63 protein-coding genes and 5 pseudogenes (1 of these 68 running past the window's edge) are annotated in these 57671 nt (G+C 39.8%); 24 read left to right on the top strand and 44 right to left on the bottom strand.

Annotated elements, in window-relative coordinates; translation table 11 throughout:
• On the top strand, positions 1–694 hold the 3' portion of the coding sequence (locus tag NON16_RS08265; protein ID WP_257348376.1) for a permease. It extends 299 nt beyond the left edge of the window; the window shows 694 of its 993 coding nt (coding positions 300–993); its start codon lies beyond the left edge, outside the window; its stop codon occupies positions 692–694.
• Between the two features lie 75 nt (positions 695–769).
• Entirely contained in the window at positions 770–1726 is a 957-nt protein-coding gene (locus NON16_RS08260) for a TIGR03943 family putative permease subunit (RefSeq protein WP_257348375.1), read from the top strand.
• A 48-nt stretch (positions 1727–1774) separates the two neighbouring features.
• On the opposite strand, the gene NON16_RS08255 is transcribed toward NON16_RS08260, so the two are convergent.
• From NON16_RS08255 to NON16_RS08225, 7 genes are all read right to left on the bottom strand, one after another.
• Positions 1775–2320 carry a GNAT family N-acetyltransferase gene (locus NON16_RS08255; protein ID WP_257348374.1) on the bottom strand — a complete coding sequence of 182 codons (546 nt, stop codon included), beginning with the start codon at positions 2318–2320 and terminating at the stop codon, positions 1775–1777.
• Positions 2321–2329: 9 nt separating this feature from the next.
• Positions 2330–2698 carry a hypothetical protein gene (locus NON16_RS08250; protein WP_257348373.1) on the bottom strand — a complete coding sequence of 123 codons (369 nt, stop codon included), beginning with the start codon at positions 2696–2698 and terminating at the stop codon, positions 2330–2332.
• 160 nt (positions 2699–2858) lie between these two features.
• Entirely contained in the window at positions 2859–3224 is a 366-nt protein-coding gene (locus NON16_RS08245; protein ID WP_257348372.1) for a VOC family protein, read from the bottom strand.
• Positions 3225–3298: 74 nt separating this feature from the next.
• Positions 3299–3853, bottom strand: a complete 555-nt coding sequence (locus NON16_RS08240) for a cysteine hydrolase family protein (protein ID WP_257348371.1) — start codon at positions 3851–3853, stop codon at positions 3299–3301.
• A gap of 378 nt (positions 3854–4231) precedes the next feature.
• A complete protein-coding gene (gene chrA / locus NON16_RS08235; RefSeq protein WP_257348370.1) occupies positions 4232–5416 on the bottom strand; it encodes a chromate efflux transporter in 1185 nt (394 codons plus the stop codon).
• A 20-nt stretch (positions 5417–5436) separates the two neighbouring features.
• On the bottom strand, positions 5437–5745 hold the full coding sequence (locus NON16_RS08230; protein ID WP_257348369.1) for a PadR family transcriptional regulator: 309 nt from the start codon (positions 5743–5745) through the stop codon (positions 5437–5439).
• Between the two features lie 245 nt (positions 5746–5990).
• Entirely contained in the window at positions 5991–6245 is a 255-nt protein-coding gene (locus NON16_RS08225) for a hypothetical protein (RefSeq protein WP_257348368.1), read from the bottom strand.
• 316 nt (positions 6246–6561) lie between these two features.
• On the opposite strand from NON16_RS08225, the gene NON16_RS08220 reads away from it, so the two are divergent.
• Positions 6562–7083 carry a GNAT family N-acetyltransferase gene (locus NON16_RS08220; RefSeq protein WP_372508770.1) on the top strand — a complete coding sequence of 174 codons (522 nt, stop codon included), beginning with the start codon at positions 6562–6564 and terminating at the stop codon, positions 7081–7083.
• 49 nt (positions 7084–7132) lie between these two features.
• Here the strand turns inward: NON16_RS08220 and NON16_RS08215 are convergent, their stop codons facing one another.
• From NON16_RS08215 to NON16_RS08205, 3 genes are all read right to left on the bottom strand, one after another.
• Positions 7133–7291, bottom strand: coding sequence for a hypothetical protein (locus NON16_RS08215; RefSeq protein ID WP_257348366.1), 159 nt, complete (start codon positions 7289–7291; stop codon positions 7133–7135).
• Positions 7292–7515: 224 nt separating this feature from the next.
• Positions 7516–7773, bottom strand: coding sequence for a DUF2164 domain-containing protein (locus NON16_RS08210; protein WP_257348549.1), 258 nt, complete (start codon positions 7771–7773; stop codon positions 7516–7518).
• Between the two features lie 159 nt (positions 7774–7932).
• Positions 7933–8115: a YjcZ family sporulation protein gene (locus NON16_RS08205; RefSeq protein ID WP_257348365.1), complete on the bottom strand. Its 183-nt coding sequence runs from the start codon at positions 8113–8115 to the stop codon at positions 7933–7935.
• A gap of 173 nt (positions 8116–8288) precedes the next feature.
• Between NON16_RS08205 and NON16_RS08200 the strand changes: the two genes are divergently transcribed.
• Complete coding sequence (locus tag NON16_RS08200) at positions 8289–8552, top strand: YtzC family protein (protein ID WP_257348363.1); 264 nt, start codon at positions 8289–8291, stop codon at positions 8550–8552.
• Between the two features lie 83 nt (positions 8553–8635).
• Here NON16_RS08200 and NON16_RS08195 read toward each other — a convergent pair whose 3' ends face one another.
• The 6 genes from NON16_RS08195 to NON16_RS08170 form a co-directional block, all read right to left on the bottom strand.
• Positions 8636–10369, bottom strand: coding sequence for an ABC transporter ATP-binding protein (locus NON16_RS08195; RefSeq protein ID WP_372508769.1), 1734 nt, complete (start codon positions 10367–10369; stop codon positions 8636–8638).
• Between the two features lie 29 nt (positions 10370–10398).
• The gene (locus NON16_RS08190) at positions 10399–11112 is read right to left on the bottom strand and encodes a polysaccharide deacetylase family protein (RefSeq protein WP_257348362.1); all 714 of its coding nucleotides are present in this window, start codon (positions 11110–11112) and stop codon (positions 10399–10401) included.
• 349 nt (positions 11113–11461) lie between these two features.
• Positions 11462–12238 (bottom strand): 3-hydroxybutyrate dehydrogenase, encoded by a 777-nt coding sequence (locus NON16_RS08185; protein WP_257348361.1) that lies wholly within the window; start codon positions 12236–12238, stop codon positions 11462–11464.
• Positions 12239–12259: 21 nt separating this feature from the next.
• Complete coding sequence (locus NON16_RS08180; protein ID WP_257348547.1) at positions 12260–13579, bottom strand: GntP family permease; 1320 nt, start codon at positions 13577–13579, stop codon at positions 12260–12262.
• A 313-nt stretch (positions 13580–13892) separates the two neighbouring features.
• A complete protein-coding gene (locus NON16_RS08175; RefSeq protein WP_257348360.1) occupies positions 13893–15263 on the bottom strand; it encodes a sigma-54 interaction domain-containing protein in 1371 nt (456 codons plus the stop codon).
• Positions 15264–15524: 261 nt separating this feature from the next.
• Positions 15525–16013, bottom strand: a complete 489-nt coding sequence (locus NON16_RS08170) for a MarR family winged helix-turn-helix transcriptional regulator (protein ID WP_257348359.1) — start codon at positions 16011–16013, stop codon at positions 15525–15527.
• A 550-nt stretch (positions 16014–16563) separates the two neighbouring features.
• On the opposite strand from NON16_RS08170, the gene NON16_RS08165 reads away from it, so the two are divergent.
• From NON16_RS08165 to hpaB, 4 genes are all read left to right on the top strand, one after another.
• Positions 16564–16743, top strand: coding sequence for a hypothetical protein (locus NON16_RS08165; protein ID WP_257348358.1), 180 nt, complete (start codon positions 16564–16566; stop codon positions 16741–16743).
• 224 nt (positions 16744–16967) lie between these two features.
• A complete protein-coding gene (locus NON16_RS08160; RefSeq protein WP_372508773.1) occupies positions 16968–17837 on the top strand; it encodes a YitT family protein in 870 nt (289 codons plus the stop codon).
• A 122-nt stretch (positions 17838–17959) separates the two neighbouring features.
• The gene (locus tag NON16_RS08155) at positions 17960–18544 is read left to right on the top strand and encodes a GNAT family N-acetyltransferase (protein WP_257348356.1); all 585 of its coding nucleotides are present in this window, start codon (positions 17960–17962) and stop codon (positions 18542–18544) included.
• A gap of 180 nt (positions 18545–18724) precedes the next feature.
• Complete coding sequence (hpaB, locus tag NON16_RS08150) at positions 18725–20182, top strand: 4-hydroxyphenylacetate 3-monooxygenase, oxygenase component (RefSeq protein ID WP_257348355.1); 1458 nt, start codon at positions 18725–18727, stop codon at positions 20180–20182.
• Positions 20183–20251: 69 nt separating this feature from the next.
• Here hpaB and NON16_RS08145 read toward each other — a convergent pair.
• Positions 20252–20514: pseudogene (locus NON16_RS08145) on the bottom strand (SRPBCC domain-containing protein); the annotation flags it as partial.
• 224 nt (positions 20515–20738) lie between these two features.
• On the opposite strand from NON16_RS08145, the gene NON16_RS08140 reads away from it, so the two are divergent.
• Entirely contained in the window at positions 20739–21296 is a 558-nt protein-coding gene (locus tag NON16_RS08140; RefSeq protein WP_257348354.1) for an NAD(P)H-dependent oxidoreductase, read from the top strand.
• 84 nt (positions 21297–21380) lie between these two features.
• On the opposite strand, the gene NON16_RS08135 is transcribed toward NON16_RS08140, so the two are convergent.
• The 5 genes and pseudogenes from NON16_RS08135 to NON16_RS08115 form a co-directional block, all read right to left on the bottom strand.
• On the bottom strand, positions 21381–21740 hold the full coding sequence (locus tag NON16_RS08135) for a winged helix-turn-helix transcriptional regulator (RefSeq protein WP_257348353.1): 360 nt from the start codon (positions 21738–21740) through the stop codon (positions 21381–21383).
• Between the two features lie 430 nt (positions 21741–22170).
• Entirely contained in the window at positions 22171–23301 is a 1131-nt protein-coding gene (locus NON16_RS08130) for a site-2 protease family protein (RefSeq protein ID WP_257348351.1), read from the bottom strand.
• 27 nt (positions 23302–23328) lie between these two features.
• Positions 23329–23805, bottom strand: a complete 477-nt coding sequence (locus NON16_RS08125; RefSeq protein WP_257348546.1) for an NUDIX domain-containing protein — start codon at positions 23803–23805, stop codon at positions 23329–23331.
• 18 nt (positions 23806–23823) lie between these two features.
• Positions 23824–24090: pseudogene (locus NON16_RS08120) on the bottom strand (NIPSNAP family protein); the annotation flags it as partial.
• 20 nt (positions 24091–24110) lie between these two features.
• Positions 24111–25010 (bottom strand): DMT family transporter, encoded by a 900-nt coding sequence (locus NON16_RS08115; RefSeq protein WP_257348350.1) that lies wholly within the window; start codon positions 25008–25010, stop codon positions 24111–24113.
• Between the two features lie 145 nt (positions 25011–25155).
• On the opposite strand from NON16_RS08115, the pseudogene NON16_RS08110 reads away from it, so the two are divergent.
• Positions 25156–25260: pseudogene (locus tag NON16_RS08110) on the top strand (PadR family transcriptional regulator); the annotation flags it as partial.
• Positions 25256–25762: a GNAT family N-acetyltransferase gene (locus NON16_RS08105; RefSeq protein WP_257348349.1), complete on the top strand. Its 507-nt coding sequence runs from the start codon at positions 25256–25258 to the stop codon at positions 25760–25762. The pseudogene NON16_RS08110 and the gene NON16_RS08105, both read left to right, overlap by 5 nt.
• Positions 25763–25876: 114 nt before the next feature.
• Here NON16_RS08105 and NON16_RS08100 read toward each other — a convergent pair whose 3' ends face one another.
• The 3 genes from NON16_RS08100 to pxpB are packed head-to-tail and all read right to left on the bottom strand — an operon-like array spanning position 25877 to position 28337.
• Positions 25877–26641, bottom strand: a complete 765-nt coding sequence (locus NON16_RS08100; RefSeq protein ID WP_257348348.1) for a LamB/YcsF family protein — start codon at positions 26639–26641, stop codon at positions 25877–25879.
• Between the two features lie 2 nt (positions 26642–26643).
• Positions 26644–27636, bottom strand: coding sequence for a 5-oxoprolinase subunit C family protein (locus NON16_RS08095; RefSeq protein WP_257348347.1), 993 nt, complete (start codon positions 27634–27636; stop codon positions 26644–26646).
• Positions 27633–28337 carry a 5-oxoprolinase subunit PxpB gene (gene pxpB, locus NON16_RS08090; RefSeq protein ID WP_257348346.1) on the bottom strand — a complete coding sequence of 235 codons (705 nt, stop codon included), beginning with the start codon at positions 28335–28337 and terminating at the stop codon, positions 27633–27635. The genes NON16_RS08095 and pxpB overlap by 4 nt, the downstream gene beginning before the upstream one ends.
• A gap of 236 nt (positions 28338–28573) precedes the next feature.
• On the opposite strand from pxpB, the gene NON16_RS08085 reads away from it, so the two are divergent.
• From NON16_RS08085 to NON16_RS08075, 3 genes are read left to right on the top strand one after another with little or no spacing between them, the layout of a single operon-like run.
• Positions 28574–29485 carry an ABC transporter ATP-binding protein gene (locus NON16_RS08085; protein WP_257348345.1) on the top strand — a complete coding sequence of 304 codons (912 nt, stop codon included), beginning with the start codon at positions 28574–28576 and terminating at the stop codon, positions 29483–29485.
• On the top strand, positions 29482–30222 hold the full coding sequence (locus NON16_RS08080) for an ABC transporter permease (RefSeq protein WP_257348343.1): 741 nt from the start codon (positions 29482–29484) through the stop codon (positions 30220–30222). The genes NON16_RS08085 and NON16_RS08080 overlap by 4 nt, the downstream gene beginning before the upstream one ends.
• A gap of 55 nt (positions 30223–30277) precedes the next feature.
• Positions 30278–30574 (top strand): TIGR04104 family putative zinc finger protein, encoded by a 297-nt coding sequence (locus tag NON16_RS08075; RefSeq protein WP_257348342.1) that lies wholly within the window; start codon positions 30278–30280, stop codon positions 30572–30574.
• A 54-nt stretch (positions 30575–30628) separates the two neighbouring features.
• Here the strand turns inward: NON16_RS08075 and NON16_RS08070 are convergent, their stop codons facing one another.
• Positions 30629–32761: an ATP-dependent Clp protease ATP-binding subunit gene (locus NON16_RS08070; RefSeq protein WP_257348341.1), complete on the bottom strand. Its 2133-nt coding sequence runs from the start codon at positions 32759–32761 to the stop codon at positions 30629–30631.
• A gap of 281 nt (positions 32762–33042) precedes the next feature.
• Between NON16_RS08070 and NON16_RS08065 the strand changes: the two genes are divergently transcribed.
• Positions 33043–33591, top strand: coding sequence for a flavodoxin family protein (locus NON16_RS08065; RefSeq protein ID WP_257348340.1), 549 nt, complete (start codon positions 33043–33045; stop codon positions 33589–33591).
• Positions 33592–33825: 234 nt separating this feature from the next.
• Here NON16_RS08065 and NON16_RS08060 read toward each other — a convergent pair whose 3' ends face one another.
• The 6 genes from NON16_RS08060 to NON16_RS08035 all read right to left on the bottom strand — a co-directional run bounded on the left by NON16_RS08060 (position 33826) and on the right by NON16_RS08035 (position 37641).
• Positions 33826–33981, bottom strand: a complete 156-nt coding sequence (locus tag NON16_RS08060) for a hypothetical protein (protein WP_257348338.1) — start codon at positions 33979–33981, stop codon at positions 33826–33828.
• Positions 33982–34056: 75 nt separating this feature from the next.
• Positions 34057–34815, bottom strand: a complete 759-nt coding sequence (gene nfsA / locus NON16_RS08055) for an oxygen-insensitive NADPH nitroreductase (protein WP_257348335.1) — start codon at positions 34813–34815, stop codon at positions 34057–34059.
• 232 nt (positions 34816–35047) lie between these two features.
• Complete coding sequence (locus tag NON16_RS08050) at positions 35048–35452, bottom strand: disulfide oxidoreductase (protein ID WP_257348333.1); 405 nt, start codon at positions 35450–35452, stop codon at positions 35048–35050.
• The gene (locus NON16_RS08045) at positions 35445–36155 is read right to left on the bottom strand and encodes a DsbA family protein (RefSeq protein WP_257348332.1); all 711 of its coding nucleotides are present in this window, start codon (positions 36153–36155) and stop codon (positions 35445–35447) included. The genes NON16_RS08050 and NON16_RS08045 overlap by 8 nt, the downstream gene beginning before the upstream one ends.
• 154 nt (positions 36156–36309) lie before the next feature.
• Positions 36310–37191 carry a patatin-like phospholipase family protein gene (locus NON16_RS08040; RefSeq protein ID WP_257348331.1) on the bottom strand — a complete coding sequence of 294 codons (882 nt, stop codon included), beginning with the start codon at positions 37189–37191 and terminating at the stop codon, positions 36310–36312.
• 246 nt (positions 37192–37437) lie between these two features.
• The gene (locus NON16_RS08035; protein ID WP_257348329.1) at positions 37438–37641 is read right to left on the bottom strand and encodes a hypothetical protein; all 204 of its coding nucleotides are present in this window, start codon (positions 37639–37641) and stop codon (positions 37438–37440) included.
• Between the two features lie 531 nt (positions 37642–38172).
• Between NON16_RS08035 and NON16_RS08030 the strand changes: the two genes are divergently transcribed.
• On the top strand, positions 38173–38469 hold the full coding sequence (locus tag NON16_RS08030; protein ID WP_257348328.1) for a hypothetical protein: 297 nt from the start codon (positions 38173–38175) through the stop codon (positions 38467–38469).
• A gap of 237 nt (positions 38470–38706) precedes the next feature.
• On the opposite strand, the gene NON16_RS08025 is transcribed toward NON16_RS08030, so the two are convergent.
• The 4 genes from NON16_RS08025 to NON16_RS08010 all read right to left on the bottom strand — a co-directional run bounded on the left by NON16_RS08025 (position 38707) and on the right by NON16_RS08010 (position 42657).
• Entirely contained in the window at positions 38707–40017 is a 1311-nt protein-coding gene (locus NON16_RS08025) for a phytoene desaturase family protein (protein WP_257348326.1), read from the bottom strand.
• 632 nt (positions 40018–40649) lie between these two features.
• On the bottom strand, positions 40650–41039 hold the full coding sequence (locus NON16_RS08020) for a cupredoxin domain-containing protein (RefSeq protein WP_257348325.1): 390 nt from the start codon (positions 41037–41039) through the stop codon (positions 40650–40652).
• Between the two features lie 55 nt (positions 41040–41094).
• The gene (locus tag NON16_RS08015; protein WP_257348324.1) at positions 41095–42090 is read right to left on the bottom strand and encodes a zinc-binding dehydrogenase; all 996 of its coding nucleotides are present in this window, start codon (positions 42088–42090) and stop codon (positions 41095–41097) included.
• 153 nt (positions 42091–42243) lie between these two features.
• Positions 42244–42657, bottom strand: a complete 414-nt coding sequence (locus NON16_RS08010; protein ID WP_257348323.1) for a hypothetical protein — start codon at positions 42655–42657, stop codon at positions 42244–42246.
• A gap of 170 nt (positions 42658–42827) precedes the next feature.
• On the opposite strand from NON16_RS08010, the gene NON16_RS08005 reads away from it, so the two are divergent.
• Positions 42828–43292, top strand: a complete 465-nt coding sequence (locus NON16_RS08005) for a GNAT family N-acetyltransferase (RefSeq protein WP_257348321.1) — start codon at positions 42828–42830, stop codon at positions 43290–43292.
• An 85-nt stretch (positions 43293–43377) separates the two neighbouring features.
• Positions 43378–44502 carry a radical SAM/CxCxxxxC motif protein YfkAB gene (gene yfkAB / locus NON16_RS08000; RefSeq protein ID WP_257348320.1) on the top strand — a complete coding sequence of 375 codons (1125 nt, stop codon included), beginning with the start codon at positions 43378–43380 and terminating at the stop codon, positions 44500–44502.
• A 534-nt stretch (positions 44503–45036) separates the two neighbouring features.
• On the opposite strand, the gene NON16_RS07995 is transcribed toward yfkAB, so the two are convergent.
• Positions 45037–45681: a toast rack family protein gene (locus NON16_RS07995; protein WP_257348319.1), complete on the bottom strand. Its 645-nt coding sequence runs from the start codon at positions 45679–45681 to the stop codon at positions 45037–45039.
• A 659-nt stretch (positions 45682–46340) separates the two neighbouring features.
• Here NON16_RS07995 and rnz point away from each other — a divergent pair.
• Positions 46341–47279 (top strand): ribonuclease Z, encoded by a 939-nt coding sequence (gene rnz, locus NON16_RS07990; protein WP_257348318.1) that lies wholly within the window; start codon positions 46341–46343, stop codon positions 47277–47279.
• Between the two features lie 377 nt (positions 47280–47656).
• Here rnz and NON16_RS07985 read toward each other — a convergent pair whose 3' ends face one another.
• From NON16_RS07985 to NON16_RS07975, 3 genes are all read right to left on the bottom strand, one after another.
• Positions 47657–49207, bottom strand: a complete 1551-nt coding sequence (locus tag NON16_RS07985) for an ABC-F family ATP-binding cassette domain-containing protein (protein ID WP_257348317.1) — start codon at positions 49205–49207, stop codon at positions 47657–47659.
• Positions 49208–49771: 564 nt separating this feature from the next.
• Positions 49772–50146: a cyclic-phosphate processing receiver domain-containing protein gene (locus NON16_RS07980; RefSeq protein ID WP_257348316.1), complete on the bottom strand. Its 375-nt coding sequence runs from the start codon at positions 50144–50146 to the stop codon at positions 49772–49774.
• 178 nt (positions 50147–50324) lie between these two features.
• Positions 50325–51077 carry a DUF1836 domain-containing protein gene (locus NON16_RS07975; protein ID WP_257348315.1) on the bottom strand — a complete coding sequence of 251 codons (753 nt, stop codon included), beginning with the start codon at positions 51075–51077 and terminating at the stop codon, positions 50325–50327.
• Positions 51078–51266: 189 nt separating this feature from the next.
• Between NON16_RS07975 and htpX the strand changes: the two genes are divergently transcribed.
• The 4 genes from htpX (at position 51267) to NON16_RS07955 (ending at position 54582) form a co-directional block, all read left to right on the top strand.
• A complete protein-coding gene (gene htpX, locus NON16_RS07970) occupies positions 51267–52148 on the top strand; it encodes a protease HtpX (protein ID WP_257348313.1) in 882 nt (293 codons plus the stop codon).
• 213 nt (positions 52149–52361) lie between these two features.
• Positions 52362–52841, top strand: coding sequence for a BsuPI-related putative proteinase inhibitor (locus tag NON16_RS07965; protein WP_257348311.1), 480 nt, complete (start codon positions 52362–52364; stop codon positions 52839–52841).
• A gap of 458 nt (positions 52842–53299) precedes the next feature.
• Positions 53300–53896 (top strand): CDP-alcohol phosphatidyltransferase family protein, encoded by a 597-nt coding sequence (locus NON16_RS07960; protein WP_257348310.1) that lies wholly within the window; start codon positions 53300–53302, stop codon positions 53894–53896.
• Entirely contained in the window at positions 53893–54582 is a 690-nt protein-coding gene (locus NON16_RS07955; RefSeq protein WP_257348309.1) for a TVP38/TMEM64 family protein, read from the top strand. The genes NON16_RS07960 and NON16_RS07955 overlap by 4 nt, the downstream gene beginning before the upstream one ends.
• 80 nt (positions 54583–54662) lie before the next feature.
• Here the strand turns inward: NON16_RS07955 and NON16_RS25620 are convergent.
• From NON16_RS25620 to NON16_RS07940, 3 genes and pseudogenes are all read right to left on the bottom strand, one after another.
• Positions 54663–54773: pseudogene (locus NON16_RS25620) on the bottom strand (OsmC family protein); the annotation flags it as partial.
• 111 nt (positions 54774–54884) lie between these two features.
• Positions 54885–55121: a glutaredoxin family protein gene (locus tag NON16_RS07945; protein WP_257348308.1), complete on the bottom strand. Its 237-nt coding sequence runs from the start codon at positions 55119–55121 to the stop codon at positions 54885–54887.
• Positions 55122–55293: 172 nt separating this feature from the next.
• A pseudogene (locus tag NON16_RS07940) lies at positions 55294–56644 on the bottom strand (IS1182 family transposase); the annotation flags it as partial.
• Positions 56645–56805: 161 nt separating this feature from the next.
• Here NON16_RS07940 and NON16_RS07935 point away from each other — a divergent pair.
• Positions 56806–57486 carry a Crp/Fnr family transcriptional regulator gene (locus NON16_RS07935; protein WP_257348307.1) on the top strand — a complete coding sequence of 227 codons (681 nt, stop codon included), beginning with the start codon at positions 56806–56808 and terminating at the stop codon, positions 57484–57486.
• A 62-nt stretch (positions 57487–57548) separates the two neighbouring features.
• Here NON16_RS07935 and NON16_RS07930 read toward each other — a convergent pair.
• A partial coding sequence (locus tag NON16_RS07930) for an IS3 family transposase (RefSeq protein WP_257348545.1) occupies positions 57549–57671 on the bottom strand: 123 nt, incomplete at its 5' end.

Here is a 57671-nt window from a genome sequence, read left to right as displayed (position 1 = left end):
TTTCCCAGTCTGTGAGTGTGCCATTATACCGGTTGTTAGACGGCTGATCAAAAAAGGCATGCCCCTACACGTCGGGGTCGTCTTTCTTATCGCCGCTCCGATCTTAAATCCGATCGTCTTTCTATCAACCTACTACGCATTTCGTACAGATATGGCGATCGTTTATGCACGTATGGGGCTTGCGTTTATCCTTGCAATGGTAATTGGTGCGGTAATTTATAAGGTTTTCAAAAACAAAAACGTCCTCCGGAATTCCGATCAGCATGAGCACCATGACCATGTCTCGATTTCAAAATGGAGGCAGACGATGTACCATACAACAGATGAATTTTTTGACACCGGAAAATATTTGCTAATTGGTGCATTTCTTGCGGGCAGCTTTCAAACGTTTGTTAGTCGTGAAATAATAAGTACGCTTGGTTCTGAAACATGGTCTTCAACCGTATTAATGATGGGATTCGCCTACCTTGTATCTCTTTGTTCAGAAGCAGATGCGTTTGTAGCCGCATCATTTGGAACGACGTTTAGCCGTGCTTCTATTATTGCCTTCTTAGTCTACGGTCCGATGCTTGATGTAAAAAATACGTTGATGTTGCTTGCCTATTTTAAAAAGAAATTTGTCTTTATCTTTATCGCAGTGGTTACGATTTCTGTCTTCATCGGGATAATGCTCTGGAAACTACTCTTTCTATAAAAATAATGGTTTAAAAGGTAGACAATTTCGCAGTTTATCTTTGAATACTTTTTGAACATTCTCTAAGGGGGCACTATGAACCATCAATACTACATTTACATTCGTTCAATCATTCTATTTGGATTTGCTTTCTTGCTATGTGGCTTGATTTACTCTGGACAAATTCAATATTACATTGCACCACGAATGATGAAATTCATCTATTTCGCAGCAGGAACATTCTTTATTCTGGGAATTGTACAGTTATTTCGTAACGAAGAAGAAGACGGGGGAGACTGCCATTGCGGACATGATCATAGTGAAAGCAAGAGTCCAATTCGCCGCTTTCTTATATACACATTATTCATTATCCCTCTCATTACTGGCTTTACTTTCCCGAATAAAGTTCTTGATAGTGCAATCGCCCAGAAAAAAGGGGTTTCATTAAATGGCAATATCGCTTCTCAACAGCCCCCTGCTTCACCTTTAAAAGAAACATCTGAAAGTAATACACCTGAAGCAGATGCCTACTTAGAAAACCCTGAGAAATATATGGAACAGCTGGAACAAGAGGTGTCTGGTACGGATGAAGAACCAAAATTGGATGATCGGGCTACACCTATGTATGATGCAGATAAGTTTTATGGGAAGGTCGCCAGTAGTTACAAGGACAAGTCAGTAGTAAGGATAACAGCTGAAAACTACATTGATGTTCTCAATTCAATGGGTATGTTTCTAGACCAGTACATAGGAAAACGAATTGAGATTGAGGGGTTTGTATATCGGGATGATAAGCTTACCCAAGGACAGTTCGTAGTTGCCCGTTTTGCGATGTCATGTTGTTCAGCAGATGCTTCTGTTTTTGGAACGCTCGTGAAAGGAAATGACCTTCAAAAGTTTACGAATGACGAATGGGTGAATGTGCAAGGGACGATCTCGAAAACCACCTACAACGGTGCTCTAATACCTGTTATTACCGTACATTCCGTCAACAAAATAAAAAGTCCTGAAACACCCTACGTTTATCCAAGTGATGCGTTTTTGAACCAATGACCTATATGGAAAACCGAAAAGGAGAGGGATGGATCATCCATTCCTCTTTTACCTATTACTCCACTCTTTTCGGAGCATGCTGTAAATTACACAGTCATGGAAATGGTCATACAAATATTCCGCTTCACGTATGATCCCTTCATTCTTGAATCCAAGTCGCTCAGGGATGCCCCGACTTCTTGAATTCTCCACACCACATTGTATTTCTACTCGATTTAAGTGGAGGGTATCAAATGCATAGTTCACAAGGGCTTTTGTCGACCTTGTCATGATCCCTTTCCCTTGTATTCCCTCTGCAAGCCAGTACCCAATTGATGTTTTCTGATTTCCAGTATCAATTCCGTGATAGCCTATCATTCCAACCAGACTGTCTTTGTATAGGACTCCCACTTGGAACCCATTTTGTTCTGCAAATTGTTTTAACCACATTTCGATAACAGGTTCATAATCTTCTTCTTTTTCCATTCCATCCACCCAAGGAAGCCATTTACGCAAATACATGCGCGAACCATCTACAAGGGCAAACAGTTCGGGTATATCTCTTTTTTCTAGCAGCTTTAAAGATAAATCCTTGTCGATAGGAAATATAAACATAATTGCCCCCTATTGTACTGTTTCTTCTTTGTATGGATTGATTGTAACATCAAGAATATCCCATTCTCGGAAGCCGGTCTTTTTCATTTTGATGACTAACATCCCGTCGTACGATTCAATTACTTCACTACTCTCATCTTTGTATTCATATGCTTGAAAACGGACCTTTACATGGTAGCTGTTATCTACGTTTTCTGCTTGGTTGATGACCATACGAGTCTGTTCGAGTTTCTTTTTCTCTGGAAATTGAATGAAGTTCTGGAGTGCAGACTTCTGATCCTTCGGTAAATCAGCTGCAATTGTATCTTCTTTTAGCTCTTTGACAAATTCATCAGCCTTTTCCTCAGGTGTTTCTATTAAATAGGATGTAAGAAGCAAAATTAAAATTCCTGAAATTATGGCTCCGCCGAATATGAAGTATAACGGTTTAATTGTATCATCCCTGCTTTCTATGTATGTTCTGTCCGTATACTACCATAATTCGGCTTAAAAAGGGAATTGCACGTATGGTAATTCCTCAACTTATTATTATTCAGATTTAGTGTTGCTCACAAACCATCATAATTGTCCCGAAAGGATCTCGAAAGTTAAAGAACGAAACCATTGAATCCCGTTCAATCTCACGAACAATCTCGCCACCATTATCGTGAACAAATGTATATGCTTCATCAATATCATCGGTATGAAGCATACAAATGGGTCGGATTTCCGGGTTATTGTTCTGATTATTATCAAACAATAAACTTCCTTCTTTCAAAGACATGAAATGAACTGGACTATTTTCCTCAATTTCTAGTGTTTCCTTTCCTAGAAGATTAGCATACCATTTTGCGCTTTCGTCTAAATCTTTCACATGAACAAATACAGTGCCAAATCGATTAATAGGACTTTTTGTTTTTCCCATTTTAGTTCCTCCTTAAGTAACCCCAGTAGAAAGAATCATGTATTTATATAGAGATTATTCGCTAACCATCCCATTTACCCCTCAACCTCTTTTTTCATCCAGTTAATTTCTGACGAACCTTTTAATGATATAGTTGCATTTGGACTCCAGAAGTTCCCTAACGTGTTTTGGGTATGCTTAATTATTTGTGGTGCGGAAAGAAGGTCATTGTTATTCGTGGTGTGGGCATCTGTAATGAGGGTGACATCATAATGAAGATCAAAGGCTCCACGACAGGTGGAATCGACACAGAAATCCGTTTGAGCACCGCATATGTATAGGTGCGTTGCGTTTATTTGATCCAAAATTTCTTTTAAATTTGTGTCAGCAAATGCATTTGGAACCGTTTTGTAGATGATGGTTTCTTGTTGAAGAGGTTGTTCTAACCGTTCATGCAGTTTCCATCCAAACTCTCCTCGTTTCATAATGCCTTCAGGATATTCGTGTTGGACATAGACAACTGGAATTTTTCCTTCTCTAGCATTCCGAATCAGTTTTGAGATCCGATCAATCGTTTCATCTCGGTTATACCCTTGCTCCATAACAGCGGTTTGCACATCAATCACGATTAATACTTCTTTTCCCATCATCGATCCCCTCCATAATTTTACTTATAATCATAATAACAGAACGTAGGTTCGATATCTACTAAAAATTAATCAAGAAAAAATTAAAAAATCGTGCAACTTATCTAATCGTTATTCGTCTATATAGGTAGGAGGTTCCTTGGTATTATTTTTGGTACCCCCTAATGAATATCCTACCTCCCCTTTTGGGGCTGACTCTATTAATTTGAGTCAGCCCCGCTTTGTTTTTCCTAGACTAATAAAGAAAACTGGCTAGTGCCAAGCCTTAGCGCTGGCGGTCTCCTTAGTTGCGCTTATACTATAGAAAGTATTTTTATACTTTCTTAACGTGTAAAAAGGTGTTGACCCCAAACCACTAGAGTCAAGCACCTCAAAAATATTTTATATACGTGTTAGTATTGAACCACCGATTGCTCCCACAACCACGACAACCCATGGCGGTAGCTTCCAGTAGACTAGCATGCTGAACAGTATGGCAGCAAAGGCAAAGTCGACCGGCTCGAAAATCGAACTTGTCCAAATCGGATGATAAAATGCAGCAATTAGAATTCCGACAACTGCAGCATTAACACCAATAAGTGCTCCTTTTATTTTCGGATTTCGGCGTAACGTTCCCCAAAACGGTAAGGTTCCAAATATCAGTAAAAATGCTGGCAAAAAGATGGCGACCACCGCCAACAATCCACCTTGCCAGCCATTTATAATTGTTCCGAGGTAAGCAGCAAAGGTAAATAATGGGCCTGGCACGGCCTGTGCTGCCCCATATCCTGCAAGAAATGCTTCTTCACTTAACAATCCTGTTGGAACAAATTCTCGTTCCAGTAACGGTAAGACGACATGTCCTCCACCAAATACGAGAGCTCCTGAGCGATAGAAGCTGTCAAACATTACTAGCCACTGAACTGATATCCATTCACTCAAAAATGGTAGAACAATGAGCAGCCCAAAAAATAACGCTAGACATATATAAGCAAATTTTCGTGAAATCGGTACATGAATATTAGAGTCTTGACTATCACTTTGATTCTGGAACAAAAAAAGTCCGACTAATGCTGCAGCAAGTATCACTCCAACTTGTGTAAAAGTAGTTTGCCATAACAAGGTACTCGTGAGTGCAAGTAACGCGATTGTTTTTCTTTGCAAATCAGGTGTAAGTTTCTTTGCCATTCCTAAAATTGCTTGAGCGACTACAGCAACTGCAACAATTTTTAAACCGTGAATCCAACCTGCGTCTGCTATATCTAAACCTTGGAGAAGTAACGCAAATATGATAAGTGCAACAACGGATGGAAGTGTAAATCCAAGAAACGCTAGTATACCGCCAAGGGCACCGCCCCGTATGATGCCTATGCCGATACCTACTTGGCTGCTAGCAGGTCCGGGAAGAAACTGGCATAATGCAACAAGATCTGCATAAGCCTTTTCATCCAACCACTTTCTTCTACGAATATATTCTTCATGAAAATAACCTAAATGCGCGACAGGTCCACCAAATGAGGTGAATCCGAGTCTAGTAGAAATGAATAGTATTTCCATAAACGTTTTCAAACGACTTTGTTGATCCATTTTCGTTCCTCCATTCAACCCTAATCTTTAATTTCTTTAAAAAGCTCGTAAGCTTTGTGTCTAGCTTCAACGAGAATTTCGTTACCTTTTTCAGTGGTCGTATAATACTTTCGAATTTTTCCGTCCACCTTTTTCTCTTCCTTTTCTAGTAAACCATCTGATTCCATTGAGTGCAGAATCGGATACAAAGTTCCTGGACTTATGTCGTAGCCATGCTCGTACAGTTCTTCGAGCATCCAGACACCAAAAATCGGATGCTCCTTAGCATGGTGCAGGATGTGTATTTGTATAAATCCTAAAAATAGTTTGCGTAAGCGTTTATCCTCCATAATTTCATCCTATCATCTTAATATCTGATATCGTTATCGAAAACCGATATCGTAATTCGAATTTATTGTAACAAGAAAGTTTTGCAGTTGCAATATGAAAGACCTTAATAGAGCAAAATTTATCTCGTTCTAAAGTACCCAATGGTTGAATTAAGGAATTAAGTATAAAAAAGAGGCTGACTCAAAAAGTTCTGTAACGAACCCTTTAAGTCAGCCTCATCCTCATATACTTCTGTAATAAGTTTTCACCTAACCTTTACTATCTTCACTTTTTGTTTTGTTTTAACGATTAGTTGATAGGCTTTATCCACTTTTTCTTCAACATAATCGAGCGATACATTTTTATCTGGATCTGAAAACATTCCAACTGCCCTGGATAAGTAATCGACTGCTACCTTTAGATCCTCTTCATTTCGTTTTGTATGATTCAAATGAATATCGTCCATTACGTGGAAAGCCTTTGCTTGAATCTCTCTTAAGCGTATCTCTTCACTTTTCAAACGATTCCCTCCCTGCAAGTACTTGATCCATAATTTAACTTATGGCTAAATCATCATGGTCATGAGTCATTTTTAAGAAAAGTGTGAAACGTACCTATATAGAAACGAAAGTAGCTGGAGCAAGACATCACAATTATGCAAAAAGGTTATACTTCCTTAACGTGTGAAAGAAAAACAAACTGTTCTATTCTTTCAGTTTAAGTCCAATTCGTTATTCTGATCTGTTTTCCTTCGCAAAGGATAAATTTGTTTATCGTTCTTTTATTTTCGGATACTAAGGTCTACAATAAAGGTAGCTTAGGAAGAGGTGAATCCATTGCTTGAAACCGATCGACTACATTTACGTTCTCTAACAATGTCAGATGTATGCCACTTAATGAAAATTTTCTCAGATCCAGTTGCGATGGCTTATTATCCTAGTACGAAAACAGAGACAGAAGCCAAACAATGGATTGAATGGAACCTCCAAAATTACCAAGCCTTTAATGTCGGTCTATGGGCAGTGGAATTAAAAAAAGACCAAACATTTGTCGGTCAATGCGGCATTGTCCCTCAAAAGGTCAATGGAATTATTCAGATGGAAATCGGCTACTCATTCATAAGGGAATTCTGGGGAAATGGATTTGCGACTGAGGCAGCAAAATCCTGTTTAAACTATGGCTTTCAAACGTGTCAATATCCGAAAATGATTTCGTTGATCACACCAAATAACACTCCCTCAATTGCAGTTGCCCAACGAATCGGGATGAAGAAGGAGTGTCAAATTATTAAATGGGATCGTCCTATTCATGTATACAGCAGTGAACGAATGGAAAAGTCTCCTTATCAAAACTCCTGATTAATCCAAAAACATAACGTATATCGAGATTACTCACTAACTTGTTCAGCTACTTTCTACGTGTATTACTTCTTTCACATGCCAGTATTCTACTAAACTTTTCATATGTTTTCTGGTGAAATTGCTTTAATTCCTCAGATGTCATGGCACGGATATACGTTGTATTACTTTGATCAAACGATTCATTGGCTTTATCCTTCTTTACCACACTAGTCCCTCCTCGAAATTCTCCGTGTTTTCGTTCATGGATAATCTATTTCTAGTTGGAGTGGCGTTCCTGAAGCAAGTTGTGGTGTAGTCCTTAAAGCCGTTCATTCACCCACCTATAATAATGTATACATATGAAATTATCCGTATTATATGACGGGTCGGGACTAGTGTCAATGAATGTTTTGTGAATATTTCAAAAACTTAATCTGTACAGCTGTATTGTTAATACCGCTTATGCAATTCGATCGGTCGTTGAAGTGCATCGATGTCTTCTTCCATGTTGACAACCTTTTGCTGAAGAATGTCTTTTGCATCACGGACACCTTTATTATATATGTATGGACCCGCTTCTTTAATAAAAAAATCAAGCAGAAAGCCTGCAGCTAAATCACCAATTTCTTCTCCTCGTTCCTCGATAAAATAAACTTGTACATTCTGAATCATTTGATCACGATCCTCTTTAGGAATCTTTAAACCCATCACATTGATTACCACCTTTCATATTAGTATCCATAATAACAAAAAACCTTTCATAAATTCACATAATTACGAAAGGGATGACTAAAGGCGCCATCCCATTTAAAAGTAAACCTTTTAAAAGCAGATGGTAGGCATTCTCCATCTGTTTTCTTTATAGTCTTACCACCAGCCGCCTTGGCCGTATCCATATCCGCCGCCATATCCGTATCCGTCACAGCCGCAATCGTATCCACCATCATAGCCGCCGTATCCGCCAGCTTGAGAAGCTCCAACGATAATTAAAAGGATAAACAACACAACGATTAAAGTAAATCCTTTCCCTTTTGGTTTGTAACCGCTCATTTTTTCTGCCTCCTTTTCCTGTTTCACTACTACTTTATGTAAATGAAAGCCCTATGATAGGGACAAATATGGAATCAAATAAAATTATGCGAATGTCCTACTTCTTCAACACACATATTCCATACCGTTTTTTACCATACTAGTTGTTGATAACGAGTAAGGAGGAAATTAGTATGACAGAGCGTGAATCACTTCGTACTTTTCTTGATCGGGCAGAGCACGTACTTGATTATGCCAAGGAACAAAACGATTTGTACAACCGTCAGGAGCCACAAATTGATGATGCAACCTTTTCAAGTGCCCAGCAACAGCTTGAAGAGGCTTATCTCGATTTGCAAAAAGTTTCCCATAGTTCAACAGCACAACAACGTGAGCAAATCCAACGTGTTATGGCACAAATAATTGAGATGCAAAACGACATGATCATCGATGATTAAAATGGTGGGGGTGACTCAAAACATCGATAAGAAACCGATGCTGGGTCACCCCTTTCCTTTACGTCTTCTCAATCGAAACTCCCTTACTGTTGTGTTTGTAGTTGTTGAATGGCAAATTCACGATAGAGCTCGTGATTCCGCAACAACTCCTCGTGGGTTCCGACTCCGGTAATTTTCCCTTTTTCCAAAAATACGATTTGATCTGCATTGACCACCGTTGATAATCGATGTGCAATGACGAGCGTTGATCGCCCCTTCATTAGATTGTTTAAAGCCTGCTGAACAACGACTTCAGATTGACTGTCTAAACTGGATGTTGCCTCATCGAGCATTAATATATGGGGATCGCGAAGTAACGCCCTCGCAATCGCAATTCGTTGACGTTGTCCACCTGAAAGCTTGATTCCTCTTTCTCCAACCTCTGTTTCATATCCATTTGGAAGTTCATCAATAAAAAAATCTGCATAAGCCATTTGCGCTGCTGACTTCAACTCTTCCTCCGTTTTATCCGTATCGGACCCGTATAAGATATTCTCCCGGATTGTGCCCGCATAAAGGGGGCTTTCTTGAGAAACATATCCAATCTCACGTCTCCATGCGCGTAATGAAAAATGAGGAATCGGAATATCTCCCCATTTGATCACTCCATTGTTCGGATTATAAAACTGTTCGAACAAAGCGAAAAGGGTCGTTTTCCCGCTTCCGCTTGGCCCGACAATCGCTGTTACGGTTCCAGGATTGACCGTAAAGCTCACATCATCAATAACCTTCGTTGTTGAATCATAGCCAAAGCTCACAGAATCATAGGAAAGTGACTTGTGTTTATCCTTAATTAATTCACCAGTGCTTAGTTTCTCTTCGTCTTGCTCTAAAATAGATATCACTTTTTCAGTGGCACCAATTGTCTTCTGAAACTCGGTAAAAAAAGCCCCAATTTGCGTTATTGGCATGATGATTTGAAAGAGGTAGATAAAGAAAGCGACTAGTTCACCAGCAGTCATTTCTCCTTGTGAAACCCTTAGTCCGCCATAACCGATGACAAATACAAGTACCACGATGATCATCGAGGAAATCATCGGGGCCATGATTGCTTGAATGATTCCCTCTTTTATTCCGAACCGGTATAATGTTTTGATCCCGTCTTGCCCCCGATTCGACTCTACGTCCTCTGCATTTGACGCTTTCACCAAACGGATTTCAGCTAAAACACGCGTAGCTGTAGCAGAAAATTTAGCCGTTTCATTTTGAAGACTTCTTGAAATAGAAACCATCTTTTTTCCGATTGGAATGACAACAATCAACGACAAAGGAATAATCGAAAACATCACAAGTGTGAGCCGCCAATCTAGAAACAACAAGACTCCAATAGTTCCGATGATTGAAATGAGACCTGTCACAAATCCGGTTAAATGGTCCGTTATTAAATTTTTGATAATACTCGTATCATTTGTAATCCGGCTTACCGTGTCACCCGTTTCGTGTTGATCATAATAACTGACTGGTAAAATCAGTAGTTTATTCCATAAGCGCTCTCTTAACGATGAGATGATCCTTTGCCCGGTGTGAGCAAGAAAATAGACCGAGACCCCACCTGCAACTGCCTGTAAAATAAATGCGACAACAATCCAGATGATCGTGGTTGTATTTAAGTCAGCAAGTGAAAAATGATCAATCAACCGACTTGTCAGAAGAGGGATTGCAAGTCCAGCGAAGGTTGTTATGACGCTCAAAACCATCGCGATGCCGAGTGTGACTTTTGGTGGATTAGTCATACGAATCAACTGGATGAGCTGTTTCCAACTCGCTTGTTCCTTCATAAAGCTGCCCCCTACTATGTAAAAGTTTTCTACCTGTATTCTAGAAGCTCAGATACCGTATTAATAGAATAGCCCTCTTCTTTCAATGTTTCTATAATCCTAACCACTGACTCTAAGGATTCTCGTTCTTCATAGTCATACATAACATGCAACAAAATAATCGAACCGGGTTTAACATTCTCGTTCACATGCTTTACGATCTGTCCAGCGTCCCCTGCGATCTCTGGATAAGAATCTGGCTCAATGTTCCACATAATTGTTTTCCGATCATGCTCTTTCAGATAATACGGCAAGAGAAAAAGCTTTTTCCCATTTGGCGGACGAAAATGAATGTCGCCAACATACCCTGCATCCCGTATTAATTTATCTGTCATTTCAATCTCTTCCTCAATAAAAGAATACGATTTAAAAATCATCCGTTCGTGAGAATACGTATGATTTCCTACTTCGTGTCCAGCTTGAACAATATCTTCTGCTGCTTCCGGATTCTTTTCGATCATGTTTCCGTTTAAAAAGAAGGTCGCCTTTACATCGGCATCAGCAAGGACCTTCAATATCTCATCCGTCTTGTGAGTTGGACCATCATCAAACGTTAGTGCTACGACCTTTTCCTCGGTCTCGACCTGGTCAATGAGCCCACCAAAAACTTGGAAACTCCTTGCATTCATCAGCTCCCACATCCCAAATAAAAGAAGGAAGACTGCTGTTAATGTAACTGCAATAATGATTATTGCCTTTTTCATTCCGAATTCCTCAATTCCTTTGTGTGCATAATCTATTCTTAATTGGAATCAATCGGTTGCTGGTCCCGATTCCTCTCGACCATTTATAATCTAGTACATTTTAAGTATCTTCTTTATACGGATGACAGGGAAAAATGTTTCACGTTATTCCAAGTTTTGGATATATTCAGTATAATAATTTTACCATATCCCGATCTTCTAAAGATGCTATTTAAAGGAGTTTCATTCGATTGGAGTGACATTTCAATAGATTTGAATCATATCCATGGGAAAAATCAGTTGTAATTTTGATTTTTCTTTTTAAAAAAAAAGAGCACTCTCTTTAATTCAGAGAGCACTCAAGAATAAATTATTGAGCGGTATAGCCGCCATCAATTACAACCGCTTGACCTGTAACACCTCTTGCCTTATCGCTTGCTAGAAACATCGTATAATCCGCTACTTCATCAACAGATAACAACCGTTTTTGCGGAACTAACGGATAGATCACTTCTTCCATTACTTTTTCCTTCGTAATGCCGCGGTTTTTCGCAATGTCCTCCAGTTGATTTCGAACAAGTGGTGTATCAATATATCCTGGACAAATTGCGTTTGCTGTAATACCGTGTTCCGCTCCTTCTAATGCCGTAACCTTGGTAAGCCCTATCACCCCATGCTTTGCACTGTTATAAGCGGCTTTCCCTGAAAACCCGATTAATCCATTGATTGATGACATATTTAAAATCCGTCCAAATTGTTGCTTTTTCATAATCGGCATGACATGTTTGATGGCGATAAAAGGTGCAACCAGCATAACCCGTATGAGCAATTCAAATTTCTCAGTTGGGAACTCCTCAATGGAGGCAACATGTTGAAGACCTGCGTTGTTGATCAAGACATCCAACCGTCCAAAGCGCTCTGCAGATTGTGTAATTGTCTGCTTCACCTCTTCTTCATTCGTGACATCACAACGGAGTCCGAGTGCTTCGAAGCCATCTTTCTCCAATTCTGAAGCAGCTTTCAATACACCCTCTTCATTCATGTCACTCAACACAATTTTGGCTCCGTTTTCGGCAAAAGTCCTCGCAATTTCGTTTCCGATTCCACTCGCCGCACCTGTTATATAAACCACTTTATCTTGAACCACGATACCTTCCTCCTTATATGCTTAAATTCCTAGTCCAAATGAAAAGAGGATGATTGCAATTGCCAACCCGAGCAAAGGAACGATTACAGTCAAAGCTCCAACCGCACCATAAGCAGCTTGGTGGGTTTCTCCACAGATTGCCCGAACGGTTGTAACTACATACCCGTTGTGCGGCAAGGAATCGAGTGCACCAGAAGAGATTGCTACTGTCCTATGCAATGCCTCGGGGTTCACACCAAGATCCATATAATGTGGTGCAAGAATCGGTAAAGCAATTGCCTGACCGCCAGAAGCGGATCCCGTCATCCCCGCAATCACACTGACTGCTATCGCACTGCCAATTAACGGACTACCTGGAATATTTGTCATTGCTTCAACTGCGGTATCGAAGGCTGGTACTGCTTTCGCCACACCACCGAATCCTACAACAGCTGCTGTATTCCCGATCGCAATTAATGCACCAAGTGTCCCTGCTGAAACTGCTGTCCAGAAATCGGTAAAATAGTTTCGGTTTAACAAGTACGTAGCGATGATCCCACCGAGTAATGCGACGATCAAGGCTGATTGTTCTAACGAATCATGGAAAATAAACGAAATGATTAGAACGACAACGAGCGGAACAAGCCCAAAAATCGAATTAGGAAGCTCTTTTTCAAGTACCTTTGGATCATCTTCCCGAGCTTCAAAACGTTCCCCTTTCGAGACAGCCTTCGTAATCATCTTTTTCAACCACCAGTAACCGAAAACAGCCATAAAGACTGCTACAATAAGGCTCACTTCCCAGCCTGCATATGGTGATGTTCCCAAATATTCAATTGGGATCCAGTTTTGAATTTCTGGTGATCCGGCTGACGTCATCGTGAACGTAACTGATCCGAATGCGAGTGCTGCTGGGATAAAACGTCGTGGTAAATCTGCTTGTTTAAACAAACTTAACGCCATCGGATAGACAGAAAACGCAACAACGAATAGACTGACTCCCCCATACGTTAAAATCGCACAGGCAATGACAATAGCTAGAACCGCCTTTTTCATTCCAAGTTTTGTCACGACCCACTTGGAGACGCTATCCGCTGCACCGCTGTCCTCCATTACTTTTCCGAAAACAGCACCGAGCAAGAACATTAAAAACCAGGCAGCCACAAACCCTGAAAACCCAGCCATGTAATTACCGACTAGATTGGCCTCCCCTTCACCTGCAAGCTGTGGAAAGAGTGGCAACCCACTTAATACTGCCACAAATAATGCACAAAAGGGCGCAACAATCAGCAGGTTCATTCCACGCATCGTTAAAATAATGAGTAGTGCCAGCCCTCCAATTAAACCGATCATACTCAACATAAGTCTTCCCCCTTTACCAATATCATTTCTTTTTATAAGAGCATGTGGAACCGCTTTCAATTTAATCAACAATAAGTGCGCACGAGACTTCCATGATGGTGAGTAATAAACTGGGTATACGTGTTCCATGTGTCCGCTCCCTTTTCTATAATTGCAATTATCGTGCCAAGTCTTTTGTCCTTTGGTAGTGCTATTTTTGAAAAGGGCTAGTTGGAGTATTCCGAAATATCGGAATGCTAAATGCGAATCTCCCTGAGAAACCTCCAAACACAAAATTCCAGAATTCCGGAACACTTTCCGGGATTCTGGAATTTCATTCATCCAATTGGAATTTACGAATCTTTTCATAAAAACTAGACTTTCCAATGCCTAACGTTTTCGCTGCTAATAATTTATTGCCTTGATTTTGATCAAGCGCCTCTTTGATTGCTTTGCGTTCCGTTTGTTCGAGCAACTTTTTCAACGATTGCTTCCCAACTCTTAATAAATTCTTCTCAGTTAAATATTCCGGTAATGAATGAACTCCGATAGACTCTACATATGTGAGGTGTACCGCTGCTTCAATAACATTTTCTAGCTCCCTTATGTTCCCAGGCCAATTATGGTGATACAGGAGATCCATTGCATCTTGATTGATATGGTTCACTCGTTTACCAGTTCTTCGGGTAACCTTCGTAAGGAAAGAATTTGTCAAAGTAAGAATGTCATCCTTTCGCTCCCTTAGTGGAGGAACGTTGAGCTGGAACCCATTTATCCGGTAAAAGAGATCCTCTCGAAACAGCTTTTCCTGGACCATCTTTTCAAGAGGTCGATTCGTCGCTGCAATCACACGGACATTGATCTGCTCCTGACGATTCGATCCAATGGGTTCAATTTCTTTTTCCTGGAGTACCCTTAGTAGCTTCGCCTGCATTTGAATCGGCATATCTCCAATCTCATCTAAAAAAAGGGTTCCTTCATTTGCGAGTTGCAATTTACCGACCTTTCCACCTTTTTTCGCACCCGTAAACGCCCCTTCAACATAACCAAAAAGCTCTGACTCTAGTAAAGTATCTGGAATCGCTGCACAATTCACTTTGACAAAAGGAGCACCACTACGTTCGCTCAACTGGTGGATACTATGGGCAAATAGTTCTTTCCCAGTCCCGCTTTCTCCACGTATGAGAACTGAAATATCACCACTTGAAATCTTTTTAACTCGTTCTTTCAAATCCAGGATGGCAACCGAACTTCCGATAATATCATTTAACGAATATTTTGCACCGTTATCGGCCGTCCATTCTTTACGGTAAAATTCCAGCTCAGAAAAAAGACTCTTCACGTGGCTGTTCATCTTTTTCCATTGTTCAGTATCACGGAAAATTACAGTCCCAAGTGCGGCTACTACCTTTTCATCATGAAGGATTGGTATCCGGTTCGCGATCATGTAATTCCCTTTTATAAACTGTAGATCTGCAATTTCTTCTTTTCCCGATTTCGCAACAATGTGCATTCTCGTATTTTCAATCACATCTGTCACATGCATTCCTATGACTTCCCTCGCATCCACCGCAAGGAATTCACAATAAGTCTTATTCATAAAGCGCACAATGCCTTGTGGATCCACAACAACAACCCATTCGAATGCATTATCTATAATAGCTTCTAATATTTCATTCTTCACATTAAAATCCTCTTGAAGCATTACCTTGCACCCTCTCGCACCAGTCTATCTACTACCTTATCATATTGATAGATATTAATATAAAACTATTCTGACGATGACAGGAGAGGAATTTTATTACTTTAAAGAAAACTTGGCTAGCACCAAGCCTTAGCGCTGGCGATCTCCTTAGTTGCGCTTATACTATAGAAAGTATTTTTATACTTTCTTAACGTGTAAAAAACACAAAAATGACCCTCTATGTTGAGAAGGTCATTTTTGCACCGCAATTTATACATACTTTTACATTCCAACGGAGTCTATCGATTTTCTTGTTTTCTCAACCCAATTCACAAACCGATCACCATGGTAGAATCGGTTCATTTCACATTGGAGGTCATTCATTTTTGTTAACAGGTCTTCTTCAGCATGGTCAAAGTAACCTAACACACGATAATCATCTCGCTGTGTCAGAATTTGTTTAGCTATATCAGAGCCATGCTCAGTGAGATTCACGTACGACACCCTTCGATCCTGAGGGTACTTATTTAATGAGATCATTTCTTTCGTCTGCAGCCTTTTCAAAACTTGTGTCACCGTCGAGATATTCAATAAACTTAATTCACTTAGAGCCGTTACCGTTAGTTCTTTTTCATGAAAAATAATCCAAACAAGATGCTGTTCCGCAACCGTTAAGCCAAGCTTTTCTGCACTTTCCTTCAGGTCTCCTTCTAAAACTTTGTATAGACCTCTCCACATATTCATAAGCACGTGCATTTTCCCAATATTCATATGAACACCTCATATACAACATATTATATAGTCCACTATACTACTTAAGTATTAATTCATTCAACGGTTAAATCACGTTCACATGAAAATGCATCAAAAGAAGTGGGCAGTACATCCCTACCAATTTTAAGGTCTTTGGATTCAAAAATTTGTCAAATTATCTCGATATTCGTTGATTTGGAGGCATCTCGAGATCAATTTAATGATGAAAATTTACTTTTCAGGAAATCTAACTACTATAAGCTAAACAGATTTTACTAAATTATTTGGCTTTTTGGCTTATTCACATTTAAACTGCTAATTTTATGCTGAATCGCTCATGCTCTCTACGATCATACTTAGAATTATACAACCTCGTTACTAATAGTGCGTGTTCAAAAAGGAGGACAAAAAGAGCCAAGAAGTTCGATTAAACCCACCACGTCCTGTGGTAACATCGAACTGACTAACATCCCGTTAGCCTCCGGACTTTTTGAACAACCACTAATAATATTTTTTTCGCTGGTCAAACTAATTGAAGCCGCATATTACCCTTGGAGGAGTGATTGATGTGAAAAAAATAGTACTGAGTTTGTTCATCGTTTTATTAACTGCTACTTCTCTATCTGGTCTTGCCAGTGCTCAAGATTCTTTGCAAAGCAACAGTGTCCAGGCTAAAGAAGATGATCGTAAATTTAATCATGAAGAGTACAAATCCTTACTTGAAAAGGGCTATACCATAACTCAATAATTATCTTGATGGATCCACATATTGATATCTTGAACTACATAAAAAGCATTCATTTGGATGCTTTTTATTCTATTTCCGGTAAGCTTTCAATAATATGACAATAAACGTTAAAAGCCCTCTACATAGCTATTCTATGCTATAATTAATATAAGAATATTACAAAGTGGAGGAATGATATGTCAGATTCTATACAACTTAGTTTAGATGAACAGCAAGGTAAGTTCATGAACCAAATCCAACACAAAAAGATGTCAAAGGGAAAACTTCTTCAACGAACCCTCTTCATTACAATTGGTGCAATATTGATGGGTGTTGGCCTTGAAATTTTCCTTGTTCCCAATAATGTAATTGACGGTGGGATTGTTGGGATTTCCATTATGCTCTCCTATCTATCCGGTTGGAGCCTGGGGTTATTCATCTTCTTACTTAATCTACCTTTCTTCTTTCTCGGTTATAAACAAATCGGGAAAACCTTTGCTTTTTCAACACTTTACGGAATTATTATTTTATCGATAACTACCACTTTTCTACACCCTGTTCCTGCCTTTACCCAAGACATTCTTTTAGCAACGGTTTTCGGTGGAATTATTCTCGGTATTGGCGTTGGAATAGTCATTCGATACGGCGGTTCACTTGATGGAACTGAAATATTAGCGATTCTCTTTAACAAGAAATTGCCCTTCTCAGTTGGCGAAATCATTATGTTCATGAATTTATTTATTCTCTCAAGTGCAGGTTTCGTTTTTTCATGGGATCGAGCAATGTACTCTTTAATTGCTTATTTTGTTGCTTTTAAGACAATTGATATAACAATAACCGGTCTGGATGAATCAAAATCCGTTTGGGTAATAAGTGATAACTACACCGTTATTGGTGATGCAATTATGAATCGTCTTGGTCGAGGTGTCACTTTTTTGAAAGGTGAAGGTGCCTATTCTGGAGATGATAAAAAGGTAATCTTTTGTGTCATTAACCGGATAGAAGAAGCAAAGCTAAAGGATATTGTTACTGAAAATGACCCCTCAGCGTTCTTAGCAGTTGCGGATATCGCTGAAGTTCGTGGTGGTCGTTTTAAAAAGAGAGATATACACTAGTTCGCTTCACAATCATTATCTTGACGAGACACTCGCTTGATAATGGTTTTTTATTTTTGGAAAAAACCCATCCAAAAACCGCCCATTTTAAAGTACAATTGAATACAGAGAGGATGAGGCAAATGTGGATAAAACCTGCAACATTAAAAGGGAAACATGTTACAATCCGTCCAATGGAAAATAAAGATCTCGATGAGTTATATGAAGCGGGCCAGCATGAGGTAATTTGGGCCTATATGCCAATGAAAGTTACGTCTAAATCAGACATGAAGATGCTGATTGAGCAAGCACTGGAAGGTATGGAAACAGGTACTGCCTTTCCATGGGTCATTCAAGATAATCGGACCGGAAAGCTTGTCGGCAGCACTCGTTTTCTGGATCCGTCTGAAGCAAGCCGGAACTTGGAGATCGGTTGGACATGGTTGAGTCCAGATGTCTGGCGAACTCCGGTCAACACGGAATGTAAATATATTTTACTGAAGCATTGTTTCGAGTCATTGAAAACGATTCGCGTTCAGCTCAAAACAGATGGACGAAACACCCGCTCCCAAAATGCGATTGAGCGAATTGGTGGAGTTCGAGAAGGGACGCTGCGAAAAAGCCGGGTTACATACACAGGTTATGTCCGCGATACCGTTTACTTCAGCATACTTGAGTCTGAATGGCCCAACGTGAAACATAGATTAGAAGAGCAAATGAAAAGATAAGATGTATAGGGTGCTGAAACGGCATCCTTTTTACGTTACCGTTTTTGAAATTAAAAAGTTTTTTGTATATGTTATCTGCCCCCCCCCACACACCTACTTCTTATTCCCTCGGTTTCATCCGTACCGATCTAGGTCCAATTGCATATCGTGTATATATGATTGGCAAAGGAGTTTATTTCAATGGGGCTTATATCCGGCCAGCAATATATCGAGCGAATTAATAACCTGCAGCCAGAGCTCTGGATCGACGGTGAGCGGGTTACAGGAAAGCTTTCTGAACATCCTGCTTTGAAGGGTATTATGAAGAGCAAAGCAAAACTGTACGACTTACAAATGCGCGAAGACAAAAAGGACTTGATGACGTTTCAAAATGAATCGGGCGAACGTTCTGGCATGGCTTTTTCCCCTCCAAAAACAAAGGAGGATCTTGAAAAGCGTCGACTTGCCTTTCAGGAGTGGGCAAAGACAAGTGGAGGATTGCTCGGACGATCACCGGATTATCTTAATACTATCCTGATGACTTTTACTCAATCAGCAGATCTCTTTTCATCCCAAGATCCCGACTTTAGTAGAAACCTGAGAAACTTATATGAATCAGCTGTTCAAAACGATTATTCCTTTACGCATACGTTCGTACATCCACAAGTGAATCGTGGACGGTTCTTTTTCGATTTATCTTCTAACCAAATTGCCGCCCATGTAAAAGAAAAGACAGATGACGGATTAATCATTCACGGGGCACGCCTTCTTGCTACACAAGGAGGATTGACCGATGAGTTAATTGTCTTTCCACAAGGGGGCATTGTAGACGCACCTATGGCCAACGCGTTTTCAATACCTGCCAATACAAAAGGTTTAAAGTTTATTGCACGGGAATCATTCGATTATGGCAAAACGCATTTCGATCATCCTTTAGGATCACGTTTTGACGAAATCGATTCGATCATCGTTTTTGACAATGTCCTCGTCCCTTGGGATCGGGTGTTCTTTTATGAAAATTTAAAATTAGCAAATGAGCTGTACTTGGAAACAAGCTTTTACCCGCATACCATCCACCAGGTAACGAGCCGTTGTATTGTGAAATCCGAATTTATCCTTGGTGTCATTCAATTGATGGTCAATACGATCAACATTGGCGGATACGATCATGTTCAGGAAAAAGTGGCGGATGTCATTGTTGGGTTAGAAGCGATGAAAGCTTTTGTCTTATCGTCTGAAATGCAGGCAAAGGTTGATCGGTGGGGATTAATGACACCAGCACCTGAACCGTTATTTGCAGCGATTCGTTATTATGCAAAAATCTATCCGATGTTTACCGATATCATCCAATTACTTGGTGCAAGTGGTCTAGTTTCAATTCCAGGGGAAAAGGATTTCAATTCACCTATCAAAGAGGATTTGGAGGAGTATTTGCAAGCCGCGAATGCGGGTGCAGTTGATCGTGTGAAGATTTTTCGACTGGCATGGGACTTGACGATGAGTGCATTTGGATCCAGGCAAACGCTTTATGAACAGTTTTTCTTTGGCGGTCCGCTAAACCTTGCTAAAATGATTTACCAAAACTATGATAGATCAGAATCAACGGAATGGATCAAACACTTCCTATCGATTGAAGATGATAAGGGGAACTCTGAGTAGGAGTTCTTCTTATTTCACGTTAAGAAAGTTTAAAAATACTTTCTATAGTATAAGTGCAACTATGGCGATCACCAGCACGACAAAGACGTTGGTGCTGGGATAATCAACGCCATCAGGACCGTGCATGATAAACTGCCATGTACCGCCCGGTTTATATCAAACTTCTGAAAAGTCGTCGTAAAACCTTGAGGTCCCCACCACTTCGACAGGTGCTCCTCTTTCGTCCAAGCATCAAACACAGGATCGCGTGGAGCATCAAATACGCGGGTGATCACAATCTCGCGTTCACGTATTTGCGTTGCGATTTTGTTTGTTGCGTTGTTTTGGTTCATGTCCATCCCTCCAAAATGAATTTGACTTTGACTTGTTGAAACCTATATCACTAAGTAGCTTCCCTTGCGTTCCTTTCCATATTTAAATAAGGGGTAAAAGGTTGGTATTTTACACTCTACTTTATGTAAGTACCTATACTAAAAGTGCATACTTACACATCTGTAGTATTTGCTTTATACTCATGACAAGAAAGAAGTAAATAATACTTAAGGAGGACAAATCTTTGAAAACTCTTGTTATCGTAACACACCCAAGCATAGAAACATCCGTCATAAATAAGCGATGGGTAGAAGAACTTAAAAAATATCCGGAAAAGTATACTGTACACGAATTGCATAAAGTTTACCCTGACGGCAACATTGATATTAAAAAAGAACAGCAATTAATTGAATCTCATAGTAATCTTGTTTTACAGTTCCCTGTTCATTGGTTTAATTGTCCGCCTCTCCTTAAAAAGTGGCTTGACGATGTTTTTGCCCATGGTTGGGCTTATGGTTCAAATGGAGGCGATAAATTAAAGAATCGTAAAGTTGCTTTAGCTGTATCTGCTGGGATTAAAAGAGAAGATTATAGTGAAGAGGGAAGGTACCATACACTTGAACATTTTTTATCTCCTTTTGAAACTACCTTCTTATACTGCAGTGCAGATTATCGCTCGTTCTTTGCGTTTTATGGTACAGAAAGTAAGCCGGGGGAAAATGATCCGTCTGTAAATGATTTGTCAGCAAGCAAATTGGAAAAAAGCGCTCAAGATTATTTGAATTTCGTTGACAATCTGTAATACGTAGCGGTGTTAAAGCTATAAAAAAAGAAGTATTTCCTTGTTTAGGGGATACTTCTTTTGATTTAAACAGATTGGCTATGTCTACTTTTGTACAGCCTCATGAGCAGGCAAACTGTTTTTCTCTCCCCACTCGCACATCATATTTAACAATGGAAGGAGAGAAAGACCACGTTCAGATAATGAATATTCAACTTTTGGAGGTATTTGGGGATATTCTTTACGTATGATAAGGTCATCTGCCTCCAGCTCTTTTAACATGATGCTTAGCGTTTTAAAGGAAATAGTACCGATACTTCGCTTCAGTTCATTATGCCGCATGACCTTATTTTCAGACAGCCAATGCAGAATGATCATTTTATATTTACCCCCTATTAAGGACAACGTATATCCAAATCCAGTGTTTTTTAATTCCACACCAGTCGGAACACAGGTTTCGCTCACAAGTTACACTCTCCTTCAGGTAAGTATATGATATAAATTTGCATACTTTACTATACTTCATTAATATTATACCTTAAAATATTCCTTTGTTACACCATTCTGACCGTTACTTCAACAAATGAAAAAGGAACTGCAAGCAAACTTCTCCTCCACTTTCGTATTGTCCAGCTCAAGGTCTACTTAACTTACCCGAGCCTCCAACATATCCCGTAGAATCCAGCCTTAATGGCCCAATACCGATGACATTTACGACCGTTCTTTTTGAGCAGCTGATAAGGCGATGCAAAATTTGCAAAAGTTCTTCTGTACCTACTGCTATCGCTTGAAATAGTAACGGAAAGTAGAATGATCTTAGAAAAAGAGTTGATGACTTTGAGAAAAAGATGAAACGATAACGCTCCATCTTCAGAATCAATCTAAATCATCCACTTTAAAACGTAGTCAGTCCTGTCAGGAGCTTTTCACCAAACCACCACAAGCCTGTTAAAACAGCGGCAAGTAACAGATAAGCCCCAAGAGCAATCATCTTTTCCTTAGGTGTCGCCCGATAATAACGTTCTTTCTCCTCTACTGACTTTTCCAGCTTCTCAATTTCATGATGCTGATGTACCAATGCTTCCTGCAGAAACGAACTCTTCTGCTTCCCTTCTTCTTCAATTCGAAGCTTTTTCAAGAGTTGGTAATACGATAAGAGGATTGCTTTATCAGCTTCCAATCGACCTCGTTTTAGACGTCGGCTCTTTGTAAACCACGGGATATTTATTTTTTCAATCTCACCTATATTCGCTTTGCATTTTTGAAATTCTGACTCTTCAAACCAAGACATCGTCATCGGATCCGTTTCATTCTTTTCTTGTAAAGCTCTAATTTTTCCATTTAATTCATGTCTTCGGTCCAAGCCATATTGATCAACCTTCAGCTGCGTCCGTTCCTTGTACTGGTGGTTCAGCGTTTGCAATCCAAACAACAGAATTAGCACAATCATTACATGAAAGTTAAAGAACAGATAGACCCCCATGATAAGCAAACCGAAAAACCAGATTTTCGTTGAGACTACTGATAGAATTCTTCCCCCATCAAGCGGTGATACTGGAACAAGGTTGAACAGGTTTAACATCGCGCCAAGTAAAATGACGAGAGCCCAGAACTCATGCTGTGTCACACTATATAAAATCAATGCTGGCACAATCGAAACTACCCCTGCTAGAGGTCCGCCATAAGCGATGTACGATTCATCCTTTGCTGTTTTCGGTCGCTCCTTCATCCCTATTACGGCACCCATAAACGGGATAAATATAGCTGGTGACGTTTTGATACCTTTTTGTTTTGCAGCCACTAAATGCCCCATTTCATGGACAAAAAGCAAATAAATAACGGCTACTGCAAATTTCCATCCATAAAACACTGCATAAGCTCCAAGCGAAATAAATAATGAGATTAACGTTGAAAATTTCGCCAATTTCAGGACTGCAATTACCCATTTGAATTTCGATACGAGGAAGATCGCGATTGCCGCGAGCCACCCTAGATTGAGTCGTTTTGCTGTATTTGTATTTGCCATCGTCTTCCCCCTAATTCAGTTGTCGTCCTACCCAAGTCGATGCAAGAGCTGATGTGGTTGTACTTGTACGCTTTCCATTGGTACACCCCCGTCAGATTCCAATGCATCAAGCGCACGGGAACACATATGTGGACGAGTTATATAGTCTGCGATGTTCTCTGGAGTAAGCTTCACAAAACGAGCTTCCTGAATCTCTTCTATCTGCTTCGTAATTTCGGTCGTTAATGCTTTTCCTTTAAAAACGACACTGACAAGACTACTCGTTACATTTTGATAGACACCCGTAACCCCGATAATTTCGGCTTCGATTCCAGTTTCTTCTAAAAACTCTCTCGTCGCCGCTTCCGTTAGAGTTTCTCCTTCTTCTACCTGACCACCGGGTAGCTCCCATGTATCGTTACGCCAGTTTGTTTTTACAAGCAATGTCTCATTCTGTTCGTTCTGAAAAAGACCGCTTACTGCCACAATATGCTTAGGAATTTGGTAATCACCCGTTGACTCCATAAATTCCTGATTGCTGTTAAGAATGATGTCTCTCAGCTTCCCTTTATGCTGCTGGGCTTGTTTGTGTAATTCATCGTTTCGGACTCTCTCTTCTATAGCTTCGTAAGCTTGCAAGCTTCTATACTCCCAAATTGCAGTAATCTCCGTTTTGTCATCATTGACCCATCGACCCACTAATCTAGAGCCATTCTTCCGCTGATTCGGTAACAGGTACGTATGGAAAAACTCATTAAAAACCTCGAGTCCCTCAGGGTTAATTGTATATGTTTTCTTCCGATAAATCATGTAATTCACTCCTACTCTCCTCATTGTGTTATTAAATGTTGACTCTGTACTTTCCGCTTTTCCTGTACGATCATTACTGCGCTTAAAACGAGGATGATTCCACCGAGCTGCCAGTTGCTTAATGGCTCTTGAAACATAAAGACACCGATAATCGTTGCGACGACGGGTTCGACTGTGGCGGTAATCGAAGCCCGGCTCGTTTCCACGAATTGTAGCCCAACTGTGTAGAGGAGATACGCAAGAACCGTTGAAAAGAAGCCAATTCCAACCGTATTCAAAAGTACTTCTCCTCTTAAAAGAACATCCAAATGTCTCCACAGCCCGCTAAACGGAACGATCGCCACCGCTGCAAAAACGAACGTGTAAACAGTAACGGTCAATGATGAATATTTTACAAGTGCATATTTTCCGAAAATGCTGTAGAGAGCATAGCCAACCCCAGAACCAAGGCCGACAATTACACCATATATGGATACTGAGCTTGTACCGCCTGGAACAAGCCCGATCACAAACACACAGCCAATCAATGTTAAAAATAAGGCGATCATTTTTCTTAATGTCAGCCATTCCTTAAACAGCACACGTGAAAGTAATGTAACAATGGCAGGTGCGGTGTATAAAAGAATCGCAGCGACAGCTATCGAGGTTTCCTGAATTGCTGTAAATAAACACCAGTTGAAAAAGACAATGCTTAAGATTCCCGTTCCAACAAAGTAAAGGCTATCGCGCCAATCGATGCGCAGCAATCGTGGATTTTTAACAAGCACAACGATCAACAGCAAGACAGTTGCTGTCATGACTCGGATCGCAACCACTTGTAATGGCGTAAACCCATGCTCGTACAAACCTTCTACAAAAATCGCAATCAGTCCCCATAACGCGGCTCCCAGTGCGATAAACACATATGCCCATTTCTTCATTAACAGCCTCTCCTTTTATATACGATAAGCTCCTAACTAGGTTCCATAAAAACAACGGAATTCCTTTTCTGACAGATCCACTGGACGAAATTGGTTAGTTAAGATACGATAACTATACCTCATTATTCTAGGTAGGTGGTTTATGATGTTCGACCGAGAACTTGTAAAAGGTAGTACCTCTTTAATATTGCTACAGCTTTTAAGCGAACAAGACATGTACGGATATCAAATTGTAAAAGAGATTAATGAAAGTGATTGAAACGGATAGGTTGATACTTCGTTGGTTATCAACTGATGATGCGTCGTTCATTCTCAAACTTTTAAATGATCCTTCTTGGTTACGTTTCATAGGAGATAAAGGTGTGAGGACTCTAGAAAATGCTAGAAACTATATTTTAACAGGCCCAATGGACATGTACGACCGATTGGGCTTTGGGCTTTACTTAACAGAAATAAAGGAGGGAAAGATACCGGTTGGAATTTGCGGATTAATAAAAAGAGATTCTTTAGAAGATGTCGATATTGGCTTTGCTTTTCTATCGAGATTCCAATCTAAAGGTTATGCTTATGAGGCAGCCTCTGCTACGATGGCGTATGGAATCGACCTGGGCCTTAATCGAATTGTGGCTATAACAACTAAGGACAATTATGATTCAATCAGGCTTCTTGAAAAAATCGGAATGAAATTTGGACGAAACGTACTACTACCTCCTGATACTGAAGAACTTAAATTGTTTACATCTGATTTCTGATAAGGGCTAGGGTCAGAAAATGCGGATGTATAACGTTAAGGATGATTGAAAATTGCTAAAGCCCAATTTCTCATATTACGAAAGAGAAATTGGGCTTTCAATACTTCACAATTGTTAAGTTTTTTTCCTTACTGGAGCAATTTCAATATTTGCCTGTTCAAGTCCTTCCCTAATAAAACGCGCAAAATTGAGGGCATTTGGTCCATCACCATGTATACAAATCGTATCCGCACGAATATCCACATCGGTTCCTTCGAGACAACAAACTTTTCTATCTGTAATCATTCGTACGACTTGGTTTAGAACGATTTCCTGTTCATGCAAAATAGCATTGGGTAAGGTTCTTGGGGTCAGTGTGCCATCAGGTTGGTACGTTCGATCGGCAAAAACTTCATTCGCCGTTTTTAATCCGATGCTCTCCCCTGCTTTTATGAGGGCACTGTTAGAAAGTCCGTAAAGGATAAGCGTAGGATCTACACGATAAACAGCTTCAGCTATTGCAGACGCAAGCTCGCTACTCTTTGCAGCCATATTGTACAAGGCGCCATGTGGTTTCACATGATGTAGCGATCCACCTTCTGCTTTTACAAATGCAGATAGTGCACCGATTTGATAAATGACGATCTCATAAGCTTCAACTGGTGTAACTGCTATTTCGCGGCGCCCAAACCCTTGTAGGTCCGGAAATCCTGGATGGGCACCGATTGCTACCCTTTTTTCAAGTGCGAGCTGAACTGTTTCCTTCATTGTACTAGGGTCACCGGCATGAAACCCGCAGGCAATATTGGCCGATGATACGTAATCTAGGATTTGTTCATCATTACCTAATCTATAGACACCAAAGCTTTCACCGAGGTCACAATTTAAGTCGACTTTCATTCTTAATTCATTCCTTTCAGTTGCAGCTTTATCCCTGCTTTGACATGACGCATCGCTTCCTCTTTAGTGGCAAATTGCTGCTGGGCTTCTCCGATATCAACGAGCTCGAAGTGAATTTGGTCCCCTGGTTTCAATTGAGCAAGCTTATGTCGATCAACACTTGCCGTATATCCAATTACGGGATACCCGCCTGTTGTCTGGCGATCAGCGGCTAATAGTATCGGATTCCCATCTGGCGGTACTTGAATCGTACCAAATGGAACAGCGGATGAAATCTCATTTTTCGCCTTTATTTGCTTTAACTCCACTCCGTCTAAACGGTATCCCATACGATCGGATTGGGAGGTTACTGTAAAAAACCGATTGAAAACTGCCTCTTGGCTCTCCTTTGTAAACGTATTGAACTGTTCGCTTTTGATCATCTGTATCGTACCGTTTGATACATTCGAATCGAAAAACTGCGTCGGAACGAACCAGCTGACATTGTCTTTCTCTTTTAAGAACGTTAATATTGACCTTTGTGTAAGTGTCATTTCACCGACCCCTATTTGATCACCTTTAGCTAGCCTACGACCTTCAAAACCTCCAATAGCTGCTCTTGTGTAGGTTGAGCGGCTGTCCATAATGACCGGCACATCAATTCCACCTGCAACCGCTAAATATGTCCGCGCCCCACTACCTGTTGCTGCATGTTTTACTGTAGAATCCTTTGGAAGAAAGATAGGCTTTCCTTTAGGCAGATGTTTCCCATTCAAACTGAGATTCGGTCCTTCCCCAAAAATAGCAATCACACGATCCTGTTCGAATTTCATTTCCGCTGCTTGGACGGTCATTTCGATCGTTGCAAAGTGTTCATCATTTCCGACAAGGAGATTCGCCATTCGATGAGCATCAAGATCCACTGCGCCACTTACCGGAACACTAAATTTTTGATATCCGATTCTGCCTATATCTTGTACGGTTGAAAATAATCCCGGTTGCAAAATCGTAATCATCGCTCATCCTCCTTAAGTGTCTTGAATTCTTGTTCGGAAATTTCCCGAAATCGAATTTGATCTCCTGCTTGTAAAAGTGTTGGCGGTTCCTGCTGAGTTCTAAATAGTTTCAGTGGAGTTCGCCCAATAATTTGCCAGCCCCCGGGTGATTCATTTGGATAAATGCCTGTCTGGTTGCCGGCAATTCCTACTGAACCTTCTGTGATTCGTGTTGCTGGTGTTGTTTTACGAGGGGTAGCAATTGTTTCATTTAATCCTCCGATATAAGGAAATCCCGGTGAAAACCCGAGCATATACACATGGTAGTCTCCCGCTATATGACGTTCGATTACCTCTTCTCTCGAAAGATTATTGTGGGTTGCGACATAGTCTAAGTCCGGGCCATAGTCTCCACCATAACAAACAGGAATTTCGACAGTTCGAGCGTCTGTAATACTTTCCTCATGCTTTTGACTCGCTAGTTGTTGTAGCGTCTTACGAATATAGGAAAAAGGAGCTTCGCCATGATCGATAAGTTTTGTCGGATCATAATAAATGGTAGTCGTAGTGTAAGCTGGAACGACTTCGATCAGCCACTGATAGTTCTGTTGTAATAGCAGACTAGAGAAAGCTTGGATTCGATCGTTTGTTATCTTCTCTATTTTAGAACCAAAATGGAGCGTAATAGCTGCATCACCTGTTGGAATTATTTTAAAGTCCATGTCGATTCATCCTTTCAAGCTTGTGTTAAGAAATTGAATTCTTTTTCCGACTATATCTAGTATAACGATATCACAAAATTATTACCGTTGGAGATAATTCAACCATTACACCTCTACATAGAAAAATCCGTTCGCAACCTCTTCTTTAAAATCCAAATAATTTGAAACCTTTTCCAATTACCAGCGTAAAGATAGAAAAGAATTTGACTCATGATTGTTTTAAAGGAGGCAAAGAAATGAGTTCAGTTATTCAGGTGGAGAATTTATCAAAATCATATGGGGATACGAAAGCGGTTCAGGGAATTTCTTTTACTGTTCAAAAAGGTGAAATTTTCGGTATTATCGGTCCAAATGGTGCAGGAAAAACAACAACGATCGAAATGCTTGAAGGTGTTCGCAAACCGGACAGCGGAAAAATAGATGTGCTCGGACTCGAACCTAGTCGACAACTTCGCAAGTTAAACGAACGGATCGGAGTGCAGTTTCAAGCAACCTCCATTCAGAAAAAAATGAAGGTTAAGGAAGCACTCGACCTATTTGAATCTTTTTACCCTCGCAATGCGCAAAAAAGTAATGTAATTGAACAACTCAGTCTTACAGAAAAACTAAATGAAAACTTTGAAAAGCTATCAGGTGGTTGGAAACAACGGGTAACCCTAGCACTTGCGACACTTCATCAACCCGAAATCGTTTTTCTCGATGAACCGAGTATGGGTCTCGATCCTCATGCGAGACGGGAGCTATGGTCGATGATTCATCTTTTAAAAGATCAAGGATGTACGATTGTTGTGACCACACATTATATGGAGGAAGCAGAGAAGCTCTGTGACCGGGTTGCTATGATTTACGGTGGGCAATTAAAAGCGTTAGATACTCCTGGGCAGCTATTAAATGCAATGGCGGTCAACAATTTGTCGTTCCAAAGTGAACAACTTGAATACGATACACTACTCTCTCTTCCAGGTGTTCTACGTGTAGAGCAAGATCACGATACATTCAAGGTGTTTAGCGAAACCCTGCAGAAGACCGCATATCACATTTTTAACTATTGTGAGGATAAAGAGATCGCACTTCGGGATTTTAAATTTGAAAAAGGCTCACTTGATGACTTGTTTGTTCATTATTTAGAAAAGGAGGAGACGGCATGACCACACTTGTGAAATTAGCAAACCTTGAGACGAAAATGTTTTTCAGGGATCGTTTAAGTGTGTTCTGGACATTCTTATTTCCGGTTTTGATGATCTGGCTTTTCGGATCCATGTTTAGTGGAAACGACATGGGTGGAAGAACATTTGCGGAGCTTTATGTCCCTTCTTGGATCGGAGTCAATATCGTCACGACATCGTTCTTTACCCTAGGCACTGTTCTTACAAATTATCGCGAAACAGGTGTTTTACGTCGCTATCAATCTACTCCTCTTAATGCATGGAAAATATTGATGGCACATACGGTTCAAGGTACAGTAATCTTTGCTATCTCAGCCGTGCTGTTAATGGTCTTCGGAATGCTTATGTACGACCTTACCTTGCCTGAATACATTGGAAGCACGCTACTTGCTCTGCTCATTAGTATTATTTGCTTTTTCCCGTTTGCCTTGTTTTTAACATCACTCGCAAAAAACACTCAGGCTGCAGCAGCTATCAGTTCATTATTTTTAAATGTGATGCTGTTCCTATCAGGCGCAACGTTTCCGCTAGAAATGATGCCTGACGTGCTCCAATATGTTTCGAAAATATTACCTCTCTATTATACAATTGAGTTATTACGTGGCACTTGGACACAAGGACCAATCTGGGATTATGGACTTGAAGTAGGCGTCCTGCTTGGAATTGCCGTTGTATCAACCTTCCTCGCATCGAGATACTTCCGATGGAGCAGTGACTAGGTATTCGAATTTATGAATATATGCAACTAGGTACTTTAGTAAGGGTGATGATTACATGCCAATCTGTCAAAATTGCAACTCGAAATGGACTTGGAAAGAAACGATCGCGAGGATGTTCTTGATCCGAAAAATAAAATGCCCATTTTGTAAGCAGAAACAATATCTTTCAGCAAAAGCAAGGAACAATCTCTCCTTACTTGGGATTTTACCTCTGCCTTTAGGGATTCCTCTAAACTCTTTTGGTGCACCATTACTACTTATCATTTTAATAGAAGTATTCCTTTTTTCGTTGGTGATCGCCTACATGCCTTTGAAAATGGAATTAAGCAATGAAAATGAGCCAATGTGGTGAAATGCAAATAAGGGATGACTCTACCAAGAGCCACCCCTTACTTTCTATTGAAATTTATCTCTTTCGCACAACAATTTCCTCATCCATTACTTCAACCACAATCTTCGTGATTTCCTCTTCTTCAAGTAGGAGATCAGCAATTCCGTCTTCCACTTTTTCTTGTAAAACTCTTCGGATTGGACGAGCACCGAAACGTGGGTCATATCCAAGTTTTGCGATTCGTTTCTTCGCCTCTTCAGATACTTCGATTTCTCGATCCTCTTCCATAACCATTTCACGAATATCCACTAGCATTAAGTCAACGATTTCAACAAGATGGTCTTCACTTAGCTCATTGAACGGAATAATTCCATCGAAACGGTTTAAGAATTCTGGCTTGAAGTAGCCGCTTAGGCTCTCAAGTATCGAAACGGCTTCATTTTCTTGATTTCCGAATCCGACTTTGATTCGTTTTTCACCTGTTCCCGCGTTACTTGTCATGATGATCACGGTGTCCTTGAAACTGACCGTTCGTCCTTGACTATCAGTTAGTCGGCCATCCTCCATAATTTGCAGAAACATGTGCTGAACATCTGGATGTGCTTTTTCAATCTCATCCAATAAAATAATACTGTATGGGTTACGACGAACACGTTCAGTCAGCTGCCCCGCTTCCTCATGACCGACATACCCAGGAGGTGAACCGATAAGTTTAGAAACAGAATGCTTTTCCATATATTCACTCATATCAAGACGGATTAGTGAATCCTTTGTACCAAATAGTTCTTTAGCAAGTGTTCTCGTAAGCTCTGTTTTGCCCACCCCAGTTGGACCAACAAATAGAAAGGCACCAATAGGTCGAACTTTAGATTTCAATCCGGCACGACTGCGGCGGATTGCCTTGGCGACTTTTTGTACCGCATGATCTTGTCCAATAACACTTGAGCCAAGACGTTCTCCGAAATTCCTCATCTTGTTTTGTTCATCATTTTGCAGCTTCTGTACTGGAATTCCTGTTTTCTCTTCAACAATCAGCTGGATGTCTTCGAGTTTGATTTCAGTACTTATTTCACTAGATTCAATCCGATCTTGTTGCTGCAGCCTTATTTCTTCGTCTCGAAGTCGAGCTGCTTGTTCGTAATCTTCTGCTTTTGTTGCTTTTTCTTTTTCTTTCGTAATCTGTTCAAGCCGCTCTTGAATTTCATCTTCATTCTTACCTGCATGCTCGAGATTCATTTTTGAACCCGCTTCATCCATTAAGTCAATTGCTTTATCTGGTAAGAAACGATCCTGGAGATAACGCTGCGATAATGTTACACAAGCGGCTAAGGCCTCATCAGAAAACTGAACATCGTGATACTGCTCATACTTTGGTTTCAGCCCTTTTAAAATTTCGATCGCTTCTTCTGTTGTTGGTTCCTTAACGATAACCGGCTGGAAACGTCGTTCAAGAGCAGCGTCCTTTTCAATCTTACGGTATTCTTTCAATGTTGTTGCACCAACAACTTGTAATTCACCACGAGCTAGAGCCGGTTTTAAAATATTCCCTGCATCCATTGAACCTTCCGCAGATCCAGAACCAACCAGTAGGTGGATTTCATCAACGAATAGAATCACGTTTTTACGTTGCTGAAGCTCTGCAATCAGCTGTTTCATTCGTTCTTCAAACTGGCCACGGATACCGGTGTTTGCAACGAGTGAAGAAACATCAAGCAAATATACTTCTTTGTTCAGTAATTTGTTTGGTACTTCATTTTCTACAATTTTCAGTGCTAATCCTTCTGCAATCGCTGTTTTACCAACACCGGGTTCTCCAATTAATACAGGGTTGTTCTTGTTTCGGCGATTGAGAATTTCAGTTACACGTTTAACCTCTTTGTTTCGGCCAATAACCGGATCAATGAGTCCTGCTTTTGCGGCATCCGTCAGATTTTGACCGAGCTCGTCTAGAAGCCCACCGCGACCGCCGCCTTTTCCGGAAGCTGCTTGCCCTGGTTCGCTCTTTCCTTCAGAAGTAAATCCATTCATGAAGGAATCCATTTGGTCAAACATTGAATGATCGAAAGAACCGAATCCGCTCGGTTGCTTCATTTCATTTTGTATTTCTTTATAACACTTCGAGCAAAGATGTAGTTGCTGTGTTTGTCCGTTTATACGAAGGGTCATTTTCACATTCACATCGTTTAATTGACAGTTTTGACAACGCATAATCATGACCTCCTAAAAAGTTTTTATACTTAACATATGAAAAAGGTCTATCTGACTTTGACTATCTTTGACCTTTAATTGTATTATACTTTGACCTTTTTTGACTTTCAAGGTTTTTGCTTATAAAAATTTCCCTATTTCTGGTTGGGTCTATGAGAATAACAGAGCATCCATTCCGATGCAAAGGTTCTGTTTCTAAGATGGGAGACTGTATCCTCGCATGTAAATAGAAGGATAGGATAGGATGAGAAGACACATTGAAAATGTAGGAGGACTTGTTTATGAAGATTTTAGCGCTATATGGCAGTGCAAGAGCAGGTGGGAATACGGAGCAATTAACAAAAAAAGCTTTGGAAGGTTTGGATGTAACCCATGTTCATTTAAAGGATTACAACATTTATCCAATTGATGATTTACGACATGTAGAAGGTGGATTTCAACCTGTAGAGGATGACAATGATCAACTCGTTCAGTTAATGCTCGATCATGATCTCCTCGTTTTTGCAACACCAGTATATTGGTACGGAATGTCTGGTTCAATGAAAGACCTCATTGATCGATGGTCTCAAAGCTTGAGAGATTCTCGTTTTGATTTTAAAGGAGAGCTATCTCAGAAAAAGGCATTTGTGATTTGCTGTGGTGGAGACAATCCGAAACTAAAGGCTCTCCCGCTTATCCAACAGTTCCACTACATTTTCGATTTTGTTGCAATGGAATTCGTCGGTTATATTATAGGGAAAGGAAATCAACCCGGTGAGGTTCTTCAAGATACTGTGGCACTCGTCCAGGCTGAGCAATTAAATGAACGGTTAAAATCAATAACCAAATAAGCTGGACTATATAATAGAAAAACGAGACAGGGTTCAATTTACCGTCTCGTTTTTCTATATTTATTATGAAAGTGATTAAAGTGCGTGTTCAAAAAGGAGGACAAAAAAAGCCGAGAAGTTCGAGGCGTGAAAATCTCGAGGACCAGAACGTATGCTATTAATACGTGAGGACCGGAGAGATCGAACAACGAAGAAATTCGACAGCTATTTTTACCGGACTTTTTGAACAACCCCTTAAAGATTTTGTTTATCGCGCTTTGGTGCATCCTTGGAATCTAATTTTGTCGGGCCTTTTGCAATTTCTTCTGCTATCTCAAGATCAGGTAAGCTTTTCGTCGGTGTTTGATTGTGATTCTGTACCTTGTTTTTAATTTGCTTCCGCTTTGTCATCGAATCCCTCCACTATTTAATCGTTATCTGATAGTCTGTGCATTTTATAAGGAGTTATTCGATGATTACACGTCACTATTTTAATGGTAACTTGATGTTGTTGAGAAAGTCTTTCATATACATCCGAACAGGTTTGGTCATTTTCGAGGTAACAATTTCCGTCCATGTATGCGATCGTTTTCCCTCTGTACGCTTTTGATAATAGTTGGAGATGTCCTCATTATATCGGGAGAGTTGTTGTTTAAACTGCTCATCATCCTGCATATATTCATCAACGTGATACAAATTCTCCATTGGCAGGCGCTGCTTTTGGCCAGGCTGTTGGTCTGGAACCCCAACACACAAACCGAACAGTGGTATGACTCGATCTGGAGTTTTTAGAACGTTAGCAACTTCCGGTAGATTATTTCTCAAACCACCTATGAAACAAATACCGAGCCCCATTGATTCAGCTGAGATAACTGCATTTTGCGCCGCAAGTGCTGCATCGATTAACCCAACCATGAATTTTTCAGTTGATTCCAGCGTCTCCACAATATCTTCAAGTGGAACATTCTCTAACTCTGCCGCTAATTTATGCCGATTCAAGTCTGCGCAGAATACAAAGAAATGACCGTTGTTTGCTACATAATCCTGATTTCCGGCAAGCTCAGCCAGCTTTTGCTTTTTCACCGGATCCTTTACCCCAATGATCGAGTACACTTGAAGATAACTCGAAGTCGCTGCGGACTGTGCACATCGGACAATCATAGTGATCTGTTCATCGGTAAGAGGGATATCTTTAAACGAGCGGATTGAGCGATGGTTGAGGATCGTTTCTATCGTATTGTTCATTATAATCACCCTTCAAGTAAAAGTAATTTCCTTATCTTATCGTATCCATTCTCATTTAAATGAACAACTCTTTTGCCAGGACAAAATTGGATTTAATTGGTGCAAAGCGGTATTTTTTCCGCTTTGTTCAGATTATTTATTAAACTTTTTCCGATTTTTCAGCAAGCCTGATAGATTAAAAAGCTGATCATCATTAGGCTTTTCAAAACCCTAGATGATCAGCTGCATCTTTTTAGTTCGATTTATTCAACTGTAAAATCATCGTCACCGTAATGATCACAAATGCCACTAATGCTAGAAAAGGGATGGTGATAAATCCGAGCCAGTTGATGTACTCTCCTGAACACGGGACCCCTTCTGTACACGCAACCGCTTCATCGAACCAATCCGTTTTTTGATGTAAATAATGAAAGCTCGATAAGAGTATTCCGAGAACACTTAGCGGTAGAACATAGTATGGAAGCTTCAAATCATCTGTATAAAGTCCAATTCCAATAATAACGACGAGTGGGTACATCAAGATCCGTTGATACCAGCATAGTTCACACGGGACAAATCCTGCCATTTCGCTAAAATAAAGACTCCCGAGAACCGCAACAATCGATGTGATCCATGCGAAAGAACTAAGCTTATTCATTGTTCTCCAATGCTTCTTCAATAGCTGGTTTAATGGAATTTTCATAATCAAATGGATTTTCAATCATTTTTCCATTAATGATGATAGTTGGCGTACTTTGAACCTGATTGCTCATTTTAATATCCGTCTCTATCTCATCTTCAAATTTATTTGCTTCAAGGTCTTTCTTCAGCTGTTCAGTGTCAATTCCTTTAATGTTTTTTTCAATCAATCCGATTAAAAACTCTTCTGTAGCCCAGGCTTCCTGCTCACTTCCCTGATTTTTAAACACCACATCGTAGTATTTCCAAAATGCTTTTTCATCCTGGGCGTAAACAGCTTCGCCAACTGATGCGGCTATTTTCGAATCAGGTGCCAGGAAAGGCTTATTTACCATAAACAACTCTGCTTTTCCTGTATCAATAAAGTCAGCCTTAATCTGCGGATAAACTTCGGCTTCGAACTGAGCACAAGCAGGACATTTGAAGTCCGCAAATTCTACTATTTTAACTGGGGCGTCCTCCTCTCCTATCGAAGGCTGTCCTTCATAATTAACTTCCACGTCATTATTAGCAGACTGTTCATTAGTACCTTCTTCCTGATTACTGATTACAAATAATAGAACAGCAGCTAATACAAAAATACCACCAATGATTAAGATAAATCCTTTGTTACTATTTTTCGGGGGCTTGTATACGGTTTGATTTTTCTTTTTCTTGGCCATGCAACGTCCTCCTAAAGTATGTACTACCCCTATTTTTATCAAAAGAAAGGTCGATGTCAATGGAGAAGAATTGAACAATAATGCCACCGGTACACTAACGAGGGGCTATTTGCGATAATATGTGCAGCTTTAATAAGCACTATCCCTAATGAGCTTACATTTTTGGACCATCAACAGTTTTGGGCGGCGCCTCTTGCCACCGTTTGATTGAATCTAGGTGTTTAGCGGCATCACGATAGCCTTGCTCGTATAATTCCGTAAGTTTCACAGGATTTCGTTCGGCACGTCCGACTTTTATCCGTTCAGTCGGCCGGATGACATATACGTCCCCGCTTTTCTCTTTTTCCTGGATATAAGATAAGGTATCATTATAGTTTTGGAATCGATCATCAAGTCGTTCGATAAGTCCTTTGTATTTCGGGTAAAATCTTCTTGCTAACCAGTTCAGCTTGGATCGTTTTTTTAAATAGCCATCATTTCTGGTTAAAATGACAATATTCTTCGTATTACCATCTTGTTCGGAACGTTTAATCGGAATGGGATCTGAGATTCCACCATCCATCAAATGTCTGCCTTCAAGCTCGATGACCGGTGCCATAAAAGGTAAAGAACTAGAGGCACGAAGGATTGGCAAGATGTGATCGCGATAAGCAGACTTTTCATAGTAAACCGGCTCACCCGTCATACAGTCGGTCGTTCCAATTACAAATTTTTCTGCTGTTTGATGAAAAGCATCGTAATCAAATGGAACGAGTTGATTCGGTATTACATCGAAAATCAAATCCATACCAAACAGTTGTTTCTTTCGTATGAGGTTTTTCAGTGAAATATAATCCGGGTGCTGTACATAACCGATACACACCTGCTTGTTTCTCCCTTTTTGCCTAGAAAGATACGATGCAGCATGGCAAGCCCCCGCTGACACACCAATCACATAAGGGAGGTAGAAATCTTGCTCCATAAAAAATTCTAAAACCCCTGCTGTATAAACACCCCTCATACCTCCACCTTCTAATACAAGACCTGTCGAAGTCATGTTAAGCCCCCCTTTTCTAAAAACAATACGTATCATTATTTTACAGAAGGAATAGACCGAAGAAAAGAGATGAGCCTTTCCCAATCAAACGCAGGAGGACTAAAGTGGTCCAAGGGATTAGGTGCTGGAGCTAGACATCACATCTATGCAACAAATTTTTTTACTTTCTTAACGTGCTGAAAACCCCGCAACTCGAATCCGTCGCGGAGCCGTATGACTCTATAGATAAATAACTTAAAGAATGATTTAGGTTGGAGGTGGCTGGTTCCCTTCCCCTCCGACACCATAATGTTTCTGGTCATTATGCTGCTTCTCTTGTTGGCTGAATGGGCGTTCCTGAAATTCTTTGGAGTTGAATTGAACATTTGCTCTTTTTCTATTCCGATATTCATACACAATAGCTACAGTTATCACGACTAACAGCGGGATTAAAAACCATAACCAAATCATGATCTTCCGCCTCCTTTTAGTGGATGTTCAAAAAGTATTCAAATGATAAACGGCGAATTTCTACGTTACTCGGTTTTTCCGGACTTGCACATGGACGTGCTGACTTCGACGTTTTCACAGGACGTGAAGTAGTTAGTGAAGTTCCATATGTACCTGCGTCTACAAGCTAAGCTTTGGAGTAAGCTTCCTCGGTACAACTCGTAGCTTCTATGCAAGTACCGCTCGTCGCTCCGGTCCTCAAAACTGTCGTGCCTTGGGCTCACACGATGTGAGTCAGTTCGACGTTGTTACAGGACGTAACGTATTTAGTCGAACTTCCTATAAGAAATTCTGATTCGTCTACTTTTTGAAAACATACTTTTAAGGATGTATACCCGCTTTAGTTCAAAATAATCCTCCAACTATATATAAATATTCGTGGATAATTGGCATAATGTATTCAGTTTCAATGATGACCCCTTCCTAGAAAACGTTTACAATCAGTTACTACAAATAGTATTGTAGAGATAGAAAAATAAAGGTGGTCAAACGATGGAAACGAACAAAGTGATTCTAATTTCACTGGTCGGGGTGACTTTAATTATCCTTGGTTTACGCTTTATATTGAAAAAATCGATTACTATTATAAAAGATTATGATCAAAGCACAATTGAAGATAAAGAAGGTCTGGCAAAGGCGATTGGCCTATATGTAACGATAATCGGATTCTTAGTGATTGTCGTGGTATTGATAAGTGAATGGACCGGACTAGTTATTTGGGTCATATTCGCAGTCCTCGTATCAGCTTCATCGATATTAATGTTAGGTGTAATTAAAAAATATGTATAATCTCTTTAAATAAGAAAAGCGCAAGCGCCCTGTCTAGCCACGAAGGTCACTGGAAGACCGACGAGGAGGCTGTCGCCGCCGCAGGAGGTCTGAAGTGATCCAAGTGGCTGGGTGCTGGAGCTAGACATTACATCTATGCATCAAAAAGTTATACTTTCTTTACTTGTCAGAAAGGACTGTCCAAGGCATCGGTAACATGATGCTTTAATACAGTCCTTTTTCCTTAAATGCGATTATTTAGTCTTCGTCTTTTTGTAAAATAAGCTGGCTTGCTTCGTATGCGGACGTGAAGGAAAGCTCGGACAACTGACCTTTCCCTTCGCACCAGTCACCAGCAAAGAACGCGTTTCGATAATCAGGGAAATACACAGGCATTGGTTCCTGGTTCATTTTCCACTTAATCTCTTGTGCAGATGCACGTTTCGATTTCCGCGGCACAACGAGCTCATCCCGCCATCCACTAAAATGTTTATCGTACATCGCTTCAATCTTTTCCTCGATTTCAGTAAGCCGTTCTTTGTCATCCAGTTCTTCTTTTTTAATGTAGGCGATTGCCTGTAGCAGCTGCCCGCCTTCTGGTACACAGCCCTCGTCATAAAAGCTGATATCAGTAATGAACATTTTGTTTGGCTTATCGTAAACATATGAGTACGGCACATCAATTCGATTTTTCAAGCCAAGATCGTAAACGAAAACATAGCTTGGCTCATAATGTGCATAATGTTTAACAGAATACTCTAGGTCTGTATCTACTAACATCTTAGCAAGTTCAGATGGCGGTGCACAAAAAACAAATTCCTTCGCCCGAAAATTTCCTTTTTTCGACTGAACCTCAACGATTCGATCTCCTTCAGTTGAAACGGATTCTACTCGTGCCTTCGTAAGAATTTCACTGCCATTCCGCTCAATCACGTTTACAAACTTATTAATTAACGTCTGCCAACCTCCACCCACATAGGCGACAGGCTTATTCGTCGTAAATAAGCGACGATAATAATCGAAATAAACATCAGATGGAATTTTTTCCGGTTCGCTTGTAAAAAAGTTAGAGGATGCGAGTGTTAGCATCATTTCTTTGACATCTTCCGTTAAATTATGTTGATCCATCCATTTCTTGATCGACAAATGCGGATGACCCTTTTCCATACTTGTTAGCGTTTTGAAAATCTCAAAGGTAAACTTAAGTTTGTCTGCACCCTTTACAAGTTTGGTCCGGAACAAACCTTTGACGTTTGCCGGAACCGCAGTCAGCTCATCCCCAATATCATATTTCGCTTTATTTGGTTTAAAATCACGCCAATCGACGTCGATTCCAAGTTCTTTTTCAAAGGTTTTCAAAATGGAAGTATCTCTTCCATAGATTGCATGTGCACCAAAATTGAATGAAAACCCTTTTAGGCTAAACGTCACCGCTCTTCCCCCCAAAAGGCCCTTTTCCAAGAGTGCGACTTTTTTCCCCTTTTCTGACAAATAAGCTGCAGTAGAAAGACCTGCAAGCCCCCCTCCAACAACTACAACATCCACATGTTGAACTTCCGCTGTATCCACAAATGTGCCTCCTTCTTGTCCAACCATATAAACGATTTCATTTTTTCACAATCCCTATTATTACATACTTCTACCGGAACTATAAAGAAAACTTAGCAAAGCCAAGCCTTTGGTGCCGGCTGAGCTTTAGTTGCGCTTATACTATAGAAAGTATTTTTATACTTTCTTTACTCACTAAATAGTCATGCTTTCCCAACGTACGAAAAAACCTTCCCCGAAATCGGGAAAGGTTTTTTCTTAGGGTTTAGGGGTTAGGGGGATAAAAGGTTGTTAATAAGAGGATACCCTGTCCTACCTTTTTTAAACCACAAATCCTAAAAAAAGTTCTAGTTCTTTCGTAATGTTTTTGTAATAATCGTAATGAACGTGAAACCTTTTGCTTAGTAGTTCGTCTTTATAGTAACGAAACATTTTTCGAAGGAGCGATTATTAATGATGAATACATTTATGGACTTGTTGAGACCGTTACTTGCTGGAACGATTGCTATTATCGCATTTATCTTTGCTGCACTTTCACTTTGGAACATTGTAGGTTGATTTGTTTAAATTGGAAAGACCTCACATAGTAGTATTAATAGCTGCTACTAGTGAGGTCTTATTTGCACGTTAAGAATAGAGGCACTCTTTAAACTTTATTGGGTCACAATGACTTTTCCGACCATTTTTTCTTGATGGAATCTACAGATGAGCTCAAAGGTACCGGTCTTGTTCGGTTTTACGACAATCTCTTTTTTCTCACCTGGTTCCAACACAACATCAATATTTAATGCTCGAACTGTGAACGTGTGTTGAACATCACCTTCATTTTCAAGAATTAGTGTAGTTGGTTGATTGACTTTCAATTTAATTTCGTCAGGTTCAAAATAGAAATCATCAAGTTCAACCTCAAGCTTATTTTGCCTTACCTCCACTGGTGTCTCAGCTTTAGCTCTCATCTCCGTGAACTCAAGTTTCTGAAATACTGTTAAAATCGCGATAGCAACCCCGAAAACAAGCAGGGTATTGAGAAAATATCGTTTCATCGCACATCACCTTTTTTCGATATGATGCACAAAATGATATCTCATTATTCAAGAATTATTTTGAAATCGTGAATCCGATTTTACCAAACTGTTCAGCTGCTTCTAAACGCTTAAAGGCAATGTCAGCTTCCTCTAAACTAAAGGTTTTATCAATAATAGGCTTGATGTTGTATTTCTTGATAAATTGAAGCATTTCTCGGAATTCATCACGACTCCCCATCGTAGTTCCTAATAGATTGTATTGTCCGTAAAAGAAATTTCGGATATTAAGCGATATTTCATCTCCTGCGGATGCCCCGAATGTGACAACGGTTCCACCCGGCTTGATTCGATCCAGTGATTTGGCGAATGTAGCTGCCCCAACACTTTCAATGACAAGGTCCGCTTTTTCATCGTTCAATGCTTCCTTCCAGTCTCCCTCACTATCAATAGCACGGTCTGCCCCTAGTTCTAGCGCCTGTTGCCGTTTCGATTCACTTCTCGAGGTTACCGTCACTTTAGCACCAACCGCTTTTGCAAATTGTAAAATGAATGTGATTACACCGCTGCCAACCCCAGGTAACAAAACATGCTGACCTTCCTGAACGTTCCCTCTAGTGAAAAGAGCGCGGTAAGCCGTTAACGCTGCAAGTGGGAGCACCCCAGCTTCAGTCCAATTCAAATGTGTTGGTTTCGGTTCTACGTTTTCCGCTGAAATAACCACTTCTTCAGCGAAAGTCCCGTTTGATGGAAAGCCAAGAATTCCGAACTCTTCTGGAGGTGCTGGTGATTTCGTGTACCAATTAAGACTTGGGTTGATCACGACCTCGTCCCCGACCTTTACATTATTTACATTCGCTCCAGCTTCAACGATCACACCCGCTCCATCTGATCCAACCACAAATGGAGGCTCACCCTCATCGTGACGGGTTAATACAAAAAGGTCCCTATGGTTTAACCCTGCTGATTTTAATTGAATTTTCACCTCACCCGATTTTGGGACAGTACTCTCAAAACCTTGAAGTGCCATTCCTTCTATTCCTTGTGGCGAAGTATGTACGATTGCTTTCATTGAAATCCCCTCCTTTTTTTCCATTATGACATAGACTCGTCTTCTGACTCACTCAAGTTGCTTGAAAATCTATCTTTTTCCTTATTAGCATTAAAGAAAAAACAGCCACTTCGGAATGAAGTAGCTGTTTAACTATACTATTTTATGAAATGTTTAGAGGATATCACCTAGCAAATCATCGTCTGAAGACTCGTTGTCCCCTTCATCATCAGAGTCGAGAATGTTATCAAGGTTTAAATCTAAGCCTAATCCCGTTTCAAGATTAGCACTTGAAGAATCGGATTCGTCATCGCTATCAACCGATCCTCCTATTACTGTTCCAAGCTCCAAACCAGAATTGTTGTTTCCTTCATCTCCTAAATCAAGAACGTTATCAAGATCTAAATCAAGACCCAATCCTGTTCCTAAGTCAATACTTGAAGAATTCTCTTCGCTCTGGAGACTTGCGTTTACAGCAGTGTCCGTTTCTAAACCTGTGTCATTACTTGATGCGGAAACCATTCCCGCTGAACCGATGCCTAGTCCTAAAGTTAAAGCTAGTCCCGTAGTTGCAATCTTCTTAAACATAATAAAGATTCCTCCTTTTAATAGTTTCAATAAGCTTACGAATAGAGATAGGTTAATAGATCACTATTTTTTTTCGATTGAGAGAAACGCCTTAATTAAGTAGCATTTTCAGTAAAATCATTCCTTAATTTTCAATAGAGATGGTAAAATATGAGCAAGGGGTGATCGTATTGATTCAATTTCAAGAAATGAATGAACAAGAGTTTATGAATTTTAGAGCCCGATCTCTAAAAGAGTACACACAAGAAATCAGTGAAAACTATGACATTACGCTCGAAAGGGCTTCCGAACAAGCTTCCAAACAATTCAATGAGCTATTAAGCGATGGTCAGCATACTGAAGACCACTTTATTTTCAAACTCGTTGATGACCAGTTGCAGAAGAGTGTTGGAGTCATCTGGTACTTTTTTGATAAAGATGAGAAAAAAGCATTCATTTATGAAATTTGGATGGACCCAACACATCGTGGAAAAGGATATGGTTCCGAAGCTATTGAGATGTATCACAAACGTGCAAAAGACCTTGGCGCACGGAAGGTTGGACTTCATGTATTCGGAAAAAATGCTGGTGCGATAAAGCTATACAACCGATTAGGTTATGAAGCAACCGGAATTGTGATGGAAAAGCAATTATAAGAATATTGCGGAACCTGCGGGAATGCGAGTCTTTCGTGCTATAGTATGAGTGGACTAGATTTTGTAAGAGTTAAAGGAGTTCACTATGTTAAAAGAAACAAATCGGTTACCAAATATAACACCTAACAATGATCCATGGGAAGCTTATCTCGATGTTGAGGAACACGGTCGCATGGTTTTAAGCAATATCGAATTTACAACAACAACACTCTGCAACATGCGCTGCGAACATTGCGCCGTTGGTTATACGTTACAGCCAAAGGATCCAAATGCACTCCCACTTGACCTTATGCTTCGACGGTTGGAGGAAGTCCCGCAGTTACGTGCACTTAGCATTACTGGCGGAGAACCAATGCTATCAATGAAATCGGTAAAAGAATACGTTGTTCCTTTGCTGCGATATGCACATGAACGTGGTGTACGAACACAGATCAATTCAAACTTAACCCTTGATTTAAAGCGTTACGAGCTTATCACTCCTTATTTGGATGTTTTACATATATCTCATAATTACGGCTCCATTGAGGATTTTAATGAAATTGGTTTTGCGATGATGGAGAAAAAACCTGCCGTCCAACAACGAGAGAACTATTTCAAAAGAATGGTAGAGAACGCACAGGCTCTTACTTCAGCGGGTGTAATTGTTTCGGCGGAAACGATGCTGAATAAGCGAACACTGCCTCATCTAGGGGGCATTCATAAACAAATCGTTGAAATGGGATGCCAGAGACACGAAGTTCATCCTATGTACCCAAGTGCCTTCGCAAGTGGTTTGGAGGTCGTGACTTTACCGGAAATCCGTGAAGGAATCCATCGACTTTTAAATGAACGTGATCCAAATGTATGGATGCTGTTCGGCACACTTCCCTTTTATCCATGCAGTAACCAGCCTGAAGATCTTGATTTGTTACGAAGACTCTATCAAGAGAAAAATGTGACGGTTCGGAATGACCCGGATGGTCGATCGAGGATCAATGTGAATATATTCGACGGGAATGTGATCGTAACCGATTTCGGTGATGCACCTCCGCTCGGAAATCTGCAAACCGACTCATTACAGGAAGTGTACGACCGTTGGATGAACAGCGATCTTGCTGGATCTGTCAGTTGTCATTGTCCGGCTGTAAAATGTCTTGGTCCGAACCTTCTAGTCAAAAATGCGTACTATCCTGATGAAGATTTCACGAAAAAAAGTACAAATATCGGGTAAAAGCGTGTTCATGGTCTCATCAAATTAAGAAAGCACGGCATCTATCAATTTCTCTATATCAGCGAAACTTTATTTATACCTTACGAGAGTTGAATTTTACAGCCCCGTCCCCCTTATTACTCTTAATTTTTTACCAGTATAATAAAGAACCAAGTACAATGCACTTGGTTCTTACATCTTTTTATTGTAGCAAGAAGATATAAGATGAGGGGAGAATTTCAGTAGTACCATACCTTTGGACCTTAATTCTATTGCCTCGTTATCCTGGTGTCCAGAGTTTTTGGCTGGATTATTCTCTGTGCGGCTGAATTCCCGAATTTCCGGATGAATTATTCTCTGTACGGCTGTAATATCTGCGTTTTATTTATAGAATATATTACTTATATACGTTAGTAGAAAAGTTACTACTAATTTTAACGCTAAATTACGCTTAGACCGGTCTAAAAGATGAACAATCACAAACCTATTGATCATTTATCGACAACTTTTATAATTTCCTGAACGATGTAAAAAGCCTACTTGAGGCATTCAAGGTTAGACTTGCTCCAAAATGACTTCTCCCACTCCAACGTTCAGTTCGATATCGATTTTTACATCTGCAGTATCATACGCTTGGTTTTGATGGGCGTCACCTACAGTCATAAAATAATCTGCTTTTACCTTGCCGACTCCTTTTTCAATCTTAATTCTTGTTCCAATCTCTTTTGGTAATAAAATTTTGGTTTTTCCAACTCCGGAATTCAATTCAGCTTTAAAGCTTTTTTCCCAATTCCCAGATAAATCAATGATCGTTTCTCCTACACCCGCATCAATTGTTAGTTCGTTCAAATTTAATTCTGTTAAATTGAGTTCAGATTTCCCTGTTCCAAGCTCAACGCATAAAGAAAGAGGAAGTTGCCTATTTAAAGCGAAATTCCAATCCTGTTTAGCTGAGAAAGACTGTCCCCACTTACTTACTGAATTTTGCGCGATAACAAGTCTCCCTTTGTCATCATCCTTCTCATACTCAAAGGAAGGTTCAAGCCCCTCACCTCTGTAGGTGAATTTACCTTCCATAATTTGTTCAGTACCACCTGATAATTTTAACTTTCCAATTCCCATCTCTATCGTTACATCCAGTTCTTTTTCGTTACTCTTTTCAATTACATGTTTTTTCGATGTTTTCTCTTGCATCAACATTTACATCCATCTCCTTCTATTAAATAAAATTATAAGTGCTTTTGCGGGTCGTCATCTCTTCTATAGCTTTGTCTCTTGGTGTAATTGGTATTATTGTGTTCCCCTGACTGATCCATTTTGGAATAAAACGCATCATCATTCTCCTCATAGTGATTTGTCGTTATCCTTAGTCTAAGGGAACAATGAATTTCCCATAACGGACATCGGATTGGTTTTAGTTCCGACTGAAGACTGATTTATAACTAGGTTTGAAGTAGAAGGCAAAATGATATACTAGAGATGAAAAGTGGAAGCGACTGCTTAGGTGCGTAAAGCGCTGGAAGCTTTTCAGTAGAACACATGGTTTTCGTGTTTAATGAAAAGGTGAAGCGACCTCGAGCACCTAGGCGCTGGAACTAGACATAAAAAGTGGAAGCGACTGCCTAGGGCGTAAAGCGCTGGAAGCTTTTTGAAGAACACATGGTTTTCGTGTTCAATGAAAAGGTGAAGCGACTGCCTAGGGCGTAAAGCGCTGGAGGCTTTTCAGTAGAACACATGGTTTTCGTGTTTAATGAAAAGGTGAAGCGACCTCGAGCACCTAGGAGCTGGAACTAGACATGAAAAGTGAAAGCGACTGCTTTAAAGCTGTAACTGGATTACCAGGATAGGAGTAATAAAAGATGGAATTTCATTTTTTGGGTACTGGTGCAGGCATTCCTTCAAAAGAACGAAATGTAACTGCGATTGCATTGAAGTTTTTAACGAACCTTAACGGTGAGGTTTGGCTTTTTGATTGTGGGGAAGCGACTCAGCATCAGGTTTTACATACGAATTTAAAATTAACACAAATAACGAGGATCTTTATCACCCACATGCACGGTGATCATATATATGGGCTTCCGGGAGTATTGGGTACACGCTCCTTTCAAGGAGGAGAAACCCCGTTAACCATTTATGGTCCAAAGGGGATACGTGAGTTTATCAAAGTTACGCTTGAAACAAGTCAAACGTACTTGAAATACCCTCTCACCATCATCGAAATTGGAGATGATTATTTGGAAAAAGTGGATGGTTACACAATTAAAGTAGCCCTACTCGACCATGTCATCCCTTCCTATGGTTATCGCATCAAAGAGCCTAATCAACCTGGGAAATTAAATGTGGATCAACTAAAAAAGTTAGGTGTTCCACCAGGACCGATTTATAAAAAACTAAAAAATGGTGAGACAACTAAACTTGAGGATGGTCGGATTTTGAATGGAAAAGAATTTACGGGTCCCGACCAATTAGGGAGAGTCATTACAGTATGCGGAGATACTCGTCCAACAAAATCCACCTTTGATTTAGCGGAAAAAGCGGATCTTCTTATCCATGAAGCCACATTTCAGGAAGGCTTAGAGGAAAAAGCAGTGGAATTTCATCATTCTACCACCGTGCAAGCAGCCACGATAGCAAGGCAAGCCAATGTTCAACGGCTCATTCTTACACACATTAGTGCACGTTATAAAAATAACGAACAAGAACTGCTGGAAAGTGCCCGAAACGTTTTTCAAAATACAGAACTTGCTTCCGATTTCAGTATTTATTCGTTAGTAAGGAAAAAGGAGACAAGCGTTTAACGCTGCCTCCTTTATTACCCGTATTACTCACTTATAGTGCGTGTTCAAAAAGGAGGATAAAAAGAGCCGAGAAGTTCGAGGCGCGAATAGTCTCGAGGACCGGAACGACGAGCGGTACTTGCATAAACACTACGAGTTGTACCGAGGAAGCTTACATCCAAGAATACGCTTGTAGACGCAGGTACATATGGAACTTCGACTAACTACTTCACGTCCTGTGAAAACGTCGAAGTCAGCACATCCGTGTGCAAGTCCGAAGAGACCGAGCACAAGAATATTCTACGGAAGCAGTGCCTCGCACGCCGGAAAAGTGTACTCCTTTTCCAAGGAACGAAGAAATTCGACAGCTATTTTCACCGGACTTTTTGAACAACCTCTTATACTTTTCTCCAATCTTCAACATTCCAAATACCTGATACCCATTCTTCATAAAAATCCGGTTCATGGGAAACGAGCAGGACAGTCCCTTTATATTCTACAAGTGCACTTTTCAAAGCTGCCTTTGCGTTTATATCAAGGTGGTTGGTTGGTTCATCAAGTACTAGCAAATTACTTTCTTCTAACATTAAAACGCAGAGACGTACCTTCGTTTGTTCTCCTCCGCTTAATGTCGCAATCGGTTGGTAGATATGCTCACTTTTCAACCCAGATCTAGCTAGACGTTTTCGTACCTCTTTTTCTTCCATCAGCGGATACCTGGACCATACATATTGTAATGCAGACTCATTACCAGAGAACTCCATTTCCTGTTCAAGGTATGCTGGCCTAACAAAGCTGCCGATTTTTACATTACCTGAGACTGGCTTTAAACGCCCAAGCAACGTTTTAAGAGTTGTCGTCTTACCGATTCCATTGTAGCCTGTGATTGCTATTTTCTCATTCTTTTTTAAAATGAGACTAAGATGATCGATCAATGGTTTTTCATATCCTATTGCAAGATTTTGCGTTGTCAATACTTCCTGATTTGGTTCACGGCAAACTTGGAAGCCAAACCAAGATTTCGGTTGAACGACTGGTTTATCAATTCGCTCAATTTTCCCGAGCTGCTTTTCCCTGCTTTTTGCCTGCTTTGCAGTAGATGCACGTGCTTTATTTCGTTGGATATAATCTTCCAGCTTATTGATTTCCCTTTGTTGCCTGTTAAAGGCTTGATGGATTTGCTGCTTTCTTAATTCATACGCCTCTACGAATGCCTTATAATTACCGACATACCGGGTGATCGTCCTGTGCTCCAGATGATAAATGATATTGACTACCTCATTCATAAATGCTGTATCATGCGAAATCAGAACAAATGCATTTGGATATGTCGCTAAATAATTACGAAGCCATTGAATATGAAGGTCATCTAAATAGTTCGTCGGTTCGTCTAATAATAGAATATCTGGCTTTTGCAAGAGCAATTTAGCGAGCATTAACTTTGTTCGCTGTCCTCCAGACAAGGCCGCAGTCACCCTATCCATGCCAAGCTCCGCAATTCCTAGCCCTGCAGCAATTTCTTCAATAGTTGCGTCAAGCTCATAAAAGCGGTTCACTTCCAACGTCTCTTGGATCTCTCCATATTGGATCAAGTCCGCCTCTAACTGCTCGTTTGACTCCAAAGAGAGTCTTTCAGTTAGACGCATCATTTCTTTCTCTAGATCAAAGAGATATTGAAAAGCACCTCTCAAGTATGATTTAATCGTTTGATCTCTTTTAAAATCTGGGTGCTGTTCTAAATAACCCATCTCAATTCCAGGATGAATTTCTATCTCCCCTTCATCCGAATCGATTTTATCTGTTAAAAGCTTTAATAAAGTGGACTTGCCGGTTCCATTAGCACCAACCAATCCGACATGCTCCCCTTTTAGGAGTCTAAATTCGATATCATTAAATAATGTACGGTCACCAAAACCGTGCGTTAGTCCTTTTACATGAAGCATACTCATTTGAACTTTCCTCATTTCTAATCTATTTGGGACCAAACGCAAGACATATACAGAACACTATTCTATATTGGAAAAAATGGCCATATAAAGAAAACTTGGCTATCGCCAAGCCTTAGCGCTGGCGATCGCCTTAGTTGCGCTTATACTATAGAAAGTATTTTTATAGTTTCTTAACGTAAAAAAAAGGATGTCACGACGCAACATCCTCTCTTCCAACCTAAAATAGATGGCTCAACCTTTTCGCTGTTCATATTCTGTTTAAAAACAGAACCGAAAAGGGGTTTTGAGATGCTGATCTGTTGTCTTGCGATGGCTTTTGTATTACATAAAAAGGGCAGACTCCACCCATTATCAAGCCACTACAATTAAAAGAACAACAGACCGATTCATCATCGCCTAGGAAACACCCCTTCATTGGATATTGATTCCATCTTAACCGAATTGGTTCTCGTTGTAAAGGGCCGAGCTTAGAATCTAATTCCTTAGTTAGGGGCTGGAACTGTCTACACTAAAAGGAACTGACTCAAAAAAGTTCTGTCGCGAACTTTTGAGTCAGCCCCTCTTCTAACGATTATATAAATCTACTGGTAATGGATATTGATCATTTAACCGGTTTAACGGTAAAGGATAATAAAATATTTTCACATTATCTGGAATCAAATGTTGTTCTTGAGCATTTATCAAATAAGAATACATTCTCTTCCCAGCTCCTGAATTAGCTGAGTGAACTGTAATTGTTTCAGCAAATAATTGATGCTTCACCATGTGCTGTACAAGCAGGAAACCGTTCCTTACCTTATTCTCCAGATCATGATCGAGTGAAAGGTGTTGAACGTCGAACTCGTTTAAAAGTTGTATGCATTGTTCGATGTCTGTAGCAAGTATAAAATGTTCTGGGCACGGGCGTACATCGTCTAAAAATACGTTAATTTTCGACAATATTTAACTCCTTCCCGGTGAATTGTGACAAGCATAACACGAATTCTGACAAAATCCCATGTACATTGTTTTACAATCTCATTAACGTTATACAACATTCACTCCAGTGGATAGTAAACCTCTGAAATATTCCATTTCCTTGAGTCTTCACTGCTACATTATCCGTTGTCCCATTGATTTAGATTAGTATTGTGGAGTTCAGGAATTGTCGAGATATTGATTGGAAGTAGGATGTTTGAACAGACAATGTTGAGATAACCAAAGCATTTTGAATAATAGACTTTTCTTTTTCATCTAAATGTTCGATTGACTTTACCTTCTCCTCAGCCTTTTGGAAAATAAGTACCTCAGCTTGGTCACCATGATGAATCCGAAAATCTACATCTACAACATTATCCCTGTTTACATCAAGTTCTTCGAAAATCGAAGAATAGGTAATATAGTAGTGGAGAGGATCGATTAGATCATCGTGTCGATCTTCAATATTGTTAAAAATAAGCGTGAGCAGGTTACGTATAGAAACAAAATCGAGTGTACTCTTAAGGTCTTCTACAATAAATAGAATAGCCGCTTGCTCTAGCGAATACTTTTTGCCTTTTTGCGGAGATCCAATCAAACCACGTACGTCCCGTTTCACCCAATTCTGTACAGCACTTGCTGAGAAACTACTGTACTCAATCTGGTTTCCAAGAGCTACGATTTCATTTATAGAAAGACCAACATTTCGCTTTGAAATTCGCATTACCTTTTCGAAAATAGCCGGAAGAGATGAATCCATTCTCGCTGTTGCTGTTTCATTCTCAGTATTTGAGCGATTGGGCAAAGCTATAACGGCGTCTTTAATGATATCAATTGGAGACACACCTTCAGTACTTTGAAGAGAAAGTAACAAATTTGCCATTTCTTTTCGTGTCAATGTTAACGGATGCATATTTTCACCTCAAAACATACGTTCATTTGAACTTATCATACTTAAAAATGTTTGGATTCGTCAATCTCTTTTAATTAAAGTCATCTATATTTTTGTAAAAATAACTCGTGAGTCTTGAAAATTTTTGATATGTAATTTATAATTAGTTCATATATTAAGTTCACATGAACCTGAAATGAGGTATGGGAAATGGCAAAACGTATTTTTCTTTTTATCCTTACGAACGTATTAGTACTGACAACAATTATGATTGTACTATCAGTGCTAGGATTAAATTCTTATATTACACCTTCTGGAAATATCGATTTTATGCTCCTATTAGGTTTTAGTGCTGTAGTCGGTTTCTCCGGATCATTCATTTCACTCGCAATCTCTCGTTGGATGGCTAAGAAACTTATGGGAGTAAAGGTTATAGACCCGAACGGTTCGATGAACGATTACGAACGGAACCTTGTTGAACGTGTACACCGTCTAGTCCGTGCAGCTGGCTTATCACATATGCCTGAAGTTGGAATATACAACTCTCCAGAAGTTAACGCTTTTGCGACAGGTCCATCAAAGCGTCGCTCACTCGTAGCTGTCTCAACAGGCTTACTAGAACGGATGGATGACGATGCAGTAGAAGGCGTATTAGCTCACGAGGTTGCCCATATCGCAAATGGCGACATGGTAACAATGACACTTTTACAAGGTGTTGTTAATACATTTGTTGTCTTCCTATCAAGAATTGCAGCATGGGCAGTCGCTCAGCTTGTTGATGAAGATAAAGCCATGATCGTCCACTTTATCGCAATTTTCGTTTTCCAAATAGCCTTTTCAATTCTTGGAAGTATCGTAGTCTTCGCTTACTCTCGTTATCGTGAGTTCCATGCGGACCGTGGTGGCGCAGATCTTGCCGGTAAAGACAAGATGATTCATGCTCTTGAATCGTTAAAAGCGAATGTGAAGCGTGTTGATACTCGACAAGATACAATTGCTTCTATGAAAATCAGCGGTGGTACAAAGAAAAAATTATTATTCTCTACACACCCTGATCTTGATGAGCGTATTCGTCGCCTACATGCAAAATAATAAGAAAACTTGGCCTAGCCAAGTTTTCTTTGCACGTTAAGAAAGTATAAGTTTAACTACGGCGATCACCTGCGCTAAGGCTTGGCGCTATCCAAGTTTTCTTTATATCGTTGATACAATTTTGTAACTTACATTCTACTCATTTCGTCTATACTAATAAGAGCCACTTCTTACGTACAAACTTCTGGTATAACACCGAATGGAGGAGCATCTATGTATCGATTGATAATAATATGCATGATCCTATTACTAACTGCATGTGGGACTGGAACAGACACGGATCAAACATCCAATCCCCCAAAAGCAGAACCTACTAATGGACAAGCCAATGAAAAGTCAGAACCTGGAGGTCATGGTATCATAGCAGGTAAAATGGAAGTTAACGTTGTCTCGTTTGAACCCAATAAAGCCGTCTTTGAAATTAAAAATCAGACAGAGCGTGTTGTTGAACTGGAGTTTACTAGTGGCCAACAATATGACCTTTGGATTACCGATGAAGCAGGAAATGAGGTCTTCCACTGGGCAGAAGGAAAAATGTTTACCCAAGCATTAAAAACCGTGAAGGTCGCACAAGCTGAGACACTAACATATGAAGTTAACTATCCAGAACTAGAACCAGGGACGTATGAATTCAAATTCAAGGTAACCTCCAAGTCCCCTATTGAACACACATTTAAAGAAACAGTGAAATAAATAAGAAAAGCGCAAGTATCCAGCAAATTTTTATACTTTCTTAACGTATAAGAAAAGGAATGACAAGAGGGGTTATGAATCTTCTTGTCATTCCTTTTTTCATGATAATGTGCTTACTATGAATACGATTCTGTATGTCACAAAAAAGAAGTATGCTTTTGTTTATTCTTCTAATTGGACACCTAATCCTTCAGCCATGCGATTTACAAAATTAAAATAGGATGTGATTTGGCATATATCTAGAACTTCGGTATCACTGCACTCAACTTTCCTTAAAGATTCTACATCCTCATCCGTTACACGATGAGGATTTTTTGTTAATTTTACCGCATAATCCAAAATGGCTCTCTGTTTATCATATTTCTATATATGTAATACGAATTACAGAATTACCAGCTTCTACAGTATAAACTAATAAGAAATACGAAATCACGATTACTTTGGAAAATGGTGATAAAATGTTAGACACACATGGGAGAAAATACGTGCAGCCTATCATTGAAAGAGCGGCTGATGGGCTGCTCAAACTAGGATTAACCGCAAATCAAGTGACAATTATTGGTTTTGGTGTAGGTGGATTGTCAGGTTTATTCATTTATTTTGATCACCCTGTTATAGCAGTTTTTCTACTCTGGTTATCCGGATTTTTGGATGCTGTGGATGGTTCAATGGCTCGGAAAACAAAGCCTTCTGCCTGGGGGACTCTGCTGGATGTTGGATTTGATCGACTTGTTGAAATTGGTGTCATTTTAGGCCTTGCCTTTCGTTTTCCTAATTCCATGTGGGCCCTTTTATTATTAAGTGTATCCATTATTTATGCGATGACGGTTTTTCTAACGGTTGGGGCATTATCTGAAAAAAAGGGTATTAAGTCCTTCTACTATCAAGCGGGGTTAGCTGAACGTACAGAGGGTTTTATTTTATTCACACTCATGATTGTCATATCTGATTATTTAACATTATTAACCCTTTTATTTTTATTTGTTGAAGTATTTACGACTGGCCAAAGATTGTTGGAAGCAAGAAAACTTTTAAGACAGGCGGATAATATATGAAAAAAAACTACATTGTTGTAATGGCCAGTGTTATATTATTTGTCCCTCTATTGGTTTTTGCATCTGATCGAGGCCTTCTAACATTACTGACAAAAGGGTCCGTAGACCAGGTTGTCCAATTGATCAACTCATGGGGAATGATTGCCCCTCTTTTAAGTATTCTATTGATGATATTCCAGGCAATTGCAGCTCCAATTCCCGCTTTCCTTATTACCGCAGCTAATGGGGTTGTTTTTGGGGTGTATGGGGGTATCATCGTATCCTGGGTCGGAGCGATGTTAGGTGCATTGGTTTCCTTTTTTATAGCAAAATGGTTTGGTGAAAAATTTGTTATCAAAGTAAAAAAAGAAAAGAAATGGATGGAAAAGGTAAAAAGGCTCTCTGGAACATATGGATTTACAACAGTTCTTACAGCACGCCTTATTCCTGTTATCTCTTTTGATGTCATTAGCTTTGCCGCCGGTCTAAGTGGAATGAGACTGCGTTCTTTCTTAACGGCAACTGGTATTGGAATGATTCCTGGCACGGTTGTTTATACCATTTTAGGACATGACCTCATACACCTAAAAGAGTATCAGAACCGTTTTCTAATCCTTTCACTTTTGATGGCATTCATTGTAATCATAGCAACTATTTTCAAAAAGAAAAACAGCTCTAAACATAGAGATGAAATTTACAAAGAGTGATAGAATTCATGAATAAACATAAATCATTTGACCCCGTACTAAGAATAGTACAGGGTCAAATGATTAGTTGTATACCTTTTTTAGGCTTTTACCCAATTAGGTATAAGTTCTATTCCGGCTGCTTCAAATGTTGTAAATACCGGGCACCGTTTGTCCGTTTTTTGTTGTAATTCGTTAATACGTTCTTGTGATTACTTATTGGAAAAAAGCAAACTCATTAAATTCTGTAATTCAGATTGCAAGTCTATTTTATGTTTCTATTCAATGTAATTTAAGTACTCACAGTTTATAATTGCTCTTTCTTATTCATGATTATCACCCTTTTTTTCGATCATTAATATATCGGAACCTTTTACAATAACAGGTCCGTTAATGAACACCGGAGTTACTACCTCCCCTATTAATTCCTTAACCTCCAATGCAGCACGACTATCAGTAAAAAGGTTTTTTTCTATAAACGGAATATTATTTTCAATGAGATGCTGTTTTGCTTTGTTGCAATTTACGCAACCATCAATTGTATACAAAACCGGTTTCACTTATATCGCCTCCTATATCATACTTTACTTTTTATTTTGTATATAATCAGTAAGTTAAATTACAGTAATGGTCATTAATTAAAGTTATAATTGAATCAATTTCATAATTGCTATTTTTAAAGAAGCAAAGACCTGCAGAATTTGAATGTAGCTCCAAAAATTTCGGAGGATTAGCAGCTTGTTGATTTAACAAGCTATTGATACGATCACAAGCTAATTTTGAAGCATTATAAACAAGAGCGACGATGTTAAAATGAACTTTCGCGCGTTTTCCCGTTCGATAGCGGACGTTGTTTAGTTGAAAGAATTCCTTAAGATAAGCGTTCACTCGTTCCACAGCAGTACGGCATTTGAATAAGGTCTTCCAAGCTTTTGAGCCTCGGGCCGGTGCTGTAAACCTTCGAAGATCCGTAGTGATTTTCACTTTATAGACCTTTTGACAGACATCTTCGTGAGCTAAAGGACAATCCTTACATTCTTTGGGTCTTGTGTATTTCAATGTGTCGTATTTCGTGTCAAAACTATCGTAACGATACGAATGTTCCCGAAAACAAGTTGGGGCAAAGTGCTTATCGAAACCCATCGGTTCAGGCTCATTCCGTTTATTATAAGCGATGATAGATTGATGACCCATCCGGTGAATCTGTTGATAGATCGGTTCATAATCATACCCGGCATCCATGGTATGATTTCGCAACGAAGGAAGAGAAAGACGTTCTTCAATGCCCTTTAATAAAGGAATAGCTGCCTTGCCGTCATTCAGGTTACCTGATGAAAAAAGAGACTGTAAAATGTATTGACTGGATGTCCCCACAGCTAAGTGTGCCTTATAGCCGTACCAGAAGACGTTTTTCCCTTCGCTATTTTTCTTCACACCCCATTGAGGATCTTGGGGAACCTCGGTGCGAAGGGTGACGGAAGGGACATCCAACTGGTCTTCAATTTTCTTTTCAAAAAGAGGAAGATTCGCTTCTCGCTCTGCTTGTTCAATGAGCCATTGTTCTCGCTCCTCTTTGGATTTGCGCCCTCGTTTTTTTGGTGCTGCTTCAGCCTTATCCTCTTTAGGAGGTGCCTGATCACGCGCTTCAAAGTGGGTGGCATCAATAGCGACTGTGTCATCCGTGATGAATCCTTCCGCAATCGCTTGGCATACAACGGATTCCTGAACTTTTTCTAGAATGTTGGATGCGCTCAGTTTCGTCAAAAGTCGGGAATAGGCGGCTTTAGAAGGTGTTTTATCTGAAACAAGGAATCCGCAAATTTAACTTGAATATGAAATCATCATTGAGGCGTTTAACTAAATCTTTTGTTGTTGGAATACGTTCGATGATTCGAACCATAAGCGACACAATCATCGCTGAATAATTGAGTTCCACAGGCGCACCAAACCTTGATTTTTTGTTAATTTTATGAAAGATGGCGTCCAAGTCAATCGCTGATATAACAGCTTCATAACGTTGGGTAGGTTCTAAATCAAAAAGATCTTGCATGTCAAATAGGCTTTCTTGTCGTATAATAGACATAGGGAGTCTTCCTCCAGTCTTTTTGGTTTGTGTCGTAACTACCATTATACAAGACTTGGGGAGGTACTCCATTTTTTATGTCTTAAATCCCTTGAGCAAGAAGGGTTCAGATTTATGAAATTCATTCAATTAAATAAAAAATGTTGAAAGGAATCAGATAAGTGGATAAATTATTATTACTTTCGCAAATTAGTCTGTTTGACGAACTGCCTATGGAAGATCTTAAAGTTATTGATGCTATAAGTGAAATGAAACCTGTTAAAAAAGGGACGATCATATTATCTCCCAATAAACCAATTGAGGCGTTATTTCTATTGAAGGAAGGTCAAGTTCGCTTATATCGTATGAACCATCAGGGAAAGCAGTTTACAGTTGATGTTTTAACAGGAGGGAATATTTTTGGAGAAACAACCACGCTATCTTTAACCGATGACCAGATCTATGCTCAAGCTATGACAGATACTTATTTATGTATGATTGGAAAAAGTGACTTCGAAGGCTTTATTGAAAAAAAACCTAAAATTGCACTTAAGTTCATTAACATTCTTTCTAATCGTCTAAAAGAAGTGTATAGCTTAAGTGAGAAAATAGCGCTTAGTGATGTGAAGTATCGCCTACTATACTTATTACTAAAATTAAGTGAAAAATCAGGGAAGAGAAAAAAGCAATGGCAAAGCGTCAATATGAAGCTTACACACGCAGATATTGCGAATATGATTGGCTCGACACGTGAAACGACAAGTGCTGTTCTTGGTCAACTCAAAAAAGATGGATTATTAAAAAAGGGGTTAAAGTTCTCTATTAACGCAGAAAAAGCAGAAGAACTATTAGAAGGAATATAAGAAAAACCTGAGTGGAGAAAAGCTGAACTGTACCCTTAAAAAAAGACAGTTTAATAAAAGTCCTAAGCAGCTAAGAGGTGACCTCGGAATTGTTCCGGGGTCATCTTTTCTAATCCCCATTGATACCTGGAGGAATTGTAGTAATCCATGTAATCGTCTACTTTCTTACGTAATTCCTCTACAGT

Source organism: Pseudalkalibacillus decolorationis (assembly GCF_024609785.1).
Taxonomy (GTDB): domain Bacteria; phylum Bacillota; class Bacilli; order Bacillales; family Fictibacillaceae; genus Pseudalkalibacillus; species Pseudalkalibacillus decolorationis.
This window is presented reverse-complemented; position numbering and strand designations above follow the sequence as displayed.

What these genes read in the sequence shown, in the direction of transcription:
- NON16_RS08260 (WP_257348375.1), top strand. Translation starts at nt 770, where the DNA reads ATGAACCATCAATACTACATTTACATTCGTTCAATCATTCTATTTGGA.
- NON16_RS08255 (WP_257348374.1), bottom strand. Translation starts at nt 2,320, where the DNA reads ATGTTTATATTTCCTATCGACAAGGATTTATCTTTAAAGCTGCTAGAA.
- NON16_RS08245 (WP_257348372.1), bottom strand. Translation starts at nt 3,224, where the DNA reads ATGGGAAAAACAAAAAGTCCTATTAATCGATTTGGCACTGTATTTGTT.
- NON16_RS08240 (WP_257348371.1), bottom strand. Translation starts at nt 3,853, where the DNA reads ATGATGGGAAAAGAAGTATTAATCGTGATTGATGTGCAAACCGCTGTT.
- chrA (WP_257348370.1), bottom strand. Translation starts at nt 5,416, where the DNA reads ATGGATCAACAAAGTCGTTTGAAAACGTTTATGGAAATACTATTCATT.
- NON16_RS08230 (WP_257348369.1), bottom strand. Translation starts at nt 5,745, where the DNA reads ATGGAGGATAAACGCTTACGCAAACTATTTTTAGGATTTATACAAATA.
- NON16_RS08210 (WP_257348549.1), bottom strand. Translation starts at nt 7,773, where the DNA reads ATGGGTTTAAAGATTCCTAAAGAGGATCGTGATCAAATGATTCAGAAT.
- NON16_RS08205 (WP_257348365.1), bottom strand. Translation starts at nt 8,115, where the DNA reads ATGAGCGGTTACAAACCAAAAGGGAAAGGATTTACTTTAATCGTTGTG.
- NON16_RS08200 (WP_257348363.1), top strand. Translation starts at nt 8,289, where the DNA reads ATGACAGAGCGTGAATCACTTCGTACTTTTCTTGATCGGGCAGAGCAC.
- NON16_RS08195 (WP_372508769.1), bottom strand. Translation starts at nt 10,369, where the DNA reads ATGAAGGAACAAGCGAGTTGGAAACAGCTCATCCAGTTGATTCGTATG.
- NON16_RS08190 (WP_257348362.1), bottom strand. Translation starts at nt 11,112, where the DNA reads ATGAAAAAGGCAATAATCATTATTGCAGTTACATTAACAGCAGTCTTC.
- NON16_RS08180 (WP_257348547.1), bottom strand. Translation starts at nt 13,579, where the DNA reads ATGTTGAGTATGATCGGTTTAATTGGAGGGCTGGCACTACTCATTATT.
- NON16_RS08175 (WP_257348360.1), bottom strand. Translation starts at nt 15,263, where the DNA reads ATGCTTCAAGAGGATTTTAATGTGAAGAATGAAATATTAGAAGCTATT.
- NON16_RS08170 (WP_257348359.1), bottom strand. Translation starts at nt 16,013, where the DNA reads ATGAATATTGGGAAAATGCACGTGCTTATGAATATGTGGAGAGGTCTA.
- NON16_RS08160 (WP_372508773.1), top strand. Translation starts at nt 16,968, where the DNA reads ATGAACCAAATCCAACACAAAAAGATGTCAAAGGGAAAACTTCTTCAA.
- NON16_RS08155 (WP_257348356.1), top strand. Translation starts at nt 17,960, where the DNA reads ATGTGGATAAAACCTGCAACATTAAAAGGGAAACATGTTACAATCCGT.
- hpaB (WP_257348355.1), top strand. Translation starts at nt 18,725, where the DNA reads ATGGGGCTTATATCCGGCCAGCAATATATCGAGCGAATTAATAACCTG.
- NON16_RS08130 (WP_257348351.1), bottom strand. Translation starts at nt 23,301, where the DNA reads ATGGCAAATACAAATACAGCAAAACGACTCAATCTAGGGTGGCTCGCG.
- NON16_RS08125 (WP_257348546.1), bottom strand. Translation starts at nt 23,805, where the DNA reads ATGGAGTCAACGGGTGATTACCAAATTCCTAAGCATATTGTGGCAGTA.
- NON16_RS08115 (WP_257348350.1), bottom strand. Translation starts at nt 25,010, where the DNA reads ATGAAGAAATGGGCATATGTGTTTATCGCACTGGGAGCCGCGTTATGG.
- NON16_RS08105 (WP_257348349.1), top strand. Translation starts at nt 25,256, where the DNA reads ATGAAAGTGATTGAAACGGATAGGTTGATACTTCGTTGGTTATCAACT.
- NON16_RS08100 (WP_257348348.1), bottom strand. Translation starts at nt 26,641, where the DNA reads ATGAAAGTCGACTTAAATTGTGACCTCGGTGAAAGCTTTGGTGTCTAT.
- NON16_RS08095 (WP_257348347.1), bottom strand. Translation starts at nt 27,636, where the DNA reads ATGATTACGATTTTGCAACCGGGATTATTTTCAACCGTACAAGATATA.
- pxpB (WP_257348346.1), bottom strand. Translation starts at nt 28,337, where the DNA reads ATGGACTTTAAAATAATTCCAACAGGTGATGCAGCTATTACGCTCCAT.
- NON16_RS08085 (WP_257348345.1), top strand. Translation starts at nt 28,574, where the DNA reads ATGAGTTCAGTTATTCAGGTGGAGAATTTATCAAAATCATATGGGGAT.
- NON16_RS08080 (WP_257348343.1), top strand. Translation starts at nt 29,482, where the DNA reads ATGACCACACTTGTGAAATTAGCAAACCTTGAGACGAAAATGTTTTTC.
- NON16_RS08075 (WP_257348342.1), top strand. Translation starts at nt 30,278, where the DNA reads ATGCCAATCTGTCAAAATTGCAACTCGAAATGGACTTGGAAAGAAACG.
- NON16_RS08070 (WP_257348341.1), bottom strand. Translation starts at nt 32,761, where the DNA reads ATGCGTTGTCAAAACTGTCAATTAAACGATGTGAATGTGAAAATGACC.
- NON16_RS08065 (WP_257348340.1), top strand. Translation starts at nt 33,043, where the DNA reads ATGAAGATTTTAGCGCTATATGGCAGTGCAAGAGCAGGTGGGAATACG.
- NON16_RS08060 (WP_257348338.1), bottom strand. Translation starts at nt 33,981, where the DNA reads ATGACAAAGCGGAAGCAAATTAAAAACAAGGTACAGAATCACAATCAA.
- nfsA (WP_257348335.1), bottom strand. Translation starts at nt 34,815, where the DNA reads ATGAACAATACGATAGAAACGATCCTCAACCATCGCTCAATCCGCTCG.
- NON16_RS08050 (WP_257348333.1), bottom strand. Translation starts at nt 35,452, where the DNA reads ATGAATAAGCTTAGTTCTTTCGCATGGATCACATCGATTGTTGCGGTT.
- NON16_RS08045 (WP_257348332.1), bottom strand. Translation starts at nt 36,155, where the DNA reads ATGGCCAAGAAAAAGAAAAATCAAACCGTATACAAGCCCCCGAAAAAT.
- NON16_RS08040 (WP_257348331.1), bottom strand. Translation starts at nt 37,191, where the DNA reads ATGACTTCGACAGGTCTTGTATTAGAAGGTGGAGGTATGAGGGGTGTT.
- NON16_RS08035 (WP_257348329.1), bottom strand. Translation starts at nt 37,641, where the DNA reads ATGATTTGGTTATGGTTTTTAATCCCGCTGTTAGTCGTGATAACTGTA.
- NON16_RS08030 (WP_257348328.1), top strand. Translation starts at nt 38,173, where the DNA reads ATGGAAACGAACAAAGTGATTCTAATTTCACTGGTCGGGGTGACTTTA.
- NON16_RS08020 (WP_257348325.1), bottom strand. Translation starts at nt 41,039, where the DNA reads ATGAAACGATATTTTCTCAATACCCTGCTTGTTTTCGGGGTTGCTATC.
- NON16_RS08015 (WP_257348324.1), bottom strand. Translation starts at nt 42,090, where the DNA reads ATGAAAGCAATCGTACATACTTCGCCACAAGGAATAGAAGGAATGGCA.
- NON16_RS08010 (WP_257348323.1), bottom strand. Translation starts at nt 42,657, where the DNA reads ATGTTTAAGAAGATTGCAACTACGGGACTAGCTTTAACTTTAGGACTA.
- yfkAB (WP_257348320.1), top strand. Translation starts at nt 43,378, where the DNA reads ATGTTAAAAGAAACAAATCGGTTACCAAATATAACACCTAACAATGAT.
- NON16_RS07995 (WP_257348319.1), bottom strand. Translation starts at nt 45,681, where the DNA reads ATGTTGATGCAAGAGAAAACATCGAAAAAACATGTAATTGAAAAGAGT.
- rnz (WP_257348318.1), top strand. Translation starts at nt 46,341, where the DNA reads ATGGAATTTCATTTTTTGGGTACTGGTGCAGGCATTCCTTCAAAAGAA.
- NON16_RS07985 (WP_257348317.1), bottom strand. Translation starts at nt 49,207, where the DNA reads ATGAGTATGCTTCATGTAAAAGGACTAACGCACGGTTTTGGTGACCGT.
- NON16_RS07975 (WP_257348315.1), bottom strand. Translation starts at nt 51,077, where the DNA reads ATGCATCCGTTAACATTGACACGAAAAGAAATGGCAAATTTGTTACTT.
- htpX (WP_257348313.1), top strand. Translation starts at nt 51,267, where the DNA reads ATGGCAAAACGTATTTTTCTTTTTATCCTTACGAACGTATTAGTACTG.
- NON16_RS07965 (WP_257348311.1), top strand. Translation starts at nt 52,362, where the DNA reads ATGTATCGATTGATAATAATATGCATGATCCTATTACTAACTGCATGT.
- NON16_RS07960 (WP_257348310.1), top strand. Translation starts at nt 53,300, where the DNA reads ATGTTAGACACACATGGGAGAAAATACGTGCAGCCTATCATTGAAAGA.
- NON16_RS07955 (WP_257348309.1), top strand. Translation starts at nt 53,893, where the DNA reads ATGAAAAAAAACTACATTGTTGTAATGGCCAGTGTTATATTATTTGTC.